Here is a 57,671-nt window from a genome sequence, read left to right on the forward strand (position 1 = left end):
GGGGGCAGATGGACTGTACGCCTAGACGCGTGCAAGATATAAGAGAAATAGCCACCCCTCACCTATGGCGAGGCGGATAAACGAATGTCACCCAACCTCCGTGGGGGAAGGAAGATACTTATATTGGGCCTGAATGTCAAGAAGAAAAAGGAAAAAGAGGTTGGGGAGACCCTCGAAAACCTACGTAACACCTTGTGAGTAATAGACTAACAGGAATCAAAAATATCCGCCTCGTCTCCATCTGCCTAGGGGGCAGATGGATTGTGCGCCTGAGCGCGTACAAGATATAAGAGAAATAGCCACCCCTCACCTATGGCGAGGCGGAATTATATCCCTTTTTAATGCTTCCCGTACTCTAGGGGCGTGCCCTTTCTGGTCGATAGTATATAGGCCTCCAGCTCCTTCATTTCCTTGCCGCTTTCATCTAGTTTTTGGCCCTCCAACGGGTTTTCAATGCACCAGTTAATCATTTCTCTGAGTAAGACGGCCTTCTTGAGCTGTGTCTGAAATTTGGGATACGTTTCAGGATGGGTGTTAGAGCCGTCTGGATGGCACATATCGCAAGAAATGCCGTTGGTGCCCAACTTGGGGGAATGGTAGAGCTCGTAGCCCTTTTTTATCATCCTGTCCACCTCCGACTGGAAAGTCTTTTCCTCTCGGGGTGTATGAGAGGTTCCCTTGTGGGCAAGGAGCTTCGACGTCTTGAGCTCTTCATAAGCTACCAGCATGGTACTGGCTACCTTCTGAGCGGTTTCCCTCGGCAGGGGCTCTCCGGGTTCAACTCCGTCTACTGCGATTATGACCTTGGTCTTGCCGTCACACAACCTGAACAGCCGCACCCCCTCTACGGTGGGCGGAAGGTATTTGGTGCATGACATGGTCCCGAGGTATTTTACGTCCGTCTGTGCGTTGTCTATGCCGGCCTTGGTTTCATTCAGGCCGGAGAGGAGCAACAGGGATACCGTTGTTAATAGAGATATATGGCCGGATTTCATGGTAAGACCTCCTGAAAACCTGATGATCCGAAAATGTCTCGTTTTAGAAGCCTCTAATAGGATGGTCCTGGCTCAAACGTGCCAAGGGCTTGGGTCATCCACAACCTTGGTATTTCCTCGTACGTTATAAGCCGTGGCTTACGTGCCCAAAGGTTGTACGTGGTATTCACCTGTCCGCTTGAGAGTACGTCAAAAGTGCCGTCTCCACAACCGTCAAACTGGTCGAACGGGTCTGCCCTGTCCATCTGGATGGTAAGTTTCGGGATGCCCCTGGGTGCGTAGGGCCATGGCCAAGCCGTGGAGAGCATGCCGTGGAAGGTTATGTTGCCGATTTGGTTGAGCAGGACCTGGTGCGTGTGTCCATGCACTACCGTTACGGCGTCAAACCTGGATAGGATTTCCTGGACCTGTTCTGCGTCGTCCGTCCAGAAGTTCCACGGTTTGTAGTACTTATAGAGTGGAGAGTGCGAGAAGACTATCACGGGTGTTGAGCTGTCAATCTTTGAAAGGTCTTCTTTCAACCACTCCCTTTGCTCCTTACCTACCGTAAAAGACCTGCCGTTGGGGTTGTCGAGCTGGGCCATGAAGAGCATCCTCTCCATAGGCGTCATCTTGGGCTTGGTCCAGTAGTCCTCGACTATCACGCTGTTCAGCACCACGAAGTGGACCCCCTTATGGTCAAAGGAGTAGATGTCCTTGCCGAACAGTTCTCTCCACTTCTTTCCCATATCGAAGTACCAGTCGTGTTCTCCCACCATCATCTGGACGGGCGCCTTGAGTTGGCTCAGGATCTGGTTGCCCAGTTCCAGCTCTCCCGGCAGGCCGAGTTGTGCCAGGTCTCCTCCATACAGGATAAAGTCCGGCTGCGGGTCGAGGCTGTTCATGTCGTTTATGCCCTTTTCAAGCGACCTGACAAACCGTTCATTGACCTTTCTTTCGTAGAGGTGAGAGTCTGAAACGTATGCGAAGGTAAAAGGAGTTCCCTCCTCGTGTGCAGCGGCCTCCATCTTGAATAGACCGATACTACCGAGTCCCGTCGTTGAGACTGCAACCTTTAAAAAATCGCGGCGTGTTATTGAAGAGTTGCTCTGTACTCTTCTGGTTTTCATGGGATTTTGTCCTCCTAAAAAGACAAAAGTATGAAGGGTAGTTGGGTGTGCTGATACAGGCCCGTATTACGCTACCGGCTCGACCTCCCAATTCTCGTTGTCCCACGCGTGTCTTGTCGTACCATGCTTTACGTCGTTATTTCGTTGATTTTACCAGTTGATCAATGTTGCTGCTGGTCAATGACTTCATAAACTCTACGAGCGCCTTCTTTTCCTCTTCGGTCAGATTTAGGGGTCTTATCTCTCCTGAAAGAAAGGGGTTAGGGTTCCCTCCCCTGTCGTAGAATTCTACCACGTCTTCCAGCGTCTGCTCGCTGCCGTCATGCATGTACGGTGCGGTAAGAGCGATGTCCCGAAGGGTGGGCGTCTTGAAGGCCCCCTTGTCCTTTTCCTCCTTTGTCACGTCATATCTTCCCAGGTCGGGGTCAGGTTTGTCCATACCGACGCCAAGATTATGGAACTTGTTGTCGGTGAAGAGGGCGTAGCTCCCCACAAACTCGTGGCACGTTATGCAGCGGCCCTTTTCTTCAAATACTACAAGCCCTTTTTTTTCCTCATCGCTGAGGGCATTCTCGTCGCCCGCGTACATGAACTGGTCAAACGGCGAGTTTCCGGAGAGAAGCGTCCTCTCGAACGAGGCTATGGCCCGGGCTATGTTGTCTATAGTAATCTCTTCACCGAAGGCGTCCTGGAATGCCTGTTGGTACTCCTTTATGTCCCTCAGTTTCTCGACAACCGCATCGTGCGATGGCATCCCCATCTCGACCGGGTTTATCAGGGGTCCCTTCACCTGTTCCTCAAGCGATGGCGCACGGCCGTCCCAGAACTGTAGGTCATAGTTGGCCGCGTTCAGCGTGGTGGGCGCGCTCCTGACGCCCTTCTGTCCGTCTATGCCGGTGGACACAGGCGCTGCGTCAGCAAAGCCCTTTTCAGGGTCATGGCACGTGGCACAGCTTATTGTGTCGTTGGCGGAAAGGCGCTTGTCAAAATACAGCTTCTTGCCCAGGGCTACCTTTTCAGGCGTGACGGGGTTGTCCTCGGGGACGATGGGTTCGGGTACTCCAAGCGGAGGTCCGTTCTCCTCCGCTGTTACGGGACGGAAAGCTACATGGACGGAGACGATAAAAAGGATGAAAAACAGGGCCCTCACGTACATTAACACAGCCCTCCTCTCCATACTTTCACTTTCCTAAAGCCAGCGCAAAGGTAAATAATAAATCAAGTTGCAACGCTACCTGTGCTTCCCGCAGACCCCGGGCATGTCTCTTGATGTAAGTGATTTCATGAACTCAACAAGTGCAACTTCCTCGGTGTAAGTCAGGTTGAGTGGCGTTATTGCCCCGTCGAGGTTTGGGTTGCGGTTACCGCCTCTGTCGTAGAACTCAACCACCTCTTCCAGGGTGTGCTCGCTGCCGTCGTGCATATACGGGGCGGTGAGGGCGATGTTTCGCAAGCTGGGCGTCTTGAACGCACCCTTGTCCTTTTCCTTGCCTGTTACGAGATAGCGTCCCAGGTCCGGGTTTTTGCTGTTAATACCCACGCCCAGGTTGTGAAAGTTGTTATCGCTGAAGAGGGCGTAACTGGCGGTGAACGGGTGACACGTGATACAGCGGCCCTTGCCCGCAAATACTTCCATCCCGAGCTTTGCCAGTTCACTTATAGCGTTATCCTCTCCACCGTAACGGAACCGGTCAAACGGGGAGTTGCCGGAAAGGAGCGTCCTCTCGTAGGCCGCTATCGCCTTAACGACATTATCGATGGTTATTTCACCGCCAAAAACCTTTTGGAAGTGTTTTCGGTATTCATCGATGCCTTTCAGTTTCTCTACCAGGAAGTCGTGAGAGGGCATCCCCATCTCTATCGGGTTGGTAGGAGGGCCCTTTGCCTGTTCTTCGAGTGTAGGGGCCCGCCCGTCCCAGAACTGCGTGTCCATATAAGCGGCGTTGACGCTCGGCGGTGCGCTTCGTCCGCCCTTTTGCCCGTTTATGCCGGTGGATACCGCCCCGGCGTCTGTGCCGGAGAGCATCAGGTCATGACACGTCGCACAGCTTACCGTGTCGTCGAATGACAGGCGTGTGTCGAAGTAGAGCTTCTTGCCCAGGACGACCTTTCCACAACTCATCGGGTTATCTGCGGGTATATCCAGGTCGGGGAGGCCCAGAGGGGCCTTTAGTTTTTGACGGCCACCTTCTTCTATTAGCCGGCATTCCTTCTTTTTGGCGCAGCACCCTTTTTGCTTAACGTCTTTAGAGCAGCAATCCCTGCCCAGCGAAAGCACCATCGGCTTGTCGTAGATTTCCGATAATGACTTTGCAAAGGAGGAATCTATGTTAAAGACAAGCAGTAACGTCAAAAACAATGATAGTACGTAAATATGCATCATGCAACCTCCCCCTATGCCTTACCGAGAGTTTTTTGCCCGGGTTCCCAATGTACGGGGCACAGTTCCCCACTCTGCAGCGCCTGGAGGACACGCAGGGTCTCCTGCACGTTCCTTCCCACACTGAGGTCAGACACTACTGAGTAGCGCAGCATCCCCTCAGAATCTATGATAAACGTGCCGCGGAGTGCGATACCCTTGTCCGGGAGCAATACACCGTAGGCACTGCTCAGCCGGTGCGAGGTGTCGGCGATGACGGGATATGTTACGCCCTTAAGCCGGCTGTCAGTCTCATACCAGTTCTTGTGTGAAAACTCGCTGTCCGTGCTTGCGGCCAGAACGACGGCGTTCAGCTTCTTGAAATCCTTTTCCATCTGCGCGAATCTTTCTATCTCCGTGGGGCATACAAAGGTAAAGTCCAGCGGATAGAAGAAGAGCACGGTCCACTTGCCTTTGTAATCACTGAGCTTAACCGTTTTGAAATCACCGTTTACGTAGGCGGTCTCTTCAAAGGCGGGGGCCCTCTGTCCAACCTTTATCATGTCAAAACCCTCCTTCACAGTCTAGATTTAGTTGATGAAAAATCTATTCTGAACAGTATACTGTCTTACTCTGGTTCAGCGCGAGCATTTCCTAAAGTAAACTCTATCGCAGTAAAAAGCAACCACGATTATGCTGCCGTTAAGTCGAATGGCGCCTGTTTATTTGTTAACGACGCATGGAAAGAAAGGGACACGAACATCATGCCTTCACACAAGCCTTGGCCGTTCTTGGGCTTACTGTTATCCTGGGGGTTAGTGTTTACCGCGCTTGTGGAGGTTGCGGGTGAGGAGGGGATGAGGGAGTTCCCGTCCGAGCTTGCCGTCGGCGATATAATTCACGTTGCATCGGGTGAGAAGATTAACTTCCCGGAGCTTGCTGACTTTCTTGACGGCGTGCGGGTCGTGTACGTGGGAGAGGTGCATACAAACGCCGAGTCCCACGAGTTCCAGTTGGAGCTGCTTAAGGAGGCTTATAAAAGATACGGTAACAATATAGCAATCGGTATGGAGATGTTCAAGAGGCCGTACCAGGGCGTCCTCGACAGGTGGACCAGGGGTGAAATAAGCGAACAGGAACTGCTACGCGACACACACTGGAAGCAGGAGTGGGGCTATGATTACAGTCTGTATAAAGACATTATGGATTTCGCGCGTGAGAAAAAGGTCCCCGTTATTGCGCTTAACGTCAGGAAGGAACTGCAGAAAAAGGTGAGCAGGAAAGGTCTCAGCGGCCTGAGCAACGCGGAGAGCGTTGAGTTGCCCAGTATTGATACTACAGACCCTTACCACAGACTCTATCTGCAGAAGATCTTCAGGGGACATACCGACATGAGCGGTGATTTTGAGAAATTTTATGAGGTGCAGTGTGTGTGGGAAGACGTGATGGCTGACAGCATATCAAAATATCTTTCCTCCCCGGAGGGTAAGGACAAGAAGAAGTTCCTGGCGTTCATGGGCGACAGCCATATTATTTACCATTTTGGCGTACCCAAAAGGGTTTTCCGTCGCACGCACCTGCCTTATTATACAGTCTATGCGTATCAGTTGATGGATACAGAGCCGGACGAAGAGCACAGTCTGTTCCAAAGTGACATACCCCTGCAGCCGGCGGATTTTATAAGGGTTATCCATCCGTCCGAGCGGAAAGAAAAGAGGGCGGTCATGGGAGTGATGATTCGTGACATCGGTAAGGACAAGGTCGTAATTCAAGACGTGCTTAAAGGCAGCCCTGCGGAGGCTGCTGGTTTGCAGGTCGGGGACATTGTCCTGTCCATGGACGGGCAGCGTGTTGGAGAGATACAGGAGATGATTCTCCTTCTCCGGCAGAAGAAGCTGGGAGAAACGAGCAGGCTTGAGATATCGCGTGAGGGTAAAAGTATGACGGTGAACGTCTCCTTCTTTGAGATAAAAAAGGAGTGAAATGACTGTTAAACAGGGCCATAGTGCATTTATGGACTTTATATGTGACGAGTTAAGGTTGCTGGAGGAGACCGGTCTCTACAGGACGCCAGTGGTGATAGAAGGCGTCCAGGGCCCGCACGTGACCGTCGGTGGCAACAGGTACCTCTCTTTTTGTTCCAATAATTACCTGGGCCTGGCCGACCACCCCCGGATAAAGGAGGCGGCAATGGAGGCCATTTCCAGCTACGGCTGGGGCGCGCGGGCGTCCAGATTGATGTCAGGTACCAGCATATTACACGAGAGGCTTGAGACTGAGATTGCGCGTTTCAAGTGCACGGAGGCGGCCCTGGTGTTCCCCACAGGATATATGGCCAACCTCGGCGCCATCTGTTCCCTGGCGGGCAGGGGTGATTTGATAATCTGTGACAGGTTCAACCATGCCAGCATAATAGACGCCTCCAGGCAGTCGGGGGCGGACCTGAGAGTTTATGCCCATAATGACGTAGAGGCCCTTGAGAGGATTTTGACGCGGGCTTCGCATAATTATGAAAAGATACTCATCGTCACGGACGGAGTCTTTAGTGTGGATGGCGATATAGCGCCCATTCCGGAGATAGTGTCTGTTGCCGGGAGGTTCGCCCATCAGGTGATGACTATGGTGGACGACGCCCACGGTACCGGTGTGTTCGGCAGGAGAGGCGGAGGCCTCTTGGAGCATTTCGGACGAAAAGGCGGTGTGGATATACAGATGGGCACACTGAGCAAGGCCTTGGGGGGCACGGGTGGTTTTGTGGCAGGGAGCAGAGAATTGATAGAGTTTTTGAAGAACAAGTCCAGGTCGTTTATATTTACCACGGCCATTCCCCCCGCCGCCTGTGCGGCAGGGCTTGAGGCGCTTAGGCTGATTGGCGGAGATGAAGGTATTGAGCGGCGCGAGCGATTGTGGGAAGGCTGCCGCCATTTGGAAAAGGGGCTGAACGCAATTGGTTTCCGCACAACCGTACAGTCCCCCATTGTTCCCGTTATCCTGGGTGAACCGCAGAGGGCGCTGGACGCCGCAAAGATTCTGTTTGAAAAAAATTTGTTAGTGCCTGCCGTTCGTCCGCCCACCGTACCCCGGGGTACGAGCAGGTTGAGGATATCGCTTACTTCTGACCATGCTGTTGAACACCTGGACCTACTACTGGATGGGCTGGCGCTCGTTAAGCGGTTAGGTACCGAAGATTAAAATACTAAAACTGTCTCAAGAGGAAAAAGGCTGTATGAATCTGGTAAACCGGGCGTATGCGTGCTTCTTAGCCTTTACAATAGTATTGTGTACAGCCGTGCCTGTGTGGTCTGTCGAGCTTACAGATAAAGAGGTTGCGGAGTTTCAAGGAGTTTTGGAGAAGAGAAGGGCCGAGCCGAAGGTCAGAGTGGGAGCACAGCCGGAACACGTACCCTCTGACATTATAAAGTTTTTTAAGCCTTTTGAGGGTATAAAGTATGGCGGATATATTGAGAACTACTACCAATATGAGAGTGTTGATCCGGGTTCAGGTGATCAAAACGCCCTTCCGCCGCTTGGTTTTCACAGGCAGGCCAACTCCTTTACAGTAAACAACATAGAGCTGTGGCTCTACAAGAATGCAAACAATCCGGGTGACATCGGGTTCAAGATAACCCTCAACTGGGGTGATCTCGCGCGGTACATAACACCTTTCGGGCCTGTGCGTGATGACAAGACCGCTCAGCCTAACCCGCCTGGTACTCCAACCGGCGGCAGGCAGACCACCTTTAGTGAAGGTTATGCCCTTTGGAACATTCCCGTTGGTAAGGGGCTTACCGCCAAGTTCGGCAAATTCGCAAGCTGGATAGGCTATGAGGACTGGGAGTCTATATTCAATCCCAATGTCACCACATCCTACATAAACAATGCCGCCACGCCCAACACCAACACCGGGCTTGGCCTCAGCTACCCCTTCACGGACCGGTTCACTCTGGATTTCTATTTTACCAATACGTTTGACACGTTCGTCAACAATAACAAGAGCTTTATGTATGGTCTCCAGTTTGACTACGACCCGCCCGACTTCTGGTTCTTTAAGAATGCCAATATAAACTTGGATACCATTTGGGGCCCGTCTGAGGCGAGTAATAATTCCGACTGGTATCAGATTTACAACCTGGCGATAACGTTCTTCCCGTATCATAAGCTGGCGTGGGTTACAAATGCCAACCTGAACCATAGCAGTGCGAAGTTAAGACGGCCGTCCGGCCGGATGAAGGACGACAACAGCGTCTGGGGTGTGGCCCAGTACTTTATATACGACCACACAGACTGGCTTGGTTTTGCTGTAAGGGGTGAGTACTTCTGGGACCAGGAGAACCTGCAGGACCTTAGCGGCGGCACGGGGGCGTCGTTGGCCGAGGTCACGTTCACGCTGAACCTGAAGCTGCGGGAGAAGCTCATGATAAGGCCGGAGATACGCTATGATAAGATCATCAGCATGCCTGGCGGGACGGCCCACGTATGGAATGGTGACAACAATAATGTCAACGGTATAGTGAGCGTGTCCTACGAGTTCTAGCGTAACATGGGTCCTTGCAGGGATGTTTTCCGGGGCTAATCCGGTATAAAAGATTCGCTCTACCGGATGTTGACAGTGGCCATGATACGGGTATAATCTCGCACATCCCCGGGCAGGAAGGTTTTTCTTCTTTTGCTCAGGCGGATAACGTTTACGTTCTTTGGCATGGTGAAGCGGAATATTTTGGGGTTAAGCTCTTCGTTAATACTTATATTCTTGAGCCTGAGGGTGAGCTTTGTCTCTCCTCTCGGCCAGTAGACATCTATGGTTCGAGGCACGTCGCATCCGTCTACGTCCTCGAAATCGTCAAACCGCGCCCTCATTCTGAGGCTGCCGTCGGGGTTATAAATGTCGTAGTTCGTTACGTTCAGGTTGTATCTGTCTACCGTGAGTTCATATCGGACTAATGCTTGCGAGTCTATCAGGCTGATGTGCCAGTATTTCGGGAGTACCTCAAACGATCTGACTGTAGCGTTTGGGGTGATATTTTCAAGTTCCAGGATGCCGGCAATCTCATTGGGCGAGAATTTTAGGCCCATATAGGTTATGTCCTGGTTGGACAGGCCTCTGTATAGTTTCTTTTCCTTGGGTACGTAGAGCCAGAACTCATGGCCATCCGACAGGATGTTGAATACAGTCTGAAAAAGTTTGGAAACGATTATCCTGAGACGTTTAGGTCTCTCCAGCCTTATGTAGGCCGTGCATGAGAGGGGCTCTTTGAGCTCCCGGGACATAAAGGTTACCTTTGCCTTGGCCTTAAGGGTGGAGATTTTTCTGGAATTTGACGCCACCGTCTCTCTTACCTCTTTGACGGTAAGCACCTTGGGAGGGCCTAGAGCGATGTGTTCCATGGCGGCGCAGCCGGCCAGCAGTGTTGCCAGCGTTATTAAGAAAGGAGAGATTGGCGAGCTATGTCTCAAACGCTAGAACCCCTTATAAAGCAAAGCCGCATGTATGCTGTTCCGTACCTGTACCTGTATATAGGTCTGTTTATTATTCACGTCAGCGTATGCGTCAGCCCCGGCCTCTGCTATGCGCAGGCCGCCGCATCTGGCTGGCCGATGTACCGGCTCGACGCCAGAAATACCGCTCAGAGCCAGTTCCCGGGCTCCCAAACAGGTAAACTCAAGTGGAGCTTCAAGACCGGCGGCCCCATAACCAGCTCCCCGTCCATCGGGCCTGATGGCACCGTTTACGTAGGCTCCAAGGACGGCAAGCTATACGCCGTCAGCCCTGGCGGCGAACTCAAGTGGACCTTTACCACTGGCGATGAGGTTGAGTCCTCACCCGCGATAGCTCAGGACGGCACCATCTATTTCGGCTCCTGGGACAACAACCTGTACGCGCTGAACCCCGACGGTACCAAAAAGTGGGCGACCTCGCTGGGTGCGGGTGTCCCGTCTTCACCCACGATCGGCGAACATGGCAACATATATATAGGCTCGTGGGATTGCAGGGTATATTCCTTAGACGCAAATGGCCAGATATGGTGGACCCTGCGCACACTGGACCACATCCTGTCAACACCTTCTGTCGCCCCTGACGGCACCATCTACTGCTGTTCCCAGGATGACAGTCTGTATGCCATGGAACCCGACGGCACGGGTAAATGGCGCTTCAGGACGCAGTACATTATAAATTCATCACCTGTCGTTGGCAAGGACGGAACAATCTACTTCACCTCTGAGGACGGGGCCCTTTATTCAGTCATGCCTGACGGTAACATGAAGTGGATATTTCAGACGGACCTGGACATCGACTCCTCCCCGGCGCTGGGTGATAACGGCATAATATACTTCGGTTCAGGGGAGAGGATGCTGTATGCCGTTGATATAGACGGCAAGGAGAAGTGGAAATACGACATAGGCGCCACCATCATCTCATCTCCTACGTTGGGCAAGGACGGTACGGTGTACGTAGGGGCTGCGGACAGTGTCTTCTATGCGATTGCCCCGGAGGGCGACCGCATTAAGTGGAGTTATAAGACGGGGGGGTCGTTTGATTTTTCGTCCGCGGCGATAGCCGAAGACGGTACCATATATGTTGGCTCCACCGACGGCGCGCTGTATGCGTTTGGTGATTGAGCCAGGCGGTATATCCTACTACACAGGAGGTTGCTTCGCTTCGCTCGCAATGACAGGTGGAGCGGTAAGTGTTCAGTGATGCAGGGTGCGTCTTGGCGCACCGGATGTTTCTCTTATAGAGCCAGCAGTTTCAACCGCAGCATATTCAGGGCTGATTTGGCGGCCATGAGTTTTATCCATTTCCGGGTGCCGTGGAACTGGAATTTTTTGGATTTTACCCCGTCCCGTGTGGCAATGGCACAGTACACAAGACCGACGCGTTCCTTCGGATGCCGGCTTGTAGGGCCCGCGGCGCCGGTTATGGACAGGCCCAGGTCTGCGCCCGCCTTCTCTCTGATGGATTTGGCCATCATCTTCGCGGTTCTGGCGTTGACCGCGCCCTTCTTGTCTATCTCGCTTTCCGGTAGTCCCGTGAGACGGGACTTGGAACGGTATGTATAGGTGACCATGTCTTCAAGGAGATAGCCTGACGCCCCCGGTACGTCGGTGAGGTAATTCCCCACCAATCCGCCGGTGCAGGATTCTGCCACTGCGATGGTCTTCTTGTGTTTCTTTAGTAACGCGGCCACCACGCCTTCGAGGGTGTCGTCACCGGTGCCGTAGACGGCGTCTCCCAGGAGGCGGCGTATCCGGGTCTCTGCGTCGTCCAGGGCCTTTCCCGCCCTTGTCTTGTCCTCCGCCTCCGCCGCAATCCGCAGCGTAATTGTGCCTTCATTCACCATTGTGCCGACGGAGGGCTTTGATTCGGGTGTCATCATGTGTCCTATCTTCTCGCCTATAGCGGCCTCGTGGATTCCAAAGACATGGAGCTTTCTATGGAGCCGGGCTATTGTGCTCTGTATCTCCGCGCGCAGGTGTGGACGCACCCAGTCCCGGAACATCCATTTCATTTCTATCGGTACACCCGGCATGCAGATAATCTCCCTGTTGTTGTGCCTGAGGGAGAAACCGGGCGCCGTGCCTATCCTGTTCGTTATGACGATAGAGCCCACCGGCATCATGGCCTGGCGGATGTTGGAAGACGGCATGTCCGCCTGCCGGCAGCGGAAGGTCTCCTTTATCTGGGCGAGGGCTGTCTCATCCCTTATCAGCGTCCTGCCCGTGGCCGTTGCAACGGCGTTCCGGGTGACGTCGTCGCGTGTAGGGCCGATGCCCCCGGTAATTACGACAAGATCGGCCCTCTCAAGGGCCCGTTCCACGGCGGAGCTTATTGCCGCGAGTTCGTCGGGTACGGTGGTATGGTGGAGAATGATCAGGCCGAGCCATGTGAGTTCTTCGGCCAGGTAGGTGGCGTTGGTGTTTACTACGTCGCCCTGTACGAGTTCACTGCCCGTAGTGATTATCTCTGCTGTCTTCATGCATGAAAGCGACAGGTAATTGTGTTACCGTACGGAACTGTAATAATTCCTACTTACTCACGGGGTGGGTAGTTGGGTTGAACCTGTTCGGTTATGGCATTGCTGACCCCTGCCTCGTTAAATGTGGCCATTTGTGTCAGCAGTTTTACGGAGGCCTCTACAAGTCCCATCGCCAGCACTGCCCCGGTGCCTTCTCCCAGGCACATCTCTAGGTCGAGTATGGGCCTCTTGCCGAGTTTCTCCAGTATTAGACGGTGGCCCCGTTCCCTGGAGAGATGGGACGCTATCAAATAACCCTTCACACGGGGCTCTATGTGGGCCGCCAGCAGGGCGCCTGCCGAGGATATGAAACCGTCTATGATTACAGGGCGCCTGTGCCTTGCCGCGCCGAGACATATCCCCGCGATGGCGCCGATTTCACATCCCCCGACCTTTGCGAGGACGTCTAAGGGGTCCTTCGGGTCGGGCTTATTTACTTCCAGGGCGGTTGCGACTATCTTGAGTTTATGGGCAAGGGCCGGGCCGTTAAGCCCCGTTCCCTGTCCCGTAGCCTCTTTTAAGTCTGCGCCGCTCAAGGCCGCGAGTATTGCGCTGCTGGGCGTGGTGTTTCCTATGCCCATATCGCCCACTGCGACCAGGTCAGCACCGTTCGGAAGCTCCTCTTCCAGTGTCTCTATGCCCAGCTCTACGGACCTTACCGCCTCTTCGGGGGACATTGCCGGCCCTGTCGCGATGTTCCCCGTGCCGTGGCGTATCTTTTTTATCTTTAAGAACCCCGGTTTCGATGGAAGCTCCCCCACCACACCGCAGTCTACAACCGTTACCCTGGCGCCTGAGTGTCTTGCCAGGACGTTCACGGCGGCACCGCCGCAAAGGAGGTTCTCTACCATTTGTCTGGTGACTTCCTGGGGAAAGGCGCTCACCCCCTCGGCAACCACGCCGTGGTCACCTGCCATGGTAAACACCACCTTGTCGGTGATTTCTCTGGTTCTTCTTATCGAGGCGTACAGCAGGGCGAGTTCCTCAAGCCGGCCAAGACTGCCTCGCGGGATGGCCCATCCATCTATCCTTGAGCGTATTTCTCCCTGCGGGTCTAAACTTAGTTCTTCGATACCGCGGGTGGTCTTCGTTAAGAGTTCCATCTTTAGGAAGAGAGTTCCAGAGTCCTTGGGAGGTCGCGTAGGGAACGGAGACCGAAGTATTCAAGAAATCTTTTGGTGGTTCCGTAGAGGAGGGGGCGTCCCAGTGTTTCGTCTTTGCCCACCACCTTTGCCAGGCCCTTGTCCATGAGGCTTCGTAACATCTGGCTCGATTCTACACCCCTGATGGCCTCTATGGTAGAACGGAGAATGGGTTGCTTGTAGGCGATGATGGATAGTGTCTCCATGGCCGCGGGTGAAAGCTTGGATTCCTGCGTCTTTTTCTCAAGTCTGGCGATCCACGGATGGTATTGCTGTCTTGAAAGCAGGAGGTAGCCGCCGGCTATTTCTTCTATCTGGAAGGCCCGGCCCGTGTCGTCGTAGTCTTTGCGCAACTGCTCGATGGTCTCAACGATCTTGCCCTTTCCATCGCCGATTATTTCTGTAAGTTTATTAGCAGTCAACGGTTGGTTAGTTGCGAAAAGTAGGGCCTCAATGACGGGACCCATCTCCTTATTTTCGCCTTCAGCGAGGTTTTCTTCTTTCATGGTATGGGTGGTTTCGTGGGTTTTGTCCTCTTGCGGATGCAGGCTTTCGATTGCCATAAGTAATTTAGTCCCTTGACGTGGGGGCCGCCGATAAGAATCTTATCTTTTGGCTGGCTATGCGTTTATATGTGTCTATGATAGTGCCCTTAAATATCTTCACCTGACCATTATAAAAATCTGTTATCTGGAACGCCTCTTCGGTCAGGAGCTTGCCGCGTTTATTGTAGGTGCTGAACATAAACTTCACTATACCAAAATCTCTACCGCTTCCATTAATCATTTCACCGACAAAGTGTGTCTCAAAGGAGTAGCTGCCCTGAAGCAGCTGGACGTTTTTATATGCAAAATCGAGCTCTATCTTGTTCCATTCCTTTGCCTTGTCCTTTTTCTTTTTCCTTTTTGTAATGCGCTTTTTTGCGGTGGGCTCTTTAGCTTTTTCTTCGGCTTTAGGCTCCTTCACGACCTCGGGTTTTTCCTTGGCCTCCGGTTTGGCCGCGTGCGGTTTTTCGACCAGCTTGTGAATCCCGCCCTTGTCTGCTTCTACGGCCTCTTTTACAGAGAACAAAGAACCTTCTTCTACCCCTTTTGCTCTGGGTTCCTTTGAGTGTTTAAGTCTCTTTTTCCTGTCTGCTTTGTGGGCCTCATCATAGGAGAATAGTGCTTCTTCTTTCTTTTCTTCGGCTTTTTCCGGTTTGGTTGCCGGCGCATGAGCTTCTCCGGCGCTCTTCTTGCCTTCAGGGTGAGCTGTGGTTTCCTTGGTGACCTTGCCGGTGCCTGCCGGCTCCTTCGCGGTTGCGGGTTTTTCCTTTACTGGACCGGCGGACACCTTCTCCCGAGAAGGCGCCCTGGAAGTGGGTTCTTTTGTTGTTGTTTGAGGAGACACACGTTTGTGGGGTGTACCAGATTTTTGTGTCTCTTGCGTAGTCGGCTTAGACGTGGTTTCTTGTGTTACACCTTCTGCAACAGAAAAGCTTACGAAGAAAAGTAGACAAAGTATGAACGAAACCAACCTCAAAACTGTGCTCCTTTTAGGTATTTATACTATAGCTGCCGACCAAATATATCATATAATCTCTTGTGTGTCAAAGGATTATATCTCAAAGGCTTGTGGTTTTAAACGTTGACATCTCGGACACTTTTGGATATTTATGTTACTGGTAGGGCGGTTTTTTGCTTCAAAGAACGGGTGGGAGCAGAAAGGGTAAAATAATATGATCAAGCTGTCCGGTTCGTATCGGCTTGCCTCTATTTCCTTGCCGGAATACGGGTTTCAGCTAAAGTCAGAAGATTTCAAGAGGTCCGGGGACGATTTCACGATATGGTTTCTGGAGGGGGTGCTGAAAAACAACCCGAACTACGTTGATTGCCTCTTGTATCTTGGAAATGCCTACACGGCCAGAGGAAGGTATAAAGACGGTTTAAAGGTTGACATGAAGCTTGCGGAACTCCAACCCGGTGACCCCATTGTACGCTACAATCTCGCCTGCAGCTATTGCCTCGTTGGTGATTTGGATGCCGCAATAAGGGTGTTGGAGATTGCGGTTGCACTTGGCTATGAGGACGTTCGACATCTGGAAAACGACAAGGACCTGGAAGGACTGAGGGGAGATAAGAGATACTGGGAACTTCTGGACAGGATTAAGGGGAAAGGCACGGTAACAGAGGACAAAGAAGGTAAGTAGGGCTCAGATTTCTTTGCTGCTGAGATGTTGAGTGTAGGCAACCAGAAGCCCCTCCAGTGTAAGGTGAGGAACGACCCCGGTTATTGTTGGTATTTCAGTTGCAAGGAGTTTTGCGTCTCCACCGGTTGCCAGGACGACAGGATCATCGCCCAGTTCCTCCAGCAGGTTTTTCACAATTTTCTCTATCGCTCCTACCATACCCCAGTAAATGCCGGAATTAACCGCCTCGTCCGTGTCTTTACCCAGGGTCTGCCGTGGTCTCTGTACCACAGATACCCGGGGCAGGAGGGCGGTCTGTGTATGCAAGGCTTCCGTGAGGGGTGCGAGCCCCGGTGTTATTACCCCGCCCAGAAATTCACCTTTTTTTGATATGGCGTCTATGGTTATGGCGGTTCCTGCGTCCACCACGATGGTTGAGGTGCCGGTCCTTTTGAAGGCGGCCATGGCATTAAGCAGCCTGTCCACCCCTGTTTTTTCTGGTTTCTTTGTCAGAACTGGTATGTTTAGGGGGACGTCTGCAGGGACCCTGAGAGGCGCTCTCTTCCACATGGAGGTCTTTAACCAGTTGCAAAAGGCGTCTTCCGCCTCAGGATTAACTGAGGCTAATATGCAGCCGGAGGCATTCTGCAGGATTGAGGGGTCTACAGAGAGACCCTTCAGGGGAGTGTCGGTGACGCTCGAGGTGAAGTGATTGACCAGGCGCCCGTTCTCGAGGTCAAACAGGCCCAGATGGACGTGTGTATTGCCAATGTCTACGGCGACTAGCATGGATGATTATTATGTGGTTGCGGTTTCCTGAGACCGTGTTTCACAGGGTAATGTCTTGAGTGTCTCGGCTATTACGTTAAGAAGGGTTTTAAGGTTGCTTCCTGTCTTGGAGGAAATGGTGTAGACAGGTTGTGATAGGGCCTTCTCCATCGATTTGGCCGTTTTCTCACGGTGGGCCTTATCTACAAGGTCTATTTTGTTGAGGACAATTATTTCCCCTTTTCTCGCGAGTTCAGGGTTGTGGTGCTTGAGCTCTTTTCTTATGGTACGATAGGCTTCAGCGGGGTCCGTGTCGTCCCTGGGGGCTATGTCAATCAGGTGTATCAGCAGCCTTGTACGTTCTACGTGGCGAAGGAACTTGTCTCCGAGGCCTACGCCGGTGTGGGCACCCTGGATGAGCCCGGGCAGGTCTGCCACCACTATCCTCCGGTATTCACCTATCTCTACAATGCCCAGATGGGGATAGAGTGTTGTAAACGGATATTCGGCGACCTTCGGGTGTGCCTTGGATATGCGGGAAAGCAGGGTAGATTTCCCTGCGTTGGGCATACCTATAATGCCGACGTCGGCGACAAGCTTTAGTTCCAGTTTGAGCCAGCGTTCCTGGCCTTTTTTGCCACTTTCGGCCGTGCGCGGCGTCCTGTTGGTTGAGGTGGCAAAGAATTTGTTCCCTTTACCGCCCCCGCCTCCCCTGGCGATGCGCACAGACTGCCCCGGTTCAGTTAGGTCTTTTAGCACCAGGCCGCTGTCTCTGTCCCTGACAACCGTGCCTACAGGGAGCGCGATAATCAGGTCTTTCCCCGAGCGGCCGTGCCTGTTTGCGCCCTCTCCGTGGCGGCCGTTCTCTGCAACGTATTTTACCCTGGAGGTAATGTCCATGAGTGTGTCTATTGCTTCGTTCGTATGGAGTATTACGTCGCCGCCTTTCCCTCCGTGCCCGCCATCGGGGCCGCCTTTCGGCACGAACTTCTCCCGCCTGAAACTCACGCAGCCGTGGCCGCCATCGCCTCCCGCGACATAGATTATAGCTTCATCTATAAACATCTTGAGGTGGTAGAAAAAAGGGGAGCAGTGTGTGTGCTCCCCTAGTGTGTACAAAAGGTTTCTATAACCGGGTTGTGGTTATGAGTTATAAATACTCACTCGTCTGCGGGATTCAAAACGCACGGTCCCGGTTATTTTGGCGAATAGGGTGTCATCGCGGCCGCGGCCCACATTAAAGCCGGGATGGAACTTGGTGCCGCACTGCCTGACTATTATGGAGCCTGCCTTGACAAGTTCTCCCCCATAGTGTTTTACTCCCCGGTACTGGGGGTTGCTGTCGCGTCCGTTTCTGCTGGAACCCTGTCCCTTTTTATGTGCCATTATTCTTACCTCTATTTATATTATACGATAATTTCTTTTATTTTCACCTGTGTAAAGCGCTGTCTGTGGCCCGCCTTTCTCCTGTAATCTTTTCTTCGTTTGAATTTGAAGACGTCTATCTTGTCTCCTTTCTTTGGGCCTTGAACCTCGCCCACCACCTTCGCTCCCTTGACAAGTGGTGTCCCGATCTTGCCATTGTCGTCCCCACCGATGGCCACTACTTCGTTAAACTCTATCTTGCTGTCCTTTTTCAGCCCTTCCGCCGAATCAATGAGGATGGTTTCTCCCAGCGTTACCTTATACTGTCTGCCTCTATCCTTTATTATTGCATACACCTGTTCACTCCTCCTCACAAGGTCGTAGGGTTGCCGTCAGAACCATAGTATTTCATTCGTATGTCGCCCATCCTCCATCCGTCTTCGGCAACACCTCTGATTGTTATCGTCTTGTTATAGTGGTCTTCAAGTTCGGATATCTGTTTTCTCTTCTGGTTCTGCAGGAACTGTACTACCGGGGTGTTTGTCACCACCTCGATGCTCTTAATTCCTTCGTTGTCAAGGACGGACCTTATGTTTCTCATTATTTTGAGGCTGAGGCTTTCTACGGTTTTTGTGAGCCCCGTTCCCCTGCACTCCGGGCACGGGTCGTGCAGTACGTCTCTCAGGCTGTGCTTAATCCGTTGCCTTGTGAGTTCTATGATGCCAAACCTTGACGTCTTAAGCATTTTTGTGCGCGCCCTGTCCTTCTTCAGGGCGTCGGCAAAGGCCCTTTCCACCGAACGCCTGTGGCCCTCCTGCTGCATATCAATAAAATCTATTATAATGACTCCTCCCAGGTCGCGCAAACGAATTTGTCGTGCGATCTCGCCCGTGGCCTCCATGTTGGTTTTAAAGGCGGTCTCTTCCGGGTCGGCTCCCTTTTTGAACCGTCCGCTGTTTACGTCTATTGCTACCAGGGCTTCTGTCTGCTCTATGACGAGGGACCCTCCTTGCTTCATGGGTATCTTTTTGTTGTTGATCCTTTCTATTTCTTCTTCGATGCGATGTTTGTGGAATATGGGCACCCTGGCCCTGTGCATTTTCACGATCTTTTCGTGTTTTGGCATGATCTGTTTCAAAAAATCTCTGGTCTTCCCATAAGTGTCGTGACTATCGACAATTATTTCTGTTATGTCAGGCGAGAAGATGTCTCTTATGGTCCTGATAACCAGGTCGCTTTCCTGGTAGATAAGTGACGGGACAAGACTGTTTGTAGTTCGTTCCTCTACCGCTTTCCACAGACGAAGCAGATAATTAAGGTCTTTGGAGAGATCTCTCTTGGTGTGACCCGTTCCAGCAGTACGAACGATTATGCCTATATTGGGGGGGGGCTTCAGCTCTTTTGCGACCTGTTTAAGCCGTGCGCGTTCCTCCTCATCTAGAATCTTTCTCGATACGCCATGTCTGGAGGTGTAGGGCATGAGGACCAGGTAGCGGCCCGGCAGGCTTATATAGGTGGTGAGGCTTGGCCCCTTTTCTCCGACACCTTCCCTGATTACTTGTACCAGAAGTTCCTGTCCCGGCTTGAGCAGGGACAGTATTCGCTTCTGTTCCCTCCTGTTGCGGGGCTTCTCCGTCTTTTCTTCCTTCTTCTCGCAAGCGGTGTCCAGTACCTCGCTTACATGAAGGAAACCGTTTCTTTTTAGCCCTATGTCTACAAAGGCAGCCTCCAGGCTGGGCTCTACGTTTGACACCCTGCCCATGTAGATGTTTCCCACGGCCTGTCCCTTGGACACACGTTCGATATAGAGTTCTTCGAGCGTATTGTTTTCCAAGATGGCTATGCGGCTTTCTTCGGGTTCTACCGCGTTTATCAGCATCCTTTTTCTCATCGTTTAGTTTGCTCCATTGGATGGAGAGAGATGGACTGCGCTTCTTATTATCCTCGGTGTACGGCCTGTATCCATTTCCAGTCCGAGGGCCTTAAGGACCTCATCAGGACGTGCCGTGCCATCCCCGGTAGGTCTTAGTTTCAGCAGGAGGGTACTGTTCTCCAGAGTGATGGATACTATTGAGGGGCGAAGATCAAAAAGCCTTTTTCCACCTTTCCTTTTCCTAAGAATTTGAATCTTTTTTTCAGCAAGTAACTGATTAATTTTTTTCCGTGTAAGTTCTTCAGGAAGGTCCCACTTGATTTGATAGACCAGTGCGTCTACTCGTGAAGGGCTTCCCGGGGTGATTGGCTCGGCCGAGATTATTCTGATACCAGGCGCAAGTTGTGCCTGAAGCTGCTCCTGCAATCTCTCCGGGGCAATCCACCGGGAAAGTTCGAGCTCTAGAATCTCATCAACAGCCTCTATTCCCAGGGCCAGGGCCGAGGGGAAAGACATCTTTGGCCGCGGGTTAAATCCCTGACTCATGCCGATGGGGATGTCGGCCCTCCTGATGGCCCTTTCAAACAGCCTCATCAGGTCGTGATGGGAGATGAACTTTAAGACCCCGGTCTTCTGGAATCTGAGTCTAACCCTTATGTGCTGGGTCCTTCCTACAATATTTTGTTCTTGCAACTTATAGAAACCTGCCATGGGCTACGTCTGGAAGGCCGGCATGAGGTTCTTACCTAGAAGGCCTCGGGGAGGATCTCTTTGGTAATTTCTCTCAGGTGGCGTACAGATTTCTCCGGGTCGGCAAATCTGGACACCTCTTCTGCCACTTCTCTAGCCCTTTCATAAGTAATGGTGCGTATAACCTTTTTTAGTGCGGGGATTATGGTAGGCGGGGCCACACTGAACTCTGTCAGACCCAGGCCTACTAAAAGCACCAGATATTCTAATTCGCTGCCCATCTCGCCACACATTGACACGGGAATGTTGTTGTCTTCGGCGACTTCGATGGTCATCGTGAGCAGCCTCAGGATGGCCGGATGCGCGGGGCAGTACATATTGGCCACTGTCTCATTATCCCGGTCTATGGCGAGAGAGTACTGGACGAGGTCGTTTGTGCCGATACTAAAGAAGTCCGCTTCCTTTGCCAGTACGTCCGCTATCAGAATAGACGCGGGCACCTCCATCATAACCCCCATAGGTATATTCTCGTCAAAAGGTAGTCCCCTTCTATCCAGTTCATCCATCGCCTCTTTTACCATTTTCTTTGCCCTCTGGAACTCTTGCAGGGAGGATATAAGGGGGAAGAGTATCTTTACGTTCTTCTTCAGGGCTGACGCCCTGAGAATCGCCATTAGTTGGGTGTTAAATATATTCGGGTGCTCAAAGCAATAACGTATGGAACGACACCCCAGGAACGGGTTTGCTTCCCTGTAGTTGTTGCCATTAAAAAATTTATCGGCCCCCAGGTCTACCGTCCTTACGACGATAGGACTCGTCTCAAGCTGCTCCACGGATTCAATGTAGGCCTTGAGGTGGTGTTCTTCATTAGGGGTCTTGCCTGCTTCAAGGAAGAGGTATTCAGTCCTGTAGAGTCCGACACCGCTGGCTCCATAGCGTTGAAAGGTCTTAATTTCCCTGGGGAAATCGATGTTTGCCAGAATGGCAATTTTTCTGCCGTCCGGAGTCTCGGCGGGCTGGTCCTGCAATTCTTGGATAAGCTTGGTCGCAAATACGTGTATCGTCTTTTCCTTCTCTTGATACTCGTTTATCGTGGTTTCGTCGGGTCTTATTATTACCTCGCCTTTATTTCCGTCGATAATGACCGTATCACCCGGATAGATCTCCGTGGTGATACTGCCCAGGCCTACCACACCGGGTATACCTAAGGCGCGGGCGAGTAAGGCCGTATGAGAGGTCCTGCCGCCGACTTCGGTGGCAAAACCCTTTATCTTTTCCAGGTCTAGAGACGCCGCCTCTGAAGGTCTTAGGTCGTGGGTGACGAGTACTACCTCTTCAGAGAGGTTCTTTAATTCTTCGCGTTTTTCACCCATCAGGTTGCTCAACAATCTGTTTTCTATGTCGATTATGTCACCAACACGTTCCTTAATGTACTGGTTGTCAGTGCTGTTGAATTTCCTCACGTAGTCTTTCAAGACCATGGAGACCGCAAACTCGGCAGTGACCCAGAAATTGTCAATCTTGGAGATAAATTCTTTCTTAAGATGTTCATCCCGCAGTATCGTTCTGTGGGCCTCAAGCACGGCTGCTATTTCGTGCCCCAGTCTTGCCGCGACCTGGTCCTTAAGCTCTTGCATCTGCTTTGCCGCAGCTACGATGGCCTTCTCAAGCCTTTCTTTCTCATGGGACACCTGTCCCTCTGGAACAAAATTCCTCTTTACCCAGTAGCCTGTACCTTCCAGGACAAATGCCTTTTTTATTACCACACCCTGTACCAGAGGTATGCCTTTTTTGACGACCATGGTTTGTTCGTTAAAGTTACCGCTGACCAGGTTGGAAAGGGCATCAAGTGCATGGACTGCGTCTTTGCCGTCTGCGATGATACGTATATCAGTGCCCCGCTCGGCGCCAAGGGTCAAGAGTTCTATCACGCTCTTGCCGTTGACCTCTTTGTCCTTGGCTTTCACCTTTATTTCGGCAGAGTATGAGTTCGCTATTTCTGCAAAGCGGGTGGCCGGACGGGCGTGCAGGCCGTCCGCGTTTAGTATGCGATATTGACGATTTATGATCATACGTGTTGATGGGGAAATGGTTTTGCGGACTTAGGTCAAGCTTCTGGTGGGGTGACTGTCTACCTCTTTGAGTATTTCTATCATTTCTTCTTTGTCTGAAGCCGTGGTCATAAAGCGTCTGAAATCGCTGTCCCTTATCAGTGTGGCGATTCTTTCGAGGGCTTGCAGGTGTGCGCCAGCGGTTTCGTTGGGGGACAAAAGAAGAAAGACAAGGTGTACAGGCTCTCCATCCAGGGCATCAAAATCCAGCCCTTCTTCAGAACGCGCAACCGTTACCACCAGCCTGGAGATACACCTGTGTTTCGTGTGAGGTACTGCTACTCCACCACCTATTCCGGTACTGCCTAACTGCTCCCTTTTCATAAGGGCAGTTAAGACACCATCCACTTCTTTGGTAGGAATCTTGTGAGACCGAGTAAGGGCTTCAACCATTTCCGCTATAGCATTTTTTTTGTCTCTGAGCTTTAATTCATATATTACTGCTTCCTCGACAAGGAAGTCTGTCAGCTTCATCAGGTTCTCCAAAAAGAAATAGCCTCAATACCGGACAGGGTTTCAGTATGTCCGAATAACGTCAGAATGTCTTTTCAGGGTGTGTTCTTTTACCGGCATTTATCATGATGGGCCTTCCTTTGGGCCGGTCCATGAGGGTCCCTTCTTTGACCTCTTTTGGTAAAGTTTCTCTTTATGCCGGGTTAGCTGCCTTTCCAATTTGTCAGTAGCCCTGTCTATGGCTGCGTATATATCGTGGTCGGTAACCTCTGCTATGAGTATCGAGCCCTTGGCAGCAGAGACGATCATCTCTGCACGGTGCCTCTCATTCTCAACGTCCAGATTTACCTGTATCTGAACAAGCCGGTTATAGTACTTTTCTAACTTCCTGGCCTTCTTCTCTGCATAACTCTTTATGGCATCGGTTATGCTCAGATGCCTTCCAGAGACTATTATATTCAACAGGTGAATCCCTCTAGTATCATTTGTGTTGAACTAATTCTAAACGCTAATTTTACTTCTTAACGCGGGGTTAGTCAAGGATATTAAACTCCGGCTGCCATTCGCCTGGATTTCGCAACTGTGAGGACGTAAACCCTTCCCACGCCAGCCTCTTTGAGGACCCTGGCGCACTCTGACGCGGTAAGACCGGAGGTAAGGACGTCGTCCACAAGAAGTACGTCTTTTCCTTTGAACACAGGAGGCCTTTTTACCATAAAGGCGCCACGGACGTTCTCCTGGCGGCAATAATACGGCAGGTTGGTCTGCGAGGGGGTGTTCAGGGTCCTTTTTAGTTCCCCGGTACAGACTTCTATGTCAAGGGACCTCCCAACGTTTCTTCCCAGGAGTTCTGCCTGGTTAAAACCGCGTAACGACTTCTTTTTCCTGTGCAGGGGCACAGCTACCACCATGTTTAAGCCGATCGAGCCCAGACCGGCCTCTTCCACGCATTGTACGAGTATTTCCGCCAGGGGCCTTGCCAGAAACTCGTGCCTGCCATATTTGAACTGATGTATCAGTTCTCTTATGGCGCCCTCATAATAGGTAGCGGAGAAGGCGCCGTTGAACCTCAAGCGGTGGGACCTGCATTCAGTACATCCGTCCTGAGACACGAGGGTATAATCACCGAGCCCCATACCGCACCTTGGACAACGTGTGCCGGTGATATAATTTATTCCTTCCCTGCAGCTCCTGCAGAGGTACCTGGCACCCTCATTGTGAAGACTCTTCCGGCAGCCAAAGCAATGTACCGGATATATGAGGTTGACGATAGCTGCTAGGTGTTGTCTGAGTGCCATAGGGCCTCATACTAAGACACTAAGAACTGTACGATATTACAACACGTGTCGTATACATCGACAGCTAGATTAGTGTCATAGAAAAACTCAATAGTAATTGTCCCGCACAAGGGTTTTGTACCCACGAGTGTAAGTTCAGTTCGTATAGCATAATAGGTGTGTCAGGAAAAAAAAGAACGTCTCAGCACGCCGAAATTGCTCACTTCTCTCGTTATGGCACTGTAGTTGCTCTTTTCTACTACCAGTTCTGTTACCTGCCATACAGAACTACAGGCAGTTTTTCCCAGACAGGCCAGATAGATAGGCACTATCTGGCCTCCCTCCCTCTCAAATTAATAATTTATGTAGCGGAAGCGGTTTTCTCTCTTTTCATCGGCAAATTTTTCCTCACTTCCTCCAGGATGCCCGGGTCCAGTACCGAATGTATGAGGCACACCTTGTCCGGTGCCTGAGCGAGTACGGTGCCCCAGGGGTCTATTATCATACTGTGTCCATAGGTGGCGATGTTGTGGGGGCTCGTTCCAAGGCGATTTGGGGCTACCACAAAGGCCTGATTCTCTATGGCCCTTGCCCTGAGAAGCACCTCCCAGTGGTCCTTGCCTGTATGGGCGGAAAATGCGGAGGGTATGAGTATGAGTTCTGCCCCCTTGCCATGCAGGGCGGTGAATGTTTCCGGAAAGCGCAGGTCGTAGCAGATGGCCAGGCCCACTACCCAGCCGTCCACGTTTACGGTTATAATCTCACTGCCCGGAAGTATCTTTTCCGACTCCTTGTAGCGTACTTTTCCTGGAATATCGATATCATAGAGGTGTATCTTTCTGTAAATTCCGATGATGTCTCCGCCGGGACCGATCATTACGGAGGCATTAAAGCCTTTGCCTTTTGCAGCAGCAGCCTCAAGGATACTGCCGCACAGGAGGTAGAGCTTGTTACGGCGTGCACTTTGGGCGAGTGCATTTATGGTAGGGCCCGGAACGGGTTCCGCCTGTTTCACCATTTCCCCCATGGTGCCGTAATAGTTGAACATCTCCGGCAGCACCACCAGTCCGGCCCCGAGTGTCTTTGCCTCGTCGATCAGCTCCAACGCCTTTGCTATGTTTTGCTCCTTGTCGTCCTGAGACGAGAGTTGGACGGCGGCGACCCGCAGCAGGCGTTTCTTTTTCACGCTATATCTTCGCCCAGTCTAATAAGATGAGCGCTACTACGGCAAATATAGTTACAGGCAGCCAACCTGCGAGAATAGGATTGAGAGTCCCCGTGACGCCCAGGTTTGTGCAGAATAAGTTAACCACAAAGAAGCTGCATATTACGACAATTAGCGCGCCTACACTGAGGAAGAAGTTTTTCTTCAACCTGTCAAAGCCTATTATAAACGGGATGCCCAGCAGTAGCAGCACTGGGGCGACAAAGGGATAAGCGAGTCTTGTTTGAAGGTATACCGGATAACGCGGGTTCTCAGGGTTTTTTTTGGAAAGGGCTCGCAGCTGAAAAATGCTCAGAAGGTTTGTGTCCCTCTCCTCTTCTCTCATGTTTTTGGGAGCAATCTCTGTTTCTAAGAAGTATTCTTTCTTTGCTTCCGTTGGGGGTATCCACTTACCGCCTTCGTAGTTGTTCACTATGAGGCCAGTAAGGTACCACGTGTTATTACCGATCCACTTACCCTCTTTGACACTAATTGTTTGTCGCCTGTCGTCACCCAGGGTTTTTAGTATAAAGACGGAATACATGGTCTCCTCTATAATGTCGTACTTTGCCACTCGTACGAGGAGCCGGTTGCTCTTGTCCACTACCATAAGGTTTTTAAGCTCGCTTTCGTCGAAGGTTATGGTCCTGAAACGTTCCAGCCGGTCTGCAAATGCGGGTACGAAGAACTCCTGGTCTCCCATGAATATCACAGACAGAATGCCGACGGTAATAAACAGAGGGAGTAGGATTCTGTACATGCTCAAACCGGCGACCTGCATCGCCATCAGCTCGTTTTGTTTGTTCATCTTCACCAGGACGAAACCAACCGCTATCAGCACTATTGCGGGAAATAACCTGATAATCATCATTGGCAGCAGCAGGCTGTAGTAGTTTAACGCCATGGAGAACGCCTGGTCCTCCAGGGCCAGGAGGTCGTCCATTTTCTGGAAGATGTCTACAATCAGGAATATGCCCAGCAGGATGAACGCTATAAGGCACAGCGCCGGGAGAAAGCTGCGTATGAGATATTTGTCGAGTTTAGTCATTCTAACGGGCCTTCTGGCCGGGTGTCTTGTCTTCCGTTCGCGTATCCTTCATGGTCTCCATGAGTTCTGCGGCGGTTCGCTTTAAGACCGGATGTAAGGACGCAGGCGAAATGTCAGCCAAGGGTTCAATGACAAAACGTCTAAGATGCATCATCGGATGAGGTATCTTCAGGTCTTTGTCTTCGATTATGCAATTATCGTAAAGTAGGATGTCAATGTCAATGGTGCGAGGAGCCCAGCGGCCTTCATTATTGCCCGAACCGGTTTTACGGCCCAGTTCCTTCTCTATTTTCCGGGTCACTCTCAGAAGTTCTTGAGGTGAAAGGCTGGTCTCGATGCACACGGCGGCGTTAATGAAGCGTGGTTGAGGGGGTCCACCCTGGGGCTCTGTCTCATAGTACGGGGATTCTTTCAGGACGGATATGTCGGGGTGTGCTCCCAGCTTTTTTATGCCGTCTTCCAACGTCTTTATTCTCTTTCCGAGGTTTGCTCCCAGACCCAGGTAGACTACGGCCATAGCTCTATGCCACCTCCAGGAAACTGTGTGAGCGGGGGCAGGCCCCGCAGTCGGGGCAATCGTCGGTAAAACAGTCCTCAGTGAGACTTCCCCGTGTGGACCTTGACTTCTCCAACGTCAGGAATTCATTCGTGACGCCGGTGCTTATGTGGCTCCAGGGAAGGATTTCTTCGATGCCTCTTTTACGGGTGAGATAGAATTCCATGTCCAGTCCTGCGTCTTCAAATGCGCTCTGCCACCTCTGGATGTCAAAGTGGTCTTCCCAGGCGTCGAACTTGCACCCCAGCTCCCAGGCCCTGTGGATGACCTTGCCTAATCTTCTGTCGCCCCTTGCCATTATCCCTTCGACCACGCTGCGTTCGGGGTTGTTAAATTTCAGCCTTATGCGGCGGTGTCTTATCCTGTCCCTCAGTCTCTCCTTTATGTTCCTGATTCTTTCAAGCGACACCATGGGTTCCCACTGGAACGGTGTATGGGCCTTCGGCACAAGGGGCGCGATGGTCAGATTGACGTTGGCGGGAGAGCCGTCCACCTCTTTCTTTATGTTTGACACTTTGTATGCCAGTTCTGCTATGGCGTCAACGTCTTCATCCTTTTCCCCCGGGAATCCCACCATGAAATAGAGCTTCACCATCCGCCACCCAAGCTCGTAGGCCCTCCTGACGCCGTTGTAGAGGTCGTCGTTCTTTATGTTTTTGTTGATCATCCGTTTCATCTCGGGCGTGGCGGCCTCGGGGGCAAGGGTAAGACTGGACTTGCGTACCGAGTTCAGGAACGGGGGTATGCGTTCCAGCATGTCTGAAACCCGGAGAGACGGGAGGGATATGTTCACCTTTCTTGAGTCGAATCTTCTCTGTAATTCTGAGAGGAGTTCTTCCAGCCACGGGTAGTCACTTATTGATAACGCCGCAAGTGATATTTCGTCCTGTCCGGTGTTCATGTAGCAGCTTTCAGCCTGGCTTACAAGTGTTTTTACCGTCCGAACCCGGGTGGGACGTTTTATCATACCGGCCTGGCAGAAGCGGCAGCCCTGGGTACAGCCCCTCATTACCTCCAGCGTAACCCTGTCGTGGACCGTTTTTATAAAGGGTACTATGGGATTCTCGGGGAAATAGGCCTTGTTCAGGTCGTCCACGGTGGCGCTGCGTATCGTTGCGGGTACCCAGGTCTCCGCAGGCTTTATTTCTTTTATCGTGCCGTCCGGAAGGTAGCTGACTTTGTAAAGACACGGTGCGTAGAGGCCCTGCTCGCCCTTTACCAGGGCGTGGATTGTTTCCCTTCTTGTCAGTGCCGGTATGAGACCTGAACCATTAATTTCCTTCAGCCGCGTCGCGAGGCGGGTGATTGTATCTTCGCCGTCTCCCAGCAGGAATATGTCTATAAAATCCGCAACGGGCTCAGGGGACATAGCGCCGGGGCCTCCGGCAATTACGATTGGGTCTTTGTCCCCGCGGTCTTTGCTAAAAAGGGGTATGCCCGCAAGGTCCAGCATGTTGAGCACGTTTGTATAGGACATCTCATACTGAAGCGAGAATCCCACTACGTCGAAGTCCCTGACCGGTCTGAAATTCTCCAGACTGAACAGGGGGACGTTATGGGTCCTCATGAGTGACTCCATGTCCGGCCAGGGCGCGAACACCCGTTCACAGGCCACGTCGTCTATAGAGTTGAGGAGGCCGTAGAGGAGCTGCAGGCCGAGATGCGACATGCCTATTTCATAGGTGTCGGGAAAGGCCAGGGCAAATGAAAGACGGGTTTCCCCCGGGTCTTTTACGATAGAATTCCATTCACCACCGATATATCTTCCCGGCGTCTCGACGTGTGGTAAAAGCTTCTCGGTGACTACGGTTCTTAAATTATTCATAAAAGGATTTTAAATAATAGCTTTACTGTTTATTATATGGAGACCGCTGAAAATGTCAGTTGTTTTGTTTCACGTTTATGCTACATTTTACCCGAAAACTTCTTTTTAAGAAGAGCAGTTTTTCCGCCCGGTGTCAAGTATTTGGTTTTTAGTGCGGGCCTGCGCGGGCCGTTTTCCTTACAACATCTGCCGGAAGCTTAGAATGAGGCTTAAAATAGAGGTACGATAATATGAGACCCCTGCATTTAATTGCGTCCGTAATAATCATCATTCCTTTGCTTACCTCAACTATAGCGTGTACCGGAGAGGCGAAAAAATCTGAGGGAGTGCCCGCTCCTTCAGAGACGCTTATCACACAGGCGGACGGAGGAAAGACCTTTAAGGTACGCAAAGGCGGCGAAATTACCATACGCCTCAAGGGCAACCGCACCACTGGCTATTCATGGGCGGTTGAAGAGGCGGACAAGAACGTGCTGGAACTCATAAAAGACGTTTACACCCCGGATCAACCCGTAATACCCGGCAGCGGCGGTGTGCGGACACTGACATTTAAGGCAGTGTCGGTGGACACCGTTCCCGTGCGGTTAAAATACTGGCGCCCCTGGGAGGGAAATTCCTCGGCCGTCAAGCGCTTCGGAGTCACCATCCAGGTAAGCGAATGATGGATTTGCCTGTTTGCGGGTTTTTGTCATTGCGAGGGGTGTAGCCCCGAAGCAATCTCACGTGCGTTCGAGAGATTGCTTCACTTCGCTCGCAATGACATGATGTAGTCCGGTGCTTCCAGACCCACTCTGCGGCACCCTCCATGTCGAGCAAGCTCGACCGCTACATAGTAGATTGTAGCGGCAGAGTTTACTCTACTTAAGACTGTCGCAGCAGAATTTATCCACCTCTTGCGGGCCTTCAGGTCTGTCCGATTGCGGACAGGTTTAAAAACCTGTCCCTACGGCAGACATTTGGGTAGGCACGAGGGCCTGCCCCTACAACTTAATTCAATCTCCCTGTCTTTTCCTCCACCGCCGCTACTATTGTACCGCTGTGGAGGAGACCGTAGACGGTCTCTATATCGTTGGACAGTATCCTGTCCACCTCCATGTGTGTGACGTGCTCCCTGATGAGGTTATATGCGGCGAGGGTGCCGCCTCCGGGCCTCAGGTTGGTGAACAGGTCGAGTGCCTGGGCCGCGCAGAGCAGTTCTATGGCTATGACGTATTCCGCGTTCTTTAGGACATCCCGGCACTTCCGGGCGGCGATGGTGCCCATGCTGACGTGGTCTTCCTTGTTGGCGGACGTGGGGATAGAATCCACGGTGGCCGGGTGCGAGAGGACCTTGTTCTCTGACACAAGTGCTGCGGCGGTGTACTGGGCCAGCATCAGGCCTGAGTTAAGGCCGGGATTTTTGGTAAGAAAGGCGGGCAGCCCGCTGAGCTGCGGGTTGACCAGCCGCTCTGTCCTGCGCTCTGATATATTGCCCAGTTCGGCGAGGCCTATAGTGAGGAAATCCATCGCAAGGCCAACAGGCTGGCCGTGGAAGTTGCCGCCGTTGAGTATCTCGCCCGTTTCATGGAATACCATAGGATTGTCTGTGGCCGAATTCATCTCCGTTTCGATTGTCTCTCTGGCATAGCTGAGTGCGTCTTTGGATGCCCCGTGGACCTGCGGGCTGCACCGTATCGTATAGGCGCTCTGCACCCGTTCAAAGTCCTTGTGTGATGTGGTGATGGCACTTCCGGCGGTTATCTTCCGGAGGTTCTCGGCGGATTGTGACTGGCCGGGATGGGGTCTCGCAAGATGGATTTTGGGGTTTAGTTCCATGTTTGAACCGCTGAGCACCTCAAGGGTCATAGCGGCCGCTATATCGGCGGCTTTCGCCAGATTACTGGAACCGTAGACGGCCAGCGCACCCAAGGCTGTCATCACCTGAGTGCCGTTAATGAGGGCAAGTCCTTCGCCTTCCTGAAGTTGCAATTTCGATATACCGGCCTTCCTCATGGCCTCCGCGCCGGACACACGTTCGTTATTGTAGACGGCTTCACCCTCGCCAATCATTACCAGCCCCATATGGGCCAGCGGCGCGAGGTCGCCGCTTGCGCCAACGGAACCCTTCTCCGGGATGACGGGGAGAACGCCCTTATTGGCCATCTCCACGAGTGTATTGACGGTGCCCGGCCGTATCCCGCTAAAGCCCTTGGCGAGGCTGTTTACGCGAAGGGCCATGATGGCCCGTGTCGTCTCCCGGTCAAACGGACGTCCCACGCCGGCGGAATGGCTCAGCAGGATATTTCGCTGTAAATCCTTTGTCTGGTCCTTGGATAGTATAACGCCCGCGAGGGCCCCGAACCCGGTTGTGACGCCGTAGACGGTCTTTTTATCCCTGAGCGCGTCCGTAATTACACTCCTTGCCTTCCCCATTTCATCAGCGGCGGATGGCGCCAGGGATATTTTTGTCTCATGTTTCGCAATATCCGCCAGCTCCGCGATGGTCAGGTGGTTACCGTCTAAGTTTATCTCGTTCATTACCATATTGTCTGTAGCGGCAGAGTTTACTCTGCGGCTGTTGCAGTGCCAAAGTTTACTCTGCTGGTATCGCTATGTAGGGGCAGGTCCCCGTGTCTGCCCAGAGAATAAAGGGTAATCATCCGTCTCAGTCGGACCAAAGTCGAGCAAGCTCGACCGCTACAAAATAAATTTGTTTTATTAACGACCGTAAAGGTTATTATCTACGTCTACCGGAAGCATCCCAGCATTATTGGTAGACAACTAGGTTTTACCTCGTTGCTTTGGGTGCCGCATGGTCATGCCGCGTTCAATCGCGGACAGGGACGAGCCCTGTCCCTACAAAAACAATTAACAATTTTGCGTAGGGACAGCTCGTGCCTGAGGCAGACCTACCTCTGGCGGGCTTTATGGTTGTCCGCAAACTCCGCAAACTTATCAGTTCTGGTAAATTAGAGTTTCAAGAGTTAGTTGCCTCGTAATCATTTATTTCTTGTCTTATTCGTTCAAACTGTTTTTTTAAATAAACAGGTATATGGTTTTCCAATCTATCGTAAGCATTACCAGAAAAGAGCCAAAACCTTTCGTAATGTTCAACGTTTGCTTTTAAAAATCCATCCAATCGTTCTTTGGGTGTGGGGTATCCCCACTCTTCTACTTGTAAAGTACACCAGTTTGCTAAATCGTCTATATGCAAAAGTGGGCCTATCGGGGATACAAAATATTTAATAGGCAGATTATTCTGTTTAGCGGAAGCATTGGCTTGTTCTATAGCATCTTTTAAATTTTGACGTGCTTCGCCTACTGATGGGTGTTCCCGTGGGAGTTTAAAAACAAAAGAACTATTCTTCTTAAGCTCTCTATATATTTTGTCAATTTGTTTTTTCCCCTTTATAGCCGCGGGCAGTAATCTGCCTCTTTCTATAGGTGTATCAAAAGCTTTAAGACATTTAAGTAACGCATTTAATATATTCTCTATCCTCTTTATATATTCTTGTTTTGTTATATTAAGCTGTGTCTTTTGAGACTTCTTTTCAATTTCTTCAGATTCTTTATATGCCTTTAAAACTACAACAAATATGGTGATTGGTATAATGCCCCATGTGAAAACCCATAGATGTTCAAATATGAAAGTTAAAATATTAATAAAATCGGTAGAATAGTTTGCTACGTACATCTGTGCAAATTGCATTATTCTATCTTTTAAAAGGTCTAAAATGAGCACTGGCACATAGTAAAGGCCATATCGCCATCTCTTGAGGAGCTGTTTCAGACATATTTTTGAGCGTGAATCCATGCGCCAACTCTACTAGGCCAAAAACAACTGTCAAGGGCAAAACGTGCGTCAAGTATATAAGCGTGCAAGAATCAAGCTGCCGTTAAGAAAGCAAAATAGGCCCATCAAACCAAAATCGTTAATTCCGCTCATTGAGAACATCCATTTCGTTTTTTAGCCTATTGCCTGATAACGTACCTTCTTTAGAAGGTCATTTAGCTGATTCCTCCACGATCGCGATTTCTTTTTTGGTCAGGCCGTAGAGTTCGTAGACCAGGTTGTCAATCTGCCTGTCCGTGGAGTCAATCTGGCGTTTGAGGACGGTCTTGTCGTGTTCCGTCTTCGCCTTTTGTAGTTTTTTGTTTAGGTCCAGCATCCTCTCCACCAAGCTTGCCGTTTTCTCCATCTCTCCGATTTCAACTTTTGGAATTATCAGTTGAGACTGTGCCCCCGGAGTTGCATGAACAAGTCCCCCCCCCAACGAGAAGTCAATAATCTGAGTTGCGAAGTAGAAGTTCTCCAATCGCGAGTTTACCATGCCCAAGATGAATTCTAGGGAGAGAGATGCATCCTGTTTGGCTCTTGTCAGGATGCCATGTGGTATTATGCAAACCAGGCTTTGTTCAACATAGTAACCCTTACTATCCAGAGTGGCTACCAACTGCATTTTTGATAGCATTGATCGCGACACGATCTTTTTTGCCTCGAACAGCTCCGGTTGGCGGGGGCTGTACATCTCCTTGGGAATGTACCTTATGAAACGCTTCGAGGGGGACATTGCATAACGACAGATTTCTCGCCCTTCCATATAGGGCTTCACGTTTTTAGCTCTCGGCTCAGTAGTGACCAACCGATCTTTTCCGCCCTGTCCTTTGCCCTTTGCGCAAGAACGCAGGCCAAAGGTTACATAACAGAGGTCATCTAGCCTCCAACTCTTTGCGCGAAGCTTATCACAGAGATCCTTAGCAGGTGAAAGCAGAGCGAGCTTTAGGCTGTGAAGGGGATTAGAACGAGCCGTTGCCTGAGGCCATTTGGAAGAGCTGGGATGGGTTAGTTCTTCGGGTTTCGCCGGACATAGGGTTTCGATTACAGAGTCCTCCTGCTTGTCCTTCTCACAGACGATCACACAATTCTTCACGATTGCGTTTTGGAAAACCTTAATATTTGATAAATCAGCGATAGTGGTAATCGAAGTTGCGGACAAGAGCAGTCGCCGCAAGCTTTCACAATTAGGCTGGTGGAGCGTCTGAATTGGGACAATGAACGAGATTCGTCCCTTCTCTGTTGCGAGCCGAATTGCCCTTTCAAAGAACAGCAGATACACATCCCAAACATGAATTGCACAAGTGTACTTTGATTCAAAATATGCGGCCTGATAGGGGGAAAGGTCCCTAAATACGCGGACCCTAATATACGGCGGATTGCCGATGACGGCGTCAAAGCCGCCGGATTTCATGATTTCGGGGAATTCGGCGTGCCAGTCAAAGGCGTTGATGCGGTACTGCTCGTCTGCATCTATATCCAAAAGGTTCATCTGCCGGTTGTCGTAAAAGTCGGGGCCGATGAGGGAGTTGCCACACTTTATGTTGTTGCCCAAATCGGGAAGTGCGCGTTCGTGAAACATCTTTAACTGTCTCGTCAGCGTCTCGCCGGATTCTCCCTCAAGCACCTTGAGGAGCAGAGACAACTTGGTCACCTCCACGGCCTGGGGGTCGATGTCAACGCCGTAGATGTTGTTGAGCAAAATCCGTTTGCGCTCGGCGGTGGTTAACTGCCACTCGCCACCCGCGGCCTGATACAGAACCTTTCTGTGCTTTTTCGGCCTGTCCTCCCCTACGTATTTGTCGCGGTGCCAGTCGAGCAGGTACTGATACGCCCCTATCAAGAATGACCCTGAGCCACACGCGGGGTCCAAGATTCTCAACTTGCTCACACCGCCGCGCGGGCCGGGCTTTTTGGCGTCGAGCAGTTTGCCGACGGTGTTCTTGACGATGTAGTCCACGATATATATGGGTGTGTAGTAAACACCCCCCGCCTTCTTGACCTCAGGCTTATAATCGATGGAGGCACGGTGGCCGGAGGTGAGGCTAATGACCTTGCCTAAGAACTGTTCATAGACCTGACCGAGTATATCGGCAGATAGTACTGAAAACTCGTAGGGGCTTTCGGGGTAGTAGAGGCTTTTGAAGATTTTTTGCAGGACCTTGTCGTCTATCTTAAGTCCGGGGGTCAGTTCATCCGGCGGTGTTGGACGGTCCTTTTCTTTATTGAAGTGGAATATGCCGGAGTTATACCGTGCGTCCGCGTCCCGGAAGAGTTTGCATAAACGCTGATAGACCTGGGTTCCGTTCTGCAGGGCCATGAGACGGCCATACTCCTCAATCCTCCGGTCTTCACATATTCGCAAGAAAATAATCCGGTCGATAGTGCTCTGTACGGAGACGTTCAGTTCTCGCTGGGTGAGCTTTGAATTCCGCAGGGCTATATTGCGGGCGAGCATGTCGCGCCATAACTCAACCTCTTTGAGGAATGCCTCATCCACGCTGGCCGTACCCCTTTTAGCCTTATGGGATTCGGCATATTTGTCGAAAGAACCCTTGAGTACGGCATCTTTGGAAAATACGGATGCGATCTCATCCCAGCGGTCAGCGTATTCCTTGTAGTTAAAATAGAGGGTGCGGGCGGTTGATGCCTTATCGGTCTTGACGGGTTTTACGCGGCAGTCATAGACCGCAAATTCCTCGAAGTCGGTGAGTATGCTCAGGGGAAGCTTTGCGGACCATGCGTAGCGGCGGAGTTGAAAGGCCGGGTCGGTATCGTCCTTGATACTTATTGCGGGTTTCTTGGCCTCGAGGAAGAACTTGCGTGTGCCACCGATACGGAAACAGTAGTCCGGGGCCTTCACAAACCCGCCTATTTTGATTGCGTCTTCGTGGATGACGTCTTTGTATGCCTCAGCCAGGCCATCTTCGTTGTCCATGTCCCAGCCGAGCAGTTTAAACAGAGGGTCGATAAATTCTTTCCGGACCTGTGCTTCGTTATAATGGCCGGTTTTGTAGGCATCGAAATTGCGCTCGAATTTTTCGACCAGGCTCAAGAGCTTACGCGGTGCAGCCATTTCCCCCCTCAGATAGACGGTTTACGCTACGTAGGCGTGTATATTATTGATTTATATGCAGGCTTGCAAGGTAAAGTTTTGTGGGCTTCCTACTGGACAGTTGTCTTGGCCGAACTTGATATCTCCTTGAGGGCTGAGAGTAATTGTACTATATCGTCTTTGGTATTGAAATAGCCGGGGCTTATGCGCACGGCACCCTGGGGGAATGACCCTATATACCTGTGTATAAACGGCGCGCAGTGGAGCCCGGAGCGGGCGGCGATGCCGTAGGTCTCGTCCAGGATGCCGCCGGTCACGGACGGTTCAAGATTTTTGATATTCAGGGCGGCGATGGGCAGCCTGTCTTTACTCCCTCCGGGCCCGTACAGGATAAACCCGTCGTTCCCCTCAAGGCCGTTGAGGATTTGTGTCAAAAGCTCCTGCCCGTGACGCATTATATTGTCGATACCCGTTTCCCCGATAAATTCGACGCCTGCCTTTAGTCCCACTATGCCCAGGAAGTTTGGCGTACCACCTTCCAGCCTGAACGGCAATTCCCCCGGATGTATGGGTGATTCCGAATCAAAGCCCGTTCCTCCCTCTCTCCACGCCGAGATTTCCACCCTCTCCCCGACATACAGTCCACCCGTGCCCGGCGGGCCGAGAAGCCCTTTATGCCCGGTGAAGGCCAGGAGGTCTACGGCATCGTCCGCTACGTTAATGGGCCAGACACCCGCCGACTGTGCGGCATCTATCATGACGATAAGCCCCTTCTCTCTGGCCAGCCTGCCGATTGCTTTTATGGGCTGTATGGTCCCAAGGACGTTCGAGGCATGTGTTATTACGATGAGCCGTGTTTGCGGGAGTATGGCCTCTTTGACGGCACCGGGATCGATAACACCTTCCGCTGAGGCCTCCACCCTCGTTACGGATATAATCCCTCTTTTCTCCAGACCGTACAGGGGTCTCGTGACCGAATTGTGCTCCAGGTTGGAGGTGATGACATGGTCGCCCTCCTTTAGGAGACCTTTGAGGGCCATGTTGATGGCGTCTGTGGCGTTAAGCGTGAACACGAGCCTCTCCGGCTCTTTCACGCCAAAGAGGTCGGCCAGGAGCTTTCGCGCCCCTTCCACCTCGCGTTCGGCCTCCATGGAAAGCCTGTAACCCGCCCTGCCGGGGTTTGCGGCCCTGTGGCGAAAAAACTCGTCAGTCGCGAGGTATACCTGCTCCGGTTTCGGGAAACTCGTGGCCGCGTTGTCGAGGTATATCATGCCGGTGTGTCCTTACATACCAATATATTTGGAGTAAAGGTCCTTTGCCAGTGCAGGTTCTTTTGTGCCCTGGATAATCGCCCTGCCGTCGGGGAATACGGCTATAGCGATGTCCTTGTGCCGTAATCTGAATCTGAGGAGGAACGGGTTTTGTGTTACTTCGCCAAGTTCACCGAGACCGTTCAGGCGTGACGCCAGTTCTTCAAGCTTGACCCTCATGCCGTTCGGGGGGACTATCTGTACGGCATTGTTGCCGCATAGGGTGGTAGTCATTACGCCTGAGCGTACGTGGAGGAAGTCATATCTGCCCAGCCCGCAGGCGGGACATTCGTCCTGCCTGGCGTCTGAGAGGTCCAGTCTCTGCAGCGTCCATGTCCATGTGTCCACTTTCAGCAGGTCTTTTATCAGGGATTCCCGGTGGCCGGTTAATATCTTGAGGGCCTCGTTGGCCTGGATGGAACTTATGAGTTGAGCGGTTGGGCCCAGGATGCCGGCCGTCTCACAGGTAGGGGTGGTGCCGACAGGGGGTCTGGACTCAAGGAGACATCTCAGGCACGGTGTTTCTCCCGGTATGATATTAATCAGCATCCCCTGGCTTCCAACGCACGCGGCGTAGACCCAGGGCGTGCGCGTCTTGACGGCGTAGTCGTTTATGAGGTACCGGGTCTCAAAATTGTCCGTACAGTCAAGGATAACGTCGGCGCCCGCGGCAAGGGTCTCTATGTTGGAGGGGTTTGCGTCGGCAACCACTCCTTCAATCTTTATAGAGGAGTTTATCCTACCTAAACTCTTTTCTGCCAGCGCTGCCTTTGGGAGGCCCGTTTTCAGGTCTTCTTCGTCGAACAGGGATTGCCTCTGCAGGTTTGTTTCCTCAAGGAAGTCCCTGTCAACGATTCTAAGCCGTCCCACCCCGGCCCTTGCCAGCGTACCGGCCGATGCGCTGCCGGTGGCGCCGCAGCCAATTACCAGGGCGCAGCTCCTCGAAAGCCTTTTTTGGCCTTCCACGCCGATGGGCTGGAAGAGGATCTGACGTGAATATCTATTTATCAAAAATTCTTCTTCCATGTTTAGTGTGGCGGGCCGGTGGTGAGAGATTGGGGAAGGATGCGTGTTCCTGGGAGGAAAAGGCCAAGGGCTGACGGATAGCCCTTAGCCTAATTCAAAAGAGCTCTCACAGGTCTGGTCGCCGTGTGCGACGCACTTTCTTCTGGAGTGCTTGATGGAAGAATTCATGCCGTTTCCAAAGCCCGATGTCCAGGATATCAGGATGTCGCATACGGCCTTGGCAGGTGCGTTAACGGCCTCCCAATACTTGCCGTGAATGCAGGTAGTGTGGTCCCAGACGATTTTCTTCTCCGTCTCATCCATTACCTGCGCGCCTCTGTCGCACGGCATACCATCGCAGTAATTGTCGAGTAAGAGCTCAAAGGCCTTCCCCGGTGTTTTATCGTCGCCACCCAGTCCCTTCTCCTCCGCGGCCTTTTGGCCGCAGCTCTGGCCGCATTTATACGCGGCCTGAGACGCCACGTCCTTGGCCTCGTCACCGTATTTATTGTAAAAGGCGGTGATAACGGCCGCTTCGCGGGTCTCCACGTTATCTATCAGTCCTTGTATTCCGGAATGGATGGGCTGGTCTTCCAGTATCTCCTCCAGGGGCTTGTCATCGTTATGCGATTCAGGGTAAGTTTTGTAGACGTCTGCCAGTAAGGCATCGGCGTCCGGCCCGTACTTGTCTTTTAGACCCTGAACGATGGCCTTCTCCCTGGCCTCGGAGACTTTGATCTTCTTGTGCATCCAGTGATGGATGGGTCCCAGAACTAAACTCATGTGTCTTTTACTCCTTTCGCCGGTGTTTTGGCGAGAGGCCTACACGGCCTCCACGCACTCCACCTCCGGTATCTCTTCTTTTAATCTGGCCTCGACGCCCATCTTGAGCGTTACTAATGCACTGGGACAGGTTCCACAGGCTCCCATCAGCTTTACCTTTACCACGTTGTCTTCTATGCCGACAAAATCTATATCACCGCCGTCAGCCTGCAGTGCAGGTCTTATCTCTTCGAGAACTTGTTTTACTTTTTCGGTATCAATCATGGGGAAAACTCCTCCGGACAGTTCGCGGTTTACAAAAGAGAAAACAGTTTAACTGATACTAAGCATGGCTTACGGGGCCACTAGTTTTTCGCTGCCTTTTCGATGGCCTCATTAAGCTCCTTCACGATTATTTCAGGGTCCATGTTGTGCATCATGGCCCCGAAGGCAATGTCTTCCATCTTGGAGCCGGGACAGGTGAAGCAGCCCGAACCAAAGTATTTCTTAAACACTTCTTCGGTTTCCGGGTAGTTGTTGATGACATCACCCAGACTAGACTTTTTCGTAATAGGGGGTTTGTCCATATTGTAATCAGTCTCCTTTTAAAACCCGTCAGTCAGTTTCTGGGGCCGGCCTGATGCTGGCAAGGATGTTGACCACGAAAAGGCCGGTACCTAGCACGGACAAAAGTGCAAACACTCCGGTCAGAAGCTGTGAATAACCCCAGAGGCCGACGAGACCCAACAAACCTATATTGGCAAGCCAGAAATGGTACGCCATGAACTGCGGATAGGCCACGGGGTTCCCGCTGAACCGGGGCAGGATATGGTATCCAACACCGTATATCATCATTGACACCCATCCGAGAAGGTTCAGGTGTGAATGCGCAAATCTCAGATGCACATCGTCCTCAAGCCCAAAAAACGCCATTAAAAGTCCCAAACAAGTACCTATAAAGAGATATATAACGCTAGCAGCGACAAAATTTCTTGCTACTGGATCCACTAGTTCTCCTCCTGGGTTGCTTTCGGGGCAGATAACTAATGAAACGCCGCTATGGCCGTTCGTCTGCCAGTGTACAATCATTTAACCCTATTCAGAATCGATGTATTTGTCAATATAAAAATAAAACCAGCTCGTGGAGTATACAGGCATGAACGGCCGTTTTTAACGTTTGGCCTTTTGTTTTAAAACAAAAAGGTTTTGGGTTCTTTGGCTTCGTTCGGGACGACACAGGGTAAACAGGGCGGTTTCCGCTCGCGGACGCAATAAAATTATGTTGATTCAAGACATTTTTTTAATTAGACTTAATTTCTGCTGTTATTATTACCATAACCTGGTTACTACCATGAACCTAGGGGTGTTATACAACCCTTTTACAATAGTAGCGCTTCTGTACCTCCTCTCCGGCGTCTGGGAGATAGGCCGCCTTACAAGACCCGACAGGTACAGCAAGCAATGGGCCGAGGGTCTGCCCATCGCCGCGTTTCTGCTGCATACCGTCCTCATTATCTTCCTTACGGCAAAGGCCGGCAATCTACCCACGGCCAATCTCCACCAATCCGTCATCTTAATGATATGGTGTGTGGTCGGGGTGTTTATGGCGGTGGAGTATGTATACAAAGTGCCCTCGATGGGGGCCTTCTTGTTCCCCTTTGTGACGGTCTTGAGTGTCTGCGCAATAGTCCTGCAGGGGTATCCCCTTGTTGCGTCGCCAAATCTCAGCAGGTTCTGGCTGGTCGCCCATATCATCCCTATGTTTATGGGTTACGCGGCCTTTACCCTTACCTTTATCTTCAGCGTCATGTATCTGACCCAGCAGAGGCAGTTGAAGCACAAGTTCTTCGGGCCGGTGTTTCACGGTCTGCCTTCGCTTGAAAGACTGGACAACATGATGTGGAAGACGCTCACCCTGGGTTTCCCTTTGCTTACCGTGGGGTTGGTGCTCGGGGCCTTCTGGATGAGGTATTCTAATGTCCTTGGGCCGCAGTGGTATCTCGACTCCAAGGTGGTGATGGGGTTGGTGACCTGGCTCTTTTACGCGGCCCTGTTACACCTTAGAGTCGGCGTTTCCATGCACGGCAACAAGGTGGCCGGTCTTACCATTGCTGCGTTTATACTGGTGCTTTTTACGTTCCTGGGCACGTTTATTCTGGGAGCCAAGCACGGCTATCAAAGGGTTTCAGGCGATGACTCGCGGATTATCTTGGAACAATTTGAGGGTAAACGATGAATTTGCTGGTCGTTGGGCTAAACCATAAGAAAGCGCCAATCGACGTAAGGGAACAGCTGGCCTTCAGCCCGTCCAGGGTCACTGAGGCCCTTGAAATATTGCATAATAAATATCCTTCCTGTGAGGCAGTGATACTCTCGACCTGTAACAGGGTTGAGTTATACGTCTGCTCCCCGGACGGTTCTCTGGATGAAAAGGCCGTGTTGGGTTTTCTGTCTGAATTTCACGGCATAGATACGGATAAGTTCAGGGACTATATGTACTGTTACGACGGTGCCGATCTTGTAAAGCATCTCTTTCACGTCTCTTCAAGCCTCGATTCCATGGTGGTGGGCGAGTCACAGATACTTAGCCAGGTGAAAGAGGCCTACATGGCGGCGACCTCGTGTGAAGTTGTAGGAAAGACCACGCATCGGCTCTTCCAGCAGGCCATCGCCGTTGGCAAGGACATCCGTTCCAATAGCTGCATCTCTCAGGGGAGGGTCTCGATAAGTTCCGTAGCGGTGGAGTTTGCGGAAAAAATCTTCCAGGACTTCTCCGATAAAACCATATTCATCATAGGCGCGGGAGAGATGGCGGAACTTGTGCTCAAGTCACTTGTGGATCAGGGTACGAGGACGGTCATGGTATCTAACAGGAATTACGACAGGGCGGTTGGCCTTGCCGGTGAATATGGAGGCAGTGCGGTACGCTTTGACGACCTGGCGAAGGAATTAAGTAAGGCGGACATAGTAATAAGCTCTACCGCCGCGCCCCACTACGTGCTTCACCCTGACCACGTGAGAAAGGCTATGACCTTGCGCAAAGGCAACCCCATGTTCTTTGTGGACATTGCCGTGCCGAGGGATATAAACCCGGAGGTCGGAAGACTGGACAATGTCTACCTCTACAATATCGACGACCTGCAATCCGTGGTGGAGAGGAACGTGGATGACAGGGGGAGAGAGATGGAGAAGTGTACTGCGATGGTGGAAGAAGAGGTAGACCGGTTCATTGCCTGGCTGGAAGAGATGAAAATAGGCCCCGCGATTGCAAACCTAAGGGAACACTTCCACACGGTCGGCAAGGAAGAGCTGAACAGGCTGAGAACAAAACTTGGAGATGTAGATGACGACCAGTGGCGCGAGGTGGTCTACACAATGGAGAGGACGCTGAATAAGCTCTTGCACGAGCCGGCTAAGGTGGGCAAGCAGGAGGCCAAGAACGGCGGCGGGCACAGGTACGTGGAAACCATCAAGAAGCTCTTCGGTATACGCCACCCGGACCAAACCAGTCCGACGGCAGGGCAACGTTATGATAATGACAGGTAGATAGGCCACCCCTTTCCAAAACACCACAATAGGCTACACAAGCCTGCGGACGTCCAACGCATTTCCAGCCGTCCAGCCGCAAGAATTTCTTGTCATGGTCTCCGGATGCGGGCCAGCCTGCATGCTTTAAAAGGTTTGACACAAACACAATGACTGTGATACTATTTTTTAGGGATTAAAGGGGCGTTTTACACGCTATCGATATGCTGCTAACCCTACTTATTCAGAAGAAGCTGTCGACATGAAGGGCCTGTTTCTAGCGATGTGCCTGATACTTGCGACGTTATCTGGCGGGTGCATATCCGCGCAGCAGAGCACGGGTGTGGGGACTATGGCGGGCGGCGGCATCGGCGCCGGGATCGGGATGGCGTTTGGCAATCCGGCGCTTGGCGCGCTGATTGGCGCGGGCATCGGCGCCCTTGGAGGCGCGCTGGCACAAGACCACATTGAAAAAAAGAGGATGAAGAAGGAGACCGAAGAGCTGGAAAAGCAGTTGATGGAGGGGAGGGAAGCACAGGCGAAAGCGTCCCCGGATAAAGCATCAGCCTCCGACGGAAAGACATTTGTCGAAGGGCATTACGAACACGAGATGAAAAAGAAATGGGTTGATACCTCTAAAAAGGAACGTGTCTGGGTGGAAGAGAAGATGGAAGGGGAGCGCCGGGTCGAGGGGCATTATGAGGAGAGGGTGGTGACCTCCGGATACTGGGACATGTATGAAGAGGAAACCTGGGTCCCCGACCATTATGAATAATAACGAGGAGACTGGATGCCGGGTGTAGACAAGCTGAAGCTGTATTTGCAGCTGGACAAGGCCAAGCGAAGGCACAATATGTTTTGCCTGGAGAAGGCCGCTATCAATATCGTGGTGGTGGCCCTGGCCCTGGCGCTGACTGCGGTTATAATCGGGAAGTTCCTTGGGGGTGGGTTCCATTTCTATTTACTGTTCCTGCTGCCTTTTTTTGTATTTGTCGCCATAGCGCTGACGGGGCTGCAGTCCAGTTGGATTAGCTTAACCCGCACGGCCTACTTTATAGACAAGCGCTTGAACCTCAAGGCGCGTCTGATTACTGCACTTGATTGTGCCAAAAACCCGAACCCCCCGAAATATTCCGACGTGCTTATAGCCGATGCTATAGAACAACTCGGCGATAAACAGATGAAGAAGGCCATGCCCCACAGGCTGCCGAAGACGCTCTGGATATTGATTCTGCTCGCGATAGCCCTGCCCCTGGTACTGTTCCTGGTCCCCAACCTTCATAGAGATAGATTGCTGACGGCTTATAAAGAGTCCGAGCCTCACAGGTTGTTTAACGTTACTGGATACGAGTTGATGGAGACACCGGCAGGTGAAGAACGTGCCGACACCGTGTCGGCTGTTGAAGAAAAAAAGAAGGATGATAAAAAAGAGAGCGGAAAAGAGAAGGAGGCCGAGAAGGATAAGAAAATAGCCGGCAGGTCTCCATCTGATACGTCTACGCCGAAAGGTGCGAGGCGTAATTTGACCGGCGGTTCGTCCAGGGACAAGAAGAAGGCCGCAGAAGCGAGGGCATCAAGCAAGATGCAACAGGAGGCAAGAAAAGAAATAAAGAAAGAGATGAGCTCAATAGCCAAACTGCTGGCGAAATTGATGCCGCCACCATCCGACGCCCAGGGACAGCCGCCGCTTCCCATACCTGGACTACCCAGTTCCGGCGGTTCTGGAGGACAGAAGGAAGGAACCGAGGGGAAGCAGGGCTCCTCTTCCAGTGAACAGCAGCAAGGCAAGGGAGAGTCTTCCGAGACTGCGGGAAAGGGCAGTGACACCCAAAAACAGCAGGACGCCTCGGGAGGGGCCGAGTCCGGCAGTTCCACGGCTGCCGCCGGGTCCGCAGGTCAAGATGCGGATCGAGAGAAAGGCACATCAACGTCCTCAACGTCCTCCTCCGGCGGGGAAGGCGATAGCGATCAACAGCAGCAACAGCAACAGACGGCTTCCTCTGGCGGGTCCGGTACCGGCAGCTCCGGCAGGCAAGAGAGTCAGGGTGGAGAAGGAAAGGAACAGAAGGGTCCGGCAGGTTCCGGCAGTGGTTCTCAGGACAAACAACCTGAGGATAAGATGGCCGGGGGAGATACCTCCAAGGAGGGCGAATCGAAACAAGGGGATTCAGAAGGCGAAGGTTCTAAGTCAAAATCCCAGTCGCTTGCCTCAAAGGTCAGAAATAAGTTAAGGCCCCCGATGCCATCCATAGACATTAGCCCAACGCCCCAGAAGCAGCAGCAGGGGGGCGGACAGGGCGGTAAGGATAAGAAGGGTACGGGCGGAGGTGGTAGCGAGTCAGGAGAGAAGGACAGCTCTGGGACGGGCTCGCAGGAAAAAAGTATGGCTCAGGCAGGAGGTACTAAGGGCACACAGGAGACCCGGGAAACTCAGGGGTCTTCACAAACCGAGGGCAGCACAGGTGAGCAAAAAGGAGGCTCTCAGCAGCAAAAAGAGGGCTCCACAGGGACTGGAAGTAGATCCGTAGCTCAGGCCCCCGGCGCAAGGGGGAAAAAGGCGGGCGAAGCCGGTACGGGCGGCGACAGTGCTGAGGGCGGCGGCGGTTCTGAAGGGGATTCTCAGTCAAAAGGTAGTGCCGGCGGAGCTTCAGGCAAACAGGGTGAACAAGGAGGGTCTGCGACCCAGACGGCTGGTGCCGAAGGCGGCGGCGCAGGTAAAAGTGCTGGCCAAGAGGCGGGTAAAGAGGGAGATAAAGGTGGAGGCAAGGACGCAGGGGGAAAATTGGCGGATAAAGGCCGGGAAGGCGGTAAGGGTGGCAGTGGCAGTGAGAGTGGTGAAACGTCTGGGGCCGCCGGTGGTGACAGTGCGGGTTCAGGTTCAAAGGGCGGTGCGTCATCATCACAGGACAAAGAACGTCTGGCCAGGGGGGGAGAATCCGAGGGCAAAGGCGCCAGTGGTGAGAAGAAAGAAGGGGCCGGTGGTGACAGCACGGGTTCAGGTTCAAGGAACGGTGCGTCATCATCACAAAACAAAGAACGTCTGGCCAGAGGGGAAAAATCCGAGGGCAAAGGCGCCAGTGGTGAGAAGAAAGAAGGGGCCGGTGGCAGCGGCGGAGAAGCAGAGGGTTCCAAGAAGGTAGCCAGTGCTGGAGAGGCATCCAAGAAGAAACCTGACAGGGGCGGTCAAGAAGCGGGAGGCAGTTCCGGGACAGAAGAAGGCCGGAGTGAAGCTGGCAAGAGTGGCGAACAAGGCACATCGAAATCAGGGGATGATAAGGTAGCCCGTGGCACCGGGAAGGAGAGCGGGACAGAGAAGGGTAAGGGGGGCAAGAAAAGCGCAGGTAAAGAGCCTGATGATGGGACAAATAGCGGCGGCGGTATGCCTAAGGGACAGAAGCTTTCAAAAGGAGACTCTGGTTCCAAAGGTGGTGGCGGGGCCGGTAAAGGTAAGGGCGGTCAGGAAGGGTCTTCGCAGGCAGGTGGCAAAAAGGCGGGCCAGGCTGCTGGAAGTAAAGGGGGGTCTGGTAGCGGCAGCAAGGGTGCGGGCGCGCAGGCCGGAAGCGGCGAAGCAAAGGGCGGCGCCGGCGAATCCAAGCAGCTTGCGACCAGTGACTCTGGTTCCAAAGGTGGTGGCGGTGCCGGTAAAGGCGGCAAGAGTGGCAAAGGTCAGGAACAGGGAGGGAGCCGCTTGGCGTCCGCCGGTAAAAGGACAGGACCCATAAGACCGGGCAGGTCAACCGGCGATACCGGGGAGTCGGGGGGGCGCAGAGGAGATATGGCGACCGGAGGCCGGGGTTCCATGGGACCCGAAGGCACAACGGATAAGTCGGTGGCCGTACATCAACTTAAAAAAGAGATACGGCGTACCGCGAAAAATATATCTTACGACCTTGAGAGATTGGACAGGATTGCGCGCGCAAATACGCGGCAGCCCCGCCCCGGCAGCAGACAGCAGCAGAGCGGCTCTGGCGAGCAGTCCTTTAAGAAAGGGTCCGGTTCGGAACAGGGCCCGGAAGATACAGGGAGACAAGACGAGGGTGACATCAGGGAGTTGTCCCGGCAGCCAGGCGATAAGTCAGGCCAAAAGGCCGGAAGCAACGCGGGCGGTGCCAAACCCGGTGCCATCCCCTCCGCGGGTGAGACAGGCGGCGGCGGCGGCGGGGGAGAGGAGGCACAAACTGGAGAGGATATGATGGGTGGCAGGACCGGGGGGAGCCGGCCCGGGACCATCCTGTATTCAGACGAGGAGGAAAATATGGACGTCACCCCCGGCAAGACCTATGATTTACGAATCAGGGGTGACAATACTGAAGCCGGTGAAGACCGGGATGTGGAGTCTGCGGGGACAGAAGTGATAGAAAGACGAGATGTATTCAAAAAGTATGCTCCCACCGTGGGGGTCGACGAAAACGCTGCCTTGAGCGACGAACAGGCCGAGGATGATGCCGTAAGGAAGGTGCATATACCCGTGGAGTATGAGTCTATAATAAAAAATATCTACACCGAGGAGAAGTAACGGTAATGAGCGCGCGCACTGCATCAGTAAGAATGACAAAGGCAACAACGGATACGACTGACGAGGTAAAGGCCTTCAGCAAGAATTTCCGGGCCATGATGGATGAGATTGGCAGGGTTATTGTCGGTAACAAGGAACTCATTCGAGACATCCTGATTGCCTTTTTCTGCGGGGGCCATGTGCTTATAGAAGGTCTTCCGGGACTGGGCAAGACCCTGCTCGTAAAATCTCTCAGCAAGGCCCTGGGTTTTGAGTTCAAAAGGATACAGTTTACCCCGGACCTTATGCCAGCCGACATAATAGGGACACAGCTGGTGGTTGAGGGAGAAGACGGCAGAAAGGTGTTCAAATTTTCGAAGGGCCCTATTTTTGGGAACATAATACTGGCGGACGAGATAAACCGATCCACACCCAAGACCCAGTCGGCCCTCCTGGAGGCCATGGGGGAACATCAGGTTACCGTTGCCGGCAAAACCAGCGTCCTGGAGGAGCCGTTCTTCGTGCTTGCGACGCAGAACCCAATTGAGATGGAAGGCACGTATCCCCTCCCGGAGGCACAGATGGACAGGTTCTTTTTTAAACTGAACGTGCAATATCCGAGCTACGAAGAACTCAAGAGCATCCTTAACCAGACCACCAGGAGTGAAAGTTATGAAGTCGAAAGGGTGTTCACGGAAGACAAGGCCCTGGACAAGGTGCTGCAGATGCGGCGGCTGGTTAGAGACGTGATTATATCCTCGGAGGTTCAGGATTATATAGTAAACATTGTTATGGCCACACAGCCGGATAGTAATCATAATGCGGACGTTTTGAGTAGTGAGATGTGTGAATATGCGAGACGGTACATAAGTTACGGCACGAGTCCAAGGGGCGGGCAAGCCATAGTTCTGGCAGCTAAGACAGCCGCATTGTTAGACGGCAGGATAAACGTAAGCTTTGAGGACGTTGACAAGGTTGTCGTCGCAGCTCTGAACCACAGGATACTCTTGAATTTCGAGGCCGAAGCGGACAAGATTGGAACCCGTGACATTATTCAAAAGGTAATGGATGAGCTAAGGCCCGGGGAATAGTTGTTATGCTAAGGGATATTTTTACGCCCGGCTTCCTGCGCAGACTGGAATGTCTGAAGATCGACGTGAAGAGGGTCCACCTGTCGACCAGAAAGGGCGGCTACGAGTCGGTAAACAAAAAGGGTACCAGTCTCGAGTTCGCCGAATACCAGGAATATAATCCGGGTGACGACTTCAGGTACATAGATTGGAATCTCTACGGCAGGCTGGACAAGCTGCTTGTAAAGACGTTCAAAGAGGAGGTGGAACTCTCGGTCCACATACTCCTGGACGTCAGTCTTTCCATGCTTTACCCCGAGACCGACAAGAAGCTTGAGTACTCAAAAAAAATCGCTCTCGTCATGGCCTATATAGGTCTCTCCAGCCAGAACAGCGTAAGGGTGGCGGTCGTCAACACCCTGTCGCCGGGACCCGCCAGCCGGTACACTTTACAAACCCCTTTCTTCCAGAGGTTGAACGGAATCTTCAGGATAAAAGACTTTTTGGACGGGGTTGAAATCGGCGGTGAGGCGGATATTGAAGGCTTTATGTCCAGATATATATATGAGAACAAAGGCAGGGGGGGGTCTGTTATTATAATATCCGATTTTATGGTCCCGCCGGCCTCCTACAAGAGGGGTATTGATATCCTGAGATTTAAGAACTACGACATAAAGGTAATCCAGGTGCTGGGGGCTGAAGAGCTTGACCCGTTCAAGAACATCAGGAGCGGGGAAATTGTGGACGTAGAGACAAAAGAACGCAGGGTGGTAAAGGTTACCGGTTCACTTAAGAAAGGGTACCACAAACTTCTTAATGAACACAATCAGGAACTCAGCAATTACTGCAGGACAAACAGGATGGCCTACACACTGGCCAGGACTGACATGGGAATTGAGGGCCTCATCCTGAAGGAATTTCCCAGGATGGGGTTTGTCAGGTGACGGCTTAAAATGGGTATTCTGAACCCTCTTGCTCTTGTCTATCTGCCTTTGATAGGTCTCCTGGTGCTAATGTATCTGTTTCGCAAGAAACATAAGACCGTCCTCGTGCCGAGCTTTATACCGTGGAGGGGTCTGAGGCAGGACCATTTCAGGACGAAGGCATTTCTGGTCGACGCACTTTTTTTCTTACAACTTATAGCCCTTTTGCTCCTCATATTCTTCCTGATGCGCCCGTATCTCCCATCTGTCAGCAGCGGCGTAATAGGGAGGGACATCATCGTCCTGATAGATACCTCTGCCAGCATGCAGACGCTTGAAGGCGGCCAGACCCGTTTTCAACTGGCCCGGGAGGAGGCGCTAAACCTGGTCGACGAGATGGGTGTTGGTGACAAGATGCAGATAATCGCCATGCACACAAGACCACGCATAGTGAATAAAATGTCCGGCAATAAAGACGAGCTGCGTGAACTTATCAGCGGACTCGAACCCCTTGACACGAGCACCAACCTCGAAGAGGCCCTGAGTCTGGGAATCTCCCTCTTGAGGCACTCAGGTAACGGGGAGATGCATGTCCTTACTGATACGGAAGACCCGGGCCAACTGGACAGTAATGTGAGGTACGTGAACCTTGGCGGGCCGCCTAAAGACAATGTTGCAATAACGGGTCTGGACGTGTACCAGGACATGTTTAAGGAATACAGGGAAAGGGAGGCCTACATTTCCGTGGGAAATTTCTCGGATAAACCAAAGAGGGTTATCCTCAAATCATATCTCGAACATACGCCTATGACGGAACAGGTCGTGGAACTTCTGCCCCGCGAGGAAAAGGTTATAAGGATCCGGGACATTGTGGGGCCGGGTCTTTTGAAGGTGGAGCTGACCCCTGACGATGCGCTTGGTGTTGACAACAGTGCCTATGCCATTATTAAGCATAAAAAGACGCTGAACGCCCTGGTAGTGACGGAGGAACGGCTGTTTATTGAGGAAATAAAAAAGATAGAGAATGCCACCGCGCAGGTCAAGTTTTCCGTTGTACCACCGGCCTCCTATAAGCCGGAGATGGTTAAGGACTACGACATCATGATATTTCACCAGTTTGTCCCGAAGGAGCGGCCTGACGCAAACGCACTTTTCATTTTTCCTCCTAAAGACAACAATCTGTTTCCCGTAGAAGGTTGGACGCGGGGCGCAAGCTTCATTGACTGGGATACCTCAAGCCCTGTGCTCAGGCACCTTGACTACATGGAAGAACTCTGGGCCTACAAGGCCCTTCACCTGAAACCCGATGAGCACCTGAAACCGTTCATAATGGCAGCGGGCACGGAAGAGGATTTTCCGCTGGCCCTTGTGGGGACCGTGGACGGCGACAGGGTGGTGGTTCTGGGCTTCGATGTGGCTGATTTCAATCTGTCAAAGGCGAAGAACATGCCGATACTTATAATGCTCTTGAATATAATTCAATGGCTGAATCCGTATGGCGCGGATACTTATCAGATAAAGACCGGTGAACCCTTCACGGTAGACCTGAAAGGCTGGCAGGGGGCGGAAAAGATTACACTGTTAACCCCGGAGGGAGAGACGGTTGAGATGGATGCTGCGGGCGATGAGGTCGTAATTACTGACACCTACCAGAGCGGGATGTACGCGCTGAGGAAGGGTGAAAATGAGACGAGGTTTGTGGCAAACCTGTTCGACGTCAGGGAGTCAGACACTAAACCGCTGTCTTTGGGTCAAGAGCAAAAAGAGTTCAAAGAGGCGGTGGCATCCACCTACGTCGAGGAGAAAAGGTGGGAGTTGGGTCGCTACATCCTCGCCTTTGTGGCCCTTCTGCTTTTAGCCGAGTGGATTCTGTATTGCTTAAGGGCGCGCTCGGCGTTAACATAAGTTATGGACCTACAGTTCGAACAGCCCATATTCCTTAAGCTCCTGTTCTTGCTTCCCATAATCTGGGGGCTGTCCTTTCTGGCCTTCAGACGCCTGCCCCTCTGGAGGATAGTGTCCTCAGCCTTCCTGCGCAGCCTTGTGCTGGCACTCCTTATACTGGTGCTGGCGGGTATCCACCGGGTTGATGAGAAACCCAGTGACCTTGCGCTGGTCTTCTGCGTGGACGTATCAGACAGCATCAGCCAGGAGAACAAGACCTGGGTGGCCGACTATCTGAAAGAGATGGATAAAAAACTCGACGACGACGACAAGAATATCAAACGGGCTCTGGTCGTGTTCGGTTCGGATGCCAGAGTCGCCTCACCGATGGCCGGAGGTCTGGAAACAGATTATGGTGAGCTGGAACTCGATACCACACGCACCAATATTGCCAACGGAATGCTTTCCGCCCTTAAACTGTTTCCCGAAGACAGCGTCAAGAAGATGGTTCTTCTTACGGACGGTAATGAAAACCTCGGCAGCAGCGTGCTGGCTTCTTCTATAATAGAGCAAAAAAATACCCATGTTTATACCGTAGAAATCCCACCCCCTCCCACCGTGAAAGAGGTACTTATAAAGAAACTGCTCGTACCTCAGGATGTAAACCATGGAGAAACGTTTGACATAAGAATAACGGTTGAGAACAGAAACGATTTTCCTGTCGAAGGCAGTGTCAGCCTGTCTGAGGGCGAGAACCTCCTCAGTCGATGGGAACTTAGTTTTCCCGCCGGGTTCAGCGTATTTGAGATGCCCTATAAGGGAGAGGAAAAGGGGTTTATTGAATTTCATGCCGACCTTGAGCTTGACACGGACGCCGACACGAACGACGACAATAACCGTAAGCGCGCCGCGGTTAACGTGGTTGGCAAGCCCCGCATACTCTACGTCCGTGGAGACCCGAGCAAGAGGGCCTTCTTAGCCGGCGCTATTGAAGAAAAGGACGTTGTAGTGGAAATGGGGGGCATAGACATTATCCCAAAGACTTTGAACGAGATGCTGGAGTATGAGTGCATTGTATTCTCCAACGTTCCCGCCAGTGCCGTAAGCCGGGACCAGATGGAAGCGGTGAAGACTTATGTGCGCGATTTCGGTGGCGGGTTTATTATGGTGGGAGGTGAGAACAGTTATGCCCAGGGCGGTTACAAGAATACCCCGATAGAGGACGTGCTTCCTGTAAATGTGATTGCGGGCGCCACCAGGAAGGAGAAAAAACCCAAAAGGGCCTCTATTATACTCCTTGTCGACAAGTCAGGCAGTATGACGGGCAAGAAGATCTTTGCCACGAAGAAGGCCACGATCGAGTTGTTGAAGCAGCTCAAAGAGGGTGACCAGGTCGGGCTGATTGCCTTTGACGTAGTACCTCACGTTGTGATAGAACTGGGGCCGGTGCAGAAGATATATGGAAAAGACCTTCTGGCCAAGCTTAGCACCCTTAGCGCCGGCGGTGGCACGGACATATTTCCTGCCATGAAAGAGGCATACAACAGATTGTCGAAGAGCGGAGCGAAGGTAAACCATATTATTCTTCTCTCAGACGGCAACACGAGGTCCGTTTACTACAGCTACGAGGCCTTGATGGACAAATTAAAGAGGGCTAATATATCTATTTCCACTATAGCCATTGGCGGCTGGCTCGTGAACACCCGTTTGCTGAAGGACATTGCCAAAAGGACGGGGGGACAGTTTTATCGCCTGAAGAATATAAACGAACTGCCGCGGCTGGTGGTTCTGGATGCTGATGCCGCCTTGACAAGGGCGGATTTCCACGAGGAAACTTTCATTCCCCGTATCGATCCGTCAAGTGAGATACTGAAGGGGTTTTCACAGGAACAGATACCGCCCCTGCAGGGATATTCGTTGACCAGAGCCAAGGCCAGTGCCGAAGTGCCGGTGTTTACCGAGATAAAGGGTAGACCGGACCCTATACTTGCCAACTGGCGCTATGGTCTGGGAAAGTCGGTTGCCTATACCTCGGATGCCGAGGCCCGCTGGTCTTCAAAGTGGGTAAACTGGTCCAAATATAATAAGTTCTGGTCTCAGACGGTGCGCTGGGCCATGAGAGACAAGCCCAAGGGAAGCTATGTCTTGAAGGTGGACGAGAGTGAAGGGAAACGCGACCTTATCATAGAATCTGGAGGAGACTGGACGGAAGGTACTCAGCTGCAGGCACGCATAATCTCCGGCGACTCCGGGGAACGGGAGCTGAACCTCAGGCAGATTGCGCCCAAGAGATATACGGCGTCACTTGAGGGGCTGAGTCCGGGGTCATACACAGTAAATCTCTCCCGGCTTGAGGGCGGCAAGGTTGTAGACCGTGTCACAAAGGGCGTACTTGTGCCGACGAAGAAGGAGTTGGCTTCTGTGGAGGACGCGACACGGGGGAATAACACAGGGCTCCTGGAGACAATCGCGCAAAGAACCGGGGGCAAATTTAAACCCATGTTTGAGGATATAACCGCTAATACGGAGATGATATTTTTGACCGAAGACCTTTCCAAGTACCTTATCCCCATAGCCATGGGCCTGCTTCTCTGTGACATTGCAATTAGAAGAATAGGCATTGTTTAGGGTGGATACGATGAGACCCGTGACGAAGACGGCTTTTCTGCTTTGCGCTGTGTGTATCCTGGTGTGCGGCGCCATTACCCCTGTCCGGGGTGCCTCCCTGTTTTCAGGGCTAATCTTGTCCAGGGCTGAAGGAGGGGGGGTGAGGGTTGTTGAGATCTACCCGGGTTCCCCCGCGGCTAAGGCGGGGCTCAAGATTGGCGACGTGGTTACGGAACTGGACAGGAAGAGGATCAAGAAACTGGGTGATTTTGTGGAGATATCGCGCAGCCTGGATAAAAGTCTCCCTGAGGTTGAAATTAGGATAATAAGAGACGGCAGTACGCATGATTACGTAATAGCCTCGTACAGCGCGCCTGTTTATAAGTTGTGGAGGGTGAAGGTGGTGGAACCGCCTTATTCTGCCCTGGGTGGGGTATCGCTCATACAGTACTGGCTCGAAAAGGGCAAAAGAAAACTTATGGAGAGTAGAGGGAATGTGCCTGTCAGCAGGAAGGTTGCCGATTACAGAGAAGCAATCAAGTACTTCTTCTTTGCCTTACACTACGCCCCCTCCTCGGTTGATGCCGGGCTGATGGTGGCAGATACATATAAAGGACTGGGCGAACTCTATCTCTCCGAAGGCTCTTTGCCGGATGCTCTCGAGAGTTATGCCGAGGCCGCAGAATTCTACAGTAAGACCGGCGATAAGGCCACCAGGGAGAAAGACCTTAAAAGGGTTTTGGGCGGTCTCCAGGATGTCGAAGAAAGACTGTTCATGCTGCTCCCGCAGGAAAAAGGGTAGAACACCACCACACAGGAGTTAGTTGCCACCGGAAATGAACACTAGCTGCCTAGAACGCCATTTAGAGCTTGTTGCCGTAGACCCGCGTAAAAGCTACTCCAAACACTTATGTCCTTCTGAGCGAAGCGAAGAATCTAACATATGGTGTCTTTTGAAAGAGATTCTTCGGTCGTTCCACTCTCTCAGAATGACAAACAGAATGACAAACATGCAGGGTCTTTCAGGAAACTTCGTCAAGCAAATATCCTTATGCCTGATTCTATTCCTTGTCGTCGGCTGCGTCCAGAATGTGAGGGAGATACCGTTAAACAGGGAAGGGATGAAAGACATAAGGACGGTCGCAATACTTACACCGACCACGAGGCCGGACATCACCATGGACACGATGTCCGACGACAGGTTTCTTATGATGCTTTTCAGCGGGCCCGCAATAATCCCTATACTTATGAGCCAGGTGGCGATGATTGACGCGAAAAGACAGGAGAGCAAGGAATTTAACGCCCTGACCTATGACGTGCACGTTGGCCGCATGTTGAGAGAAGACCTCTTCAACAAACTCAAGCGACAGGCACGATTCCACATAGTACCGCCTGATGAAGTGGACGATAATATTACCGTGTACAAGCTGGAAAACAAGTATCCGAAGACGAAGGACGACTACGAGATGATTGCGAAGCAGTTGGGGGCGGACACAATAATAGAAATCGACGTCTTAACCTATGGTGTGAATGACCCCGGCATATTTGCAAAGCCGCATAGCCTGATAATAGCAAAGGTGGTTATGACAAGGGCGAGAAGCAATGAGGTACTGTGGCAGACAAAGATAGGACAGGCACTGCCACAGGATAAAAAACTCGGCTTTGATTACGAGAAGTACAGGGAGGATAACGCCAGGTTACTCAAGGAAGAACTGGACACCCTGTCAAGCATGCTCTCAGAGCAGATAATCGAGGCCCTGGGCTTCGAGGCCATGATACCCACCGCGCAACTCCTTAAGGAACCCCCGCCAAAGTAGCCATTTCGGATTGCAGTTACCCGATTGTAGGGGGGCAGGAAGAATGGCACAGCGCCTTTTTTGTATAAGTCCTCATAACACCACAGGATAGGACTAATTGAGACAAGACTTAAAATGGCGCAAATGGCGGTAAAATCACCTATTGGACACCAGAGGCCATTCGGAGCTAACTCCGGCAAAACCCCATTCCATCTGTTTGTTGTCGATTATTTAATTCTCCAGCCCAGAGAACATTTTTCCATAAAAGCGTTGCGTAAACCTGCAAATGAGGATAAATTATAAATACAAGGTTGATAAGGCAAAGCTTCTTTGACATGTTTTTGAAAGGAGGAAAATCGTGGCAAAGGCAATAATACCTTGGATTATAACCTTGATAGTGTGCATTTCCCCGTCAAACCTTATCGGCAGCGAAAAGTATGCGCCACCTACCGATCCGGCTCTCCCACCATCGGACATGAAGCTTGATCTTAAAAGAACAGCACTCGTGGTGACCGACCCGCAAATAGATTTTCTCAGCCCAGAAGGAGTTGCCTGGGATGTAGTAAGCGAGAGTGTTGAGGAGCAGAATACGGTGCAAAACATCGGACGTTTGTTCGCGGCAGCCAAGAAGGCCGGTATCACAGTGGCAATCTCGCCGCACTATTACTACCCGCCAGACAAGGGCTGGCAGTTCGAGGGTGCACTCGAGAAGCTGATGCACAACATTAACATGTTCGACAGGCCTAGCGCTTATAACTTGGAAGGTTTTGAGGGCTCAGGTGCCGATTTTATGCCAGAGTACAAATCATACATCTTCGACGGCAAGACCATCATCTGCTCACCACACAAAGTGTATGGCCCTGAGCAAAACGACCTTGCCCTACAGCTACGCAGGATGCACGTCGACCAGGTGATCCTCGCAGGTATGTCTGCGAATCTGTGTGTAGAGTCTCATCTGAGAGAGTTGTTGGAGCAGGGCTTCGAGGTCGCGGTGGTCAAGGATGGGCGCAGGTTGTGGGGGGGGGGTAGAAAGATTGACTCACTTCAGATTTGCTCTATATGGCGTAGTTAGCAAGAGATACGATGACTTGAGTGAAAATTAAAAATGGCGCGAATGGCGGAATTTTGTCGGTAAAATGGGGAAAATTGATGGGAAGAATGGCCGATCCTGTTAAGCTATATAGTGTACTCACCATCAGTGTCTATTACTCGTGTTAGTTCTTCTAGGCTGGTAACGCCCGCTTTTACTTTTTCTAGTCCACCCTGCCACAGGGGCTTCATCCCATTACCAACCGCCTGTTTTGTGATGGCAAAGGAGTCCTTTTGGGCCATCACCTGGGCTCTTATAGCGTCGTCCACTACTAGGAGTTCTCCTATAGCCGTCCTTCCCCGATAGCCACTCTCCATACATTCCTCGCATCCCACAGGCCGATACAATTTGTGAGGGCTATCCAACATATCTCTTTTGACAGGGGCCGCTTTCGGGTTATTGGAGAGCCGCTCGGACTGGTTTGCCAGGGGTATTTTACTGCTATATTCCTCTTTACAGCTGTGGCAGAGGGTCCGCGCCAGTCTTTGTGCCAGCACACCAACAATGCATGAAGATAGAAGGTAACTCTCTATCCCCATATCCTGTAGCCTGTTGAAGGCTGCAGCAGAACTCTTGGTATGAAGTGTAGAAAAGACGAGGTGGCCGGTTAGGGCGGCCTGGATGGCTATCTCTGCGGTCTCTCGGTCTCTTATCTCTCCTACCAAGATGACATCCGGGTCATGGCGGAGTATATTCCGCAGGGCGGAGGCAAAGGTGAGATTTATTTGCGGGTTTACTTGCATCTGACTTGTCCCGTCCAGACTGTACTCCACAGGGTCTTCTACTGTTACTATTTTTACGTCAGGTAATTTGATCTCATTGAGTATAGAGTAGAGGGTGGTAGTCTTGCCACTTCCTGTGGGACCTGTAACCAGTATCATTCCCTCAGCCTTCCTTGACAGTGCCCGAAAGCCTTTTAATATCTCCTCACGGAAACCCAGCTTGTCCAGCTCCAGGCAAATTGACGAACGATCCAGTATCCTCAGCACCACCCCTTCCCCGTAGATGGTGGGGATCAAAGATACCCTTATATCCACCTCTTTTCCCGCCAGGGGCAACTTTATTCTACCGTCCTGTGGCAGCCTCTTTTCTGCTATGTTCAGCTTGGCCATTATCTTTATCCTGGATATAATGGCCGGGTATAGCCTTTTTTGAGGGGGAGGGAAGTCTCTGAGCATCCCATCCACCCTGTAGCGAAGTCTGGTGTTTTTCTCAAGCATTTCCAGGTGTATATCACTGGCGCCTGTTTCGACAGCCCTGGTTATAATGTTGTGGACGAAGCGGACGACGGGCGCCTCTGAGGCCATATCCTTTAGCTTCTCTATATCTTCAGCAACCCCTATCCCTACATCTATACCCCCTATCACACTGTCGGGTT

General features: G+C 51.9%; 52 protein-coding genes (1 of these 52 cut by a window edge). 17 read left to right on the forward strand and 35 right to left on the reverse strand.

The features are described from left to right. Positions 1 to 338 precede the first annotated feature (338 nt). From NOU37_04540 to NOU37_04560, 5 genes are all read right to left on the reverse strand, one after another. On the reverse strand, positions 339 to 995 hold the full coding sequence (locus NOU37_04540; GenBank protein ID MCQ4574494.1) for a hypothetical protein: 657 nt from the start codon (positions 993 to 995) through the stop codon (positions 339 to 341). A 53-nt stretch (positions 996 to 1,048) separates the two neighbouring features. Further along, entirely contained in the window at positions 1,049 to 2,104 is a 1,056-nt protein-coding gene (locus NOU37_04545; GenBank protein MCQ4574495.1) for a metallophosphoesterase, read from the reverse strand. A 136-nt stretch (positions 2,105 to 2,240) separates the two neighbouring features. Then, on the reverse strand, positions 2,241 to 3,260 hold the full coding sequence (locus NOU37_04550; GenBank protein MCQ4574496.1) for a cytochrome-c peroxidase: 1,020 nt from the start codon (positions 3,258 to 3,260) through the stop codon (positions 2,241 to 2,243). Between the two features lie 75 nt (positions 3,261 to 3,335). After that, on the reverse strand, positions 3,336 to 4,487 hold the full coding sequence (locus NOU37_04555; GenBank protein MCQ4574497.1) for a cytochrome-c peroxidase: 1,152 nt from the start codon (positions 4,485 to 4,487) through the stop codon (positions 3,336 to 3,338). Positions 4,488 to 4,498: 11 nt separating this feature from the next. Continuing rightward, complete coding sequence (locus NOU37_04560; GenBank protein MCQ4574498.1) at positions 4,499 to 5,026, reverse strand: peroxiredoxin; 528 nt, start codon at positions 5,024 to 5,026, stop codon at positions 4,499 to 4,501. A gap of 255 nt (positions 5,027 to 5,281) precedes the next feature. Between NOU37_04560 and NOU37_04565 the strand changes: the two genes are divergently transcribed. Genes NOU37_04565 through NOU37_04575 form a run of 3 tightly spaced genes read left to right on the forward strand, consistent with a single transcriptional unit; the run spans position 5,282 to position 8,997 of the window. Next, positions 5,282 to 6,445, forward strand: coding sequence for a ChaN family lipoprotein (locus NOU37_04565; GenBank protein ID MCQ4574499.1), 1,164 nt, complete (start codon positions 5,282 to 5,284; stop codon positions 6,443 to 6,445). 1 nt (position 6,446) lies between these two features. Beyond that, positions 6,447 to 7,655 carry an 8-amino-7-oxononanoate synthase gene (gene bioF / locus NOU37_04570; protein ID MCQ4574500.1) on the forward strand — a complete coding sequence of 403 codons (1,209 nt, stop codon included), beginning with the start codon at positions 6,447 to 6,449 and terminating at the stop codon, positions 7,653 to 7,655. A gap of 34 nt (positions 7,656 to 7,689) precedes the next feature. Further along, positions 7,690 to 8,997, forward strand: a complete 1,308-nt coding sequence (locus NOU37_04575; protein MCQ4574501.1) for a porin — start codon at positions 7,690 to 7,692, stop codon at positions 8,995 to 8,997. 59 nt (positions 8,998 to 9,056) lie between these two features. On the opposite strand, the gene NOU37_04580 is transcribed toward NOU37_04575, so the two are convergent. Beyond that, the gene (locus tag NOU37_04580; GenBank protein ID MCQ4574502.1) at positions 9,057 to 9,917 is read right to left on the reverse strand and encodes a DUF4292 domain-containing protein; all 861 of its coding nucleotides are present in this window, start codon (positions 9,915 to 9,917) and stop codon (positions 9,057 to 9,059) included. Here NOU37_04580 and NOU37_04585 point away from each other — a divergent pair. Next, entirely contained in the window at positions 9,909 to 11,081 is a 1,173-nt protein-coding gene (locus NOU37_04585; GenBank protein ID MCQ4574503.1) for a PQQ-binding-like beta-propeller repeat protein, read from the forward strand. The two genes, NOU37_04580 and NOU37_04585, sit on opposite strands and share 9 nt — an antisense overlap. Before the next feature lie 113 nt (positions 11,082 to 11,194). On the opposite strand, the gene NOU37_04590 is transcribed toward NOU37_04585, so the two are convergent. Genes NOU37_04590 through NOU37_04605 form a run of 4 tightly spaced genes read right to left on the reverse strand, consistent with a single transcriptional unit; the run spans position 11,195 to position 14,952 of the window. Continuing rightward, complete coding sequence (locus NOU37_04590; protein ID MCQ4574504.1) at positions 11,195 to 12,439, reverse strand: competence/damage-inducible protein A; 1,245 nt, start codon at positions 12,437 to 12,439, stop codon at positions 11,195 to 11,197. Between the two features lie 53 nt (positions 12,440 to 12,492). Then, positions 12,493 to 13,581, reverse strand: coding sequence for a nicotinate-nucleotide--dimethylbenzimidazole phosphoribosyltransferase (cobT, locus tag NOU37_04595; protein ID MCQ4574505.1), 1,089 nt, complete (start codon positions 13,579 to 13,581; stop codon positions 12,493 to 12,495). Between the two features lie 2 nt (positions 13,582 to 13,583). Continuing rightward, on the reverse strand, positions 13,584 to 14,183 hold the full coding sequence (gene scpB, locus NOU37_04600) for an SMC-Scp complex subunit ScpB (GenBank protein MCQ4574506.1): 600 nt from the start codon (positions 14,181 to 14,183) through the stop codon (positions 13,584 to 13,586). Between the two features lie 7 nt (positions 14,184 to 14,190). Further along, positions 14,191 to 14,952 (reverse strand): hypothetical protein, encoded by a 762-nt coding sequence (locus tag NOU37_04605; GenBank protein MCQ4574507.1) that lies wholly within the window; start codon positions 14,950 to 14,952, stop codon positions 14,191 to 14,193. 385 nt (positions 14,953 to 15,337) lie between these two features. Here NOU37_04605 and NOU37_04610 point away from each other — a divergent pair, with 385 nt between their 5' ends. Then, the gene (locus tag NOU37_04610) at positions 15,338 to 15,808 is read left to right on the forward strand and encodes a hypothetical protein (protein MCQ4574508.1); all 471 of its coding nucleotides are present in this window, start codon (positions 15,338 to 15,340) and stop codon (positions 15,806 to 15,808) included. A gap of 3 nt (positions 15,809 to 15,811) precedes the next feature. Here NOU37_04610 and NOU37_04615 read toward each other — a convergent pair whose 3' ends face one another. The 15 genes from NOU37_04615 to NOU37_04685 all read right to left on the reverse strand — a co-directional run bounded on the left by NOU37_04615 (position 15,812) and on the right by NOU37_04685 (position 28,957). Then, on the reverse strand, positions 15,812 to 16,576 hold the full coding sequence (locus tag NOU37_04615; GenBank protein MCQ4574509.1) for a type III pantothenate kinase: 765 nt from the start codon (positions 16,574 to 16,576) through the stop codon (positions 15,812 to 15,814). A 9-nt stretch (positions 16,577 to 16,585) separates the two neighbouring features. Further along, a complete protein-coding gene (gene obgE, locus NOU37_04620) occupies positions 16,586 to 17,674 on the reverse strand; it encodes a GTPase ObgE (GenBank protein MCQ4574510.1) in 1,089 nt (362 codons plus the stop codon). A gap of 24 nt (positions 17,675 to 17,698) precedes the next feature. Then, positions 17,699 to 17,941, reverse strand: a complete 243-nt coding sequence (gene rpmA, locus NOU37_04625; protein ID MCQ4574511.1) for a 50S ribosomal protein L27 — start codon at positions 17,939 to 17,941, stop codon at positions 17,699 to 17,701. A gap of 20 nt (positions 17,942 to 17,961) precedes the next feature. Next, on the reverse strand, positions 17,962 to 18,276 hold the full coding sequence (rplU, locus tag NOU37_04630; GenBank protein ID MCQ4574512.1) for a 50S ribosomal protein L21: 315 nt from the start codon (positions 18,274 to 18,276) through the stop codon (positions 17,962 to 17,964). A gap of 14 nt (positions 18,277 to 18,290) precedes the next feature. Further along, on the reverse strand, positions 18,291 to 19,811 hold the full coding sequence (locus tag NOU37_04635; GenBank protein MCQ4574513.1) for an Rne/Rng family ribonuclease: 1,521 nt from the start codon (positions 19,809 to 19,811) through the stop codon (positions 18,291 to 18,293). A gap of 3 nt (positions 19,812 to 19,814) precedes the next feature. Then, on the reverse strand, positions 19,815 to 20,504 hold the full coding sequence (locus NOU37_04640) for a TIGR03936 family radical SAM-associated protein (protein MCQ4574514.1): 690 nt from the start codon (positions 20,502 to 20,504) through the stop codon (positions 19,815 to 19,817). Positions 20,505 to 20,539: 35 nt separating this feature from the next. After that, a complete protein-coding gene (gene ptsP / locus NOU37_04645) occupies positions 20,540 to 22,555 on the reverse strand; it encodes a phosphoenolpyruvate--protein phosphotransferase (protein MCQ4574515.1) in 2,016 nt (671 codons plus the stop codon). Between the two features lie 30 nt (positions 22,556 to 22,585). After that, the gene (locus tag NOU37_04650; GenBank protein MCQ4574516.1) at positions 22,586 to 23,068 is read right to left on the reverse strand and encodes a PTS sugar transporter subunit IIA; all 483 of its coding nucleotides are present in this window, start codon (positions 23,066 to 23,068) and stop codon (positions 22,586 to 22,588) included. A gap of 102 nt (positions 23,069 to 23,170) precedes the next feature. Further along, positions 23,171 to 23,509: a ribosome-associated translation inhibitor RaiA gene (gene raiA / locus NOU37_04655; GenBank protein ID MCQ4574517.1), complete on the reverse strand. Its 339-nt coding sequence runs from the start codon at positions 23,507 to 23,509 to the stop codon at positions 23,171 to 23,173. Between the two features lie 83 nt (positions 23,510 to 23,592). Continuing rightward, positions 23,593 to 24,345 (reverse strand): ComF family protein, encoded by a 753-nt coding sequence (locus NOU37_04660; GenBank protein MCQ4574518.1) that lies wholly within the window; start codon positions 24,343 to 24,345, stop codon positions 23,593 to 23,595. Positions 24,346 to 24,506: 161 nt separating this feature from the next. After that, entirely contained in the window at positions 24,507 to 24,653 is a 147-nt protein-coding gene (locus NOU37_04665; protein ID MCQ4574519.1) for a hypothetical protein, read from the reverse strand. 32 nt (positions 24,654 to 24,685) lie between these two features. After that, complete coding sequence (locus NOU37_04670) at positions 24,686 to 25,510, reverse strand: carbon-nitrogen hydrolase family protein (GenBank protein MCQ4574520.1); 825 nt, start codon at positions 25,508 to 25,510, stop codon at positions 24,686 to 24,688. Position 25,511: 1 nt separating this feature from the next. Continuing rightward, positions 25,512 to 26,576, reverse strand: a complete 1,065-nt coding sequence (locus NOU37_04675; GenBank protein ID MCQ4574521.1) for an LptF/LptG family permease — start codon at positions 26,574 to 26,576, stop codon at positions 25,512 to 25,514. Position 26,577: 1 nt separating this feature from the next. Continuing rightward, complete coding sequence (folK, locus tag NOU37_04680; protein ID MCQ4574522.1) at positions 26,578 to 27,093, reverse strand: 2-amino-4-hydroxy-6-hydroxymethyldihydropteridine diphosphokinase; 516 nt, start codon at positions 27,091 to 27,093, stop codon at positions 26,578 to 26,580. A 4-nt stretch (positions 27,094 to 27,097) separates the two neighbouring features. Beyond that, positions 27,098 to 28,957, reverse strand: coding sequence for a TIGR03960 family B12-binding radical SAM protein (locus NOU37_04685; protein MCQ4574523.1), 1,860 nt, complete (start codon positions 28,955 to 28,957; stop codon positions 27,098 to 27,100). Between the two features lie 230 nt (positions 28,958 to 29,187). Here NOU37_04685 and NOU37_04690 point away from each other — a divergent pair, with 230 nt between their 5' ends. Continuing rightward, the gene (locus NOU37_04690; GenBank protein MCQ4574524.1) at positions 29,188 to 29,619 is read left to right on the forward strand and encodes a protease inhibitor I42 family protein; all 432 of its coding nucleotides are present in this window, start codon (positions 29,188 to 29,190) and stop codon (positions 29,617 to 29,619) included. A gap of 325 nt (positions 29,620 to 29,944) precedes the next feature. On the opposite strand, the gene hutH is transcribed toward NOU37_04690, so the two are convergent. From hutH to NOU37_04735, 9 genes are all read right to left on the reverse strand, one after another. After that, complete coding sequence (gene hutH, locus NOU37_04695; GenBank protein ID MCQ4574525.1) at positions 29,945 to 31,474, reverse strand: histidine ammonia-lyase; 1,530 nt, start codon at positions 31,472 to 31,474, stop codon at positions 29,945 to 29,947. A 439-nt stretch (positions 31,475 to 31,913) separates the two neighbouring features. Next, positions 31,914 to 32,645 (reverse strand): hypothetical protein, encoded by a 732-nt coding sequence (locus NOU37_04700; protein MCQ4574526.1) that lies wholly within the window; start codon positions 32,643 to 32,645, stop codon positions 31,914 to 31,916. A 295-nt stretch (positions 32,646 to 32,940) separates the two neighbouring features. Next, positions 32,941 to 35,847, reverse strand: coding sequence for an N-6 DNA methylase (locus NOU37_04705; GenBank protein ID MCQ4574527.1), 2,907 nt, complete (start codon positions 35,845 to 35,847; stop codon positions 32,941 to 32,943). A gap of 89 nt (positions 35,848 to 35,936) precedes the next feature. After that, positions 35,937 to 37,097 (reverse strand): aminotransferase class V-fold PLP-dependent enzyme, encoded by a 1,161-nt coding sequence (locus NOU37_04710; GenBank protein ID MCQ4574528.1) that lies wholly within the window; start codon positions 37,095 to 37,097, stop codon positions 35,937 to 35,939. Positions 37,098 to 37,109: 12 nt separating this feature from the next. Beyond that, positions 37,110 to 38,147, reverse strand: a complete 1,038-nt coding sequence (locus tag NOU37_04715; protein ID MCQ4574529.1) for a ThiF family adenylyltransferase — start codon at positions 38,145 to 38,147, stop codon at positions 37,110 to 37,112. Positions 38,148 to 38,246: 99 nt separating this feature from the next. Next, positions 38,247 to 38,924 carry an L-2-amino-thiazoline-4-carboxylic acid hydrolase gene (locus NOU37_04720; protein ID MCQ4574530.1) on the reverse strand — a complete coding sequence of 226 codons (678 nt, stop codon included), beginning with the start codon at positions 38,922 to 38,924 and terminating at the stop codon, positions 38,247 to 38,249. Positions 38,925 to 38,963: 39 nt separating this feature from the next. After that, positions 38,964 to 39,188 carry a NifU family protein gene (locus NOU37_04725; protein ID MCQ4574531.1) on the reverse strand — a complete coding sequence of 75 codons (225 nt, stop codon included), beginning with the start codon at positions 39,186 to 39,188 and terminating at the stop codon, positions 38,964 to 38,966. Between the two features lie 80 nt (positions 39,189 to 39,268). Further along, the gene (locus NOU37_04730) at positions 39,269 to 39,490 is read right to left on the reverse strand and encodes a DUF1858 domain-containing protein (GenBank protein MCQ4574532.1); all 222 of its coding nucleotides are present in this window, start codon (positions 39,488 to 39,490) and stop codon (positions 39,269 to 39,271) included. Positions 39,491 to 39,518: 28 nt separating this feature from the next. Further along, entirely contained in the window at positions 39,519 to 39,911 is a 393-nt protein-coding gene (locus tag NOU37_04735) for a hypothetical protein (protein ID MCQ4574533.1), read from the reverse strand. A gap of 343 nt (positions 39,912 to 40,254) precedes the next feature. Here NOU37_04735 and NOU37_04740 point away from each other — a divergent pair, with 343 nt between their 5' ends. From NOU37_04740 to NOU37_04790, 11 genes are all read left to right on the forward strand, one after another. Beyond that, positions 40,255 to 41,139 (forward strand): cytochrome c biogenesis protein, encoded by an 885-nt coding sequence (locus NOU37_04740; GenBank protein ID MCQ4574534.1) that lies wholly within the window; start codon positions 40,255 to 40,257, stop codon positions 41,137 to 41,139. Beyond that, positions 41,136 to 42,449 carry a glutamyl-tRNA reductase gene (hemA, locus tag NOU37_04745; GenBank protein MCQ4574535.1) on the forward strand — a complete coding sequence of 438 codons (1,314 nt, stop codon included), beginning with the start codon at positions 41,136 to 41,138 and terminating at the stop codon, positions 42,447 to 42,449. Before NOU37_04740 ends, hemA begins: the two co-directional genes overlap by 4 nt. Positions 42,450 to 42,690: 241 nt before the next feature. After that, positions 42,691 to 43,203: a DUF1269 domain-containing protein gene (locus NOU37_04750; protein ID MCQ4574536.1), complete on the forward strand. Its 513-nt coding sequence runs from the start codon at positions 42,691 to 42,693 to the stop codon at positions 43,201 to 43,203. Positions 43,204 to 43,218: 15 nt separating this feature from the next. Further along, positions 43,219 to 46,944: a hypothetical protein gene (locus NOU37_04755; protein ID MCQ4574537.1), complete on the forward strand. Its 3,726-nt coding sequence runs from the start codon at positions 43,219 to 43,221 to the stop codon at positions 46,942 to 46,944. Positions 46,945 to 46,949: 5 nt separating this feature from the next. Continuing rightward, positions 46,950 to 48,014 (forward strand): MoxR family ATPase, encoded by a 1,065-nt coding sequence (locus tag NOU37_04760; protein ID MCQ4574538.1) that lies wholly within the window; start codon positions 46,950 to 46,952, stop codon positions 48,012 to 48,014. Between the two features lie 5 nt (positions 48,015 to 48,019). After that, entirely contained in the window at positions 48,020 to 48,937 is a 918-nt protein-coding gene (locus NOU37_04765; GenBank protein ID MCQ4574539.1) for a DUF58 domain-containing protein, read from the forward strand. 9 nt (positions 48,938 to 48,946) lie between these two features. After that, positions 48,947 to 50,821 carry a VWA domain-containing protein gene (locus NOU37_04770; GenBank protein MCQ4574540.1) on the forward strand — a complete coding sequence of 625 codons (1,875 nt, stop codon included), beginning with the start codon at positions 48,947 to 48,949 and terminating at the stop codon, positions 50,819 to 50,821. 3 nt (positions 50,822 to 50,824) lie between these two features. Continuing rightward, complete coding sequence (locus tag NOU37_04775; protein MCQ4574541.1) at positions 50,825 to 53,428, forward strand: VWA domain-containing protein; 2,604 nt, start codon at positions 50,825 to 50,827, stop codon at positions 53,426 to 53,428. Positions 53,429 to 53,438: 10 nt separating this feature from the next. Further along, positions 53,439 to 54,209 carry a PDZ domain-containing protein gene (locus NOU37_04780; GenBank protein MCQ4574542.1) on the forward strand — a complete coding sequence of 257 codons (771 nt, stop codon included), beginning with the start codon at positions 53,439 to 53,441 and terminating at the stop codon, positions 54,207 to 54,209. A gap of 199 nt (positions 54,210 to 54,408) precedes the next feature. Beyond that, on the forward strand, positions 54,409 to 55,224 hold the full coding sequence (locus tag NOU37_04785) for a hypothetical protein (protein MCQ4574543.1): 816 nt from the start codon (positions 54,409 to 54,411) through the stop codon (positions 55,222 to 55,224). A gap of 337 nt (positions 55,225 to 55,561) precedes the next feature. Beyond that, positions 55,562 to 56,275 (forward strand): cysteine hydrolase, encoded by a 714-nt coding sequence (locus NOU37_04790; protein ID MCQ4574544.1) that lies wholly within the window; start codon positions 55,562 to 55,564, stop codon positions 56,273 to 56,275. 104 nt (positions 56,276 to 56,379) lie between these two features. Here the strand turns inward: NOU37_04790 and NOU37_04795 are convergent, their stop codons facing one another. Next, on the reverse strand, positions 56,380 to 57,671 hold the 3' portion of the coding sequence (locus NOU37_04795; protein MCQ4574545.1) for a GspE/PulE family protein. Its footprint extends 463 nt past the window's final position; only the last 1,292 of its 1,755 coding nucleotides appear in the window; its start codon lies off the right edge, out of view; its stop codon occupies positions 56,380 to 56,382.

The sequence above is a fragment of the Candidatus Bathyanammoxibius amoris genome (assembly GCA_024451685.1).
GTDB classification, from domain to species: domain Bacteria; phylum Planctomycetota; class Brocadiia; order Brocadiales; family Bathyanammoxibiaceae; genus Bathyanammoxibius; species Bathyanammoxibius amoris.

Coding starts and splice junctions, on each gene's coding strand:
- NOU37_04775 (MCQ4574541.1), top strand. CDS start 50,825: ATGGACCTACAGTTCGAACAGCCCATATTCCTTAAGCTCCTGTTCTTG.
- NOU37_04740 (MCQ4574534.1), top strand. CDS start 40,255: ATGAACCTAGGGGTGTTATACAACCCTTTTACAATAGTAGCGCTTCTG.
- hutH (MCQ4574525.1), bottom strand. CDS start 31,474: ATGAACGAGATAAACTTAGACGGTAACCACCTGACCATCGCGGAGCTG.
- NOU37_04780 (MCQ4574542.1), top strand. CDS start 53,439: ATGAGACCCGTGACGAAGACGGCTTTTCTGCTTTGCGCTGTGTGTATC.
- NOU37_04640 (MCQ4574514.1), bottom strand. CDS start 20,504: ATGGCAGGTTTCTATAAGTTGCAAGAACAAAATATTGTAGGAAGGACC.
- NOU37_04705 (MCQ4574527.1), bottom strand. CDS start 35,847: ATGGCTGCACCGCGTAAGCTCTTGAGCCTGGTCGAAAAATTCGAGCGC.
- NOU37_04675 (MCQ4574521.1), bottom strand. CDS start 26,576: ATGACTAAACTCGACAAATATCTCATACGCAGCTTTCTCCCGGCGCTG.
- folK (MCQ4574522.1), bottom strand. CDS start 27,093: ATGGCCGTAGTCTACCTGGGTCTGGGAGCAAACCTCGGAAAGAGAATA.
- NOU37_04750 (MCQ4574536.1), top strand. CDS start 42,691: ATGAAGGGCCTGTTTCTAGCGATGTGCCTGATACTTGCGACGTTATCT.
- NOU37_04585 (MCQ4574503.1), top strand. CDS start 9,909: ATGTCTCAAACGCTAGAACCCCTTATAAAGCAAAGCCGCATGTATGCT.
- bioF (MCQ4574500.1), top strand. CDS start 6,447: ATGACTGTTAAACAGGGCCATAGTGCATTTATGGACTTTATATGTGAC.
- NOU37_04755 (MCQ4574537.1), top strand. CDS start 43,219: ATGCCGGGTGTAGACAAGCTGAAGCTGTATTTGCAGCTGGACAAGGCC.
- NOU37_04785 (MCQ4574543.1), top strand. CDS start 54,409: ATGACAAACATGCAGGGTCTTTCAGGAAACTTCGTCAAGCAAATATCC.
- NOU37_04660 (MCQ4574518.1), bottom strand. CDS start 24,345: ATGGCACTCAGACAACACCTAGCAGCTATCGTCAACCTCATATATCCG.
- NOU37_04765 (MCQ4574539.1), top strand. CDS start 48,020: ATGCTAAGGGATATTTTTACGCCCGGCTTCCTGCGCAGACTGGAATGT.
- NOU37_04540 (MCQ4574494.1), bottom strand. CDS start 995: ATGAAATCCGGCCATATATCTCTATTAACAACGGTATCCCTGTTGCTC.
- NOU37_04635 (MCQ4574513.1), bottom strand. CDS start 19,811: ATGAGAAAAAGGATGCTGATAAACGCGGTAGAACCCGAAGAAAGCCGC.
- NOU37_04615 (MCQ4574509.1), bottom strand. CDS start 16,576: ATGCTAGTCGCCGTAGACATTGGCAATACACACGTCCATCTGGGCCTG.
- NOU37_04550 (MCQ4574496.1), bottom strand. CDS start 3,260: ATGTACGTGAGGGCCCTGTTTTTCATCCTTTTTATCGTCTCCGTCCAT.
- NOU37_04725 (MCQ4574531.1), bottom strand. CDS start 39,188: ATGATTGATACCGAAAAAGTAAAACAAGTTCTCGAAGAGATAAGACCT.
- NOU37_04555 (MCQ4574497.1), bottom strand. CDS start 4,487: ATGATGCATATTTACGTACTATCATTGTTTTTGACGTTACTGCTTGTC.
- cobT (MCQ4574505.1), bottom strand. CDS start 13,581: ATGGAACTCTTAACGAAGACCACCCGCGGTATCGAAGAACTAAGTTTA.
- NOU37_04760 (MCQ4574538.1), top strand. CDS start 46,950: ATGAGCGCGCGCACTGCATCAGTAAGAATGACAAAGGCAACAACGGAT.
- rpmA (MCQ4574511.1), bottom strand. CDS start 17,941: ATGGCACATAAAAAGGGACAGGGTTCCAGCAGAAACGGACGCGACAGC.
- NOU37_04560 (MCQ4574498.1), bottom strand. CDS start 5,026: ATGATAAAGGTTGGACAGAGGGCCCCCGCCTTTGAAGAGACCGCCTAC.
- NOU37_04610 (MCQ4574508.1), top strand. CDS start 15,338: ATGATCAAGCTGTCCGGTTCGTATCGGCTTGCCTCTATTTCCTTGCCG.
- NOU37_04690 (MCQ4574524.1), top strand. CDS start 29,188: ATGAGACCCCTGCATTTAATTGCGTCCGTAATAATCATCATTCCTTTG.
- NOU37_04730 (MCQ4574532.1), bottom strand. CDS start 39,490: ATGGACAAACCCCCTATTACGAAAAAGTCTAGTCTGGGTGATGTCATC.
- NOU37_04590 (MCQ4574504.1), bottom strand. CDS start 12,439: ATGAAGACAGCAGAGATAATCACTACGGGCAGTGAACTCGTACAGGGC.
- NOU37_04545 (MCQ4574495.1), bottom strand. CDS start 2,104: ATGAAAACCAGAAGAGTACAGAGCAACTCTTCAATAACACGCCGCGAT.
- NOU37_04720 (MCQ4574530.1), bottom strand. CDS start 38,924: ATGAGTTTAGTTCTGGGACCCATCCATCACTGGATGCACAAGAAGATC.
- ptsP (MCQ4574515.1), bottom strand. CDS start 22,555: ATGATCATAAATCGTCAATATCGCATACTAAACGCGGACGGCCTGCAC.
- scpB (MCQ4574506.1), bottom strand. CDS start 14,183: ATGGCAATCGAAAGCCTGCATCCGCAAGAGGACAAAACCCACGAAACC.
- NOU37_04710 (MCQ4574528.1), bottom strand. CDS start 37,097: ATGATATACCTCGACAACGCGGCCACGAGTTTCCCGAAACCGGAGCAG.
- NOU37_04700 (MCQ4574526.1), bottom strand. CDS start 32,645: ATGCAATTTGCACAGATGTACGTAGCAAACTATTCTACCGATTTTATT.
- hemA (MCQ4574535.1), top strand. CDS start 41,136: ATGAATTTGCTGGTCGTTGGGCTAAACCATAAGAAAGCGCCAATCGAC.
- NOU37_04575 (MCQ4574501.1), top strand. CDS start 7,690: ATGAATCTGGTAAACCGGGCGTATGCGTGCTTCTTAGCCTTTACAATA.
- NOU37_04770 (MCQ4574540.1), top strand. CDS start 48,947: ATGGGTATTCTGAACCCTCTTGCTCTTGTCTATCTGCCTTTGATAGGT.
- NOU37_04685 (MCQ4574523.1), bottom strand. CDS start 28,957: ATGAATAATTTAAGAACCGTAGTCACCGAGAAGCTTTTACCACACGTC.
- NOU37_04650 (MCQ4574516.1), bottom strand. CDS start 23,068: ATGAAGCTGACAGACTTCCTTGTCGAGGAAGCAGTAATATATGAATTA.